The organism is Paraburkholderia fungorum (genome assembly GCF_046027215.1).
GTDB lineage: Bacteria > Pseudomonadota > Gammaproteobacteria > Burkholderiales > Burkholderiaceae > Paraburkholderia > Paraburkholderia fungorum_D.
In genome coordinates, this window is record NZ_JAQQEN010000002.1 from 1 (window position 1) to 57193 (window position 57193).

The window sequence follows — 57193 nt, forward strand, 5'->3', positions numbered from 1 at the left end:
GCGGCGGCAAAGAAAAGTAGGTGCCTGCCCCGCACAGGGGCGACGCTAATAAACCAATAACAAACCAAGGAAAGGCCAAAGAGGCAAGAGCAAGGAAAGGCCAACGCCGTAGGCAAACAGAAGCACCAAACGCCGTAGGCAAAATCAAAACCAAAACCAAAACCAAAACCAAAACCCTATGATTAGGGCAAACCCTCTGCCTTGACAACCCGCCCGAAGGGCAACCATAATCGCTGTAGCGTTCGCTAACCGAATCAGTGTTCGCATAAAGAACATTTTTTCGACAAAACGAACAACCAAAGGCGCGCGACCCCGCGCCTCCCAGCGCGGTAACAACCCCGCACAGGCCCGGAGACCGTCCCGCAAAAGCCCCTGCCTGCACAGGCAAAAAGCCCAGCGGTATGCAGCGCCCCAAAAGGAAATTCGACATGATCAACAAGATTTTCGAGTCACTTCAGTCGGCGGTCGCCGATGTCCACGACGGCGCGACCGTCATGATCGGCGGCTTCGGCACAGCCGGCATGCCGTCGGAGTTGATCGACGCACTCATCGAACAGGGCGCGCGCGAGCTCACCATCGTCAACAACAATGCCGGTAACGGCGACATCGGCCTCGCGGCGCTGCTCAAAGCCAAACGCGTGCGCAAAATCATCTGCTCATTCCCGCGCCAAACCGATTCGTATGTGTTCGACGCGCTCTACCGCGCCGGCGAAATCGAACTCGAACTGGTGCCGCAGGGCAATCTGGCGGAACGTATCCGCGCGGCGGGCGCAGGCATCGGCGGCTTCTTCACGCCAACCGCTTACGGCACCAAACTCGCCGAAGGCAAGGAAACCCGCCTGATCGACGGCAAGCACTACGTGCTGGAGTCGCCGCTGCATGCTGACTTCGCGCTCATCAAGGCGCTCAAGGGCGACCGCTGGGGCAATCTCGTCTATCGCAAGACCGCGCGTAACTTCGGCCCGATCATGGCGAGCGCGGCCAGAACGGCCATCGTGCAAGTGTCGAAAGTGGTGCCCCTCGGCGAGCTCGACCCGGAAAATATCGTTACACCCGGCATCTTCGTGCAACGCGTGATCGAAGTGCCGCAAGCTACGCATCAAGCCGAGCTTGCTTCCGCGACTGCCGCCTGAGGAGACCGACATGAAAAAACTGACCCGCGATGAAATGGCCAAGCGCGTTGCGCAAGATATTCCCGAAGGCGCCTACGTGAACCTCGGCATCGGCGTGCCGACGCTGGTGGCAAACCACCTCGCCGCCGACAAGGAAATCTTCCTCCATAGCGAAAACGGTCTGCTCGGCATGGGCCCGGCACCCGCGAAAGGCGAGGAAGACGACGAACTGATCAACGCCGGCAAGCAGCACGTCACGCTGCTCACGGGCGGCGCCTACTTCCATCACGCGGATTCATTCGCGATGATGCGCGGCGGCCATCTGGACTTCTGCGTGCTCGGCGCGTTCCAGGTGTCGGCGAAAGGCGATCTCGCGAACTGGCACACCGGCGCGCCCGACGCGATTCCGGCAGTCGGCGGCGCAATGGATCTGGCAATCGGCGCGAAGCAGGTCTACGTGATGATGGAACACCTGACCAAGCAAGGCGAAAGCAAAATCGCCGCCGAATGCACGTACCCGGTCACGGGCGTGAGTTGCGTCGACCGGATCTATACGGACCTCGCCATGATCGACGTCACGGATAAGGGCCTCGTCGTGCGCGAGATCTTTTCGGACATCGACTTCGACGCACTGCACAAACTGACTGGCGTGCCGCTGATCGACGGCACCCAGTCCGCTCGCGCGGCGTAACGAACGCGCGGCGACCCGTACGGGAACGTCACGTCACCATGTAAGCGGCGCATTGAGGCACGCCTCATGCGCCCGGCGCGCCTGGCACGCGCGGCGTCCGGGCCGCGTTGAGCGCACAATAAGCCGGGACGAAACGCAACGCCGCGTGCGGTAAGCTGTCTACTGGCTATGCAGTACCTTCCCGACGGTGAGCGCCGCCATGCGTGCCATGCACTGCGGCAAACCTTCAATGCCTGATTTCCTTCGATCATCGACGCCACCATGCTCGACTCCAGCGCCCGTCTGACCGGCCTTCTTTGCGGCACACAGCCGATGAACGATATCTGGGCGCCGCGTGCCACGCTGCAACGGATGCTCGACGTCGAAGCGGCGCTAGCGCGCGCCTGCGCCGCGCACAACGTGATTCCGCCTGCCGCCGTGGCCGCGATCGAGGCGGCCTGCCAGGCCGATCAGCTCGACGCCGATGCGCTCGCGCGCGACGCGGCGCTCGGCGGCAACCTGGCAATTCCGCTCGTCAAGCAACTCACCGCGCGGGTCAAAGCGGCCGACGCCGAAGCGTCGAAATACGTCCATTGGGGCGCGACGAGCCAGGACATCATCGATACGGCGACGGTGCTGCAATTGCGCGACACCTTCGATCTGCTCGACCAGGGCCTGCAATCCACCTGCGATTCATTAGCCACACTCGCGGCCAAACATCGCGCGACGCCCATGATCGGCCGCACCTGGTTGCAGCAGGCGCTGCCCATCACGCTCGGCCTCAAATTCGCTCAATGGCTCGACGCCTTGCTGCGGCATCGCGATCGGCTCGACGCGTTGCGCGCGCGCGTGCTGGTGCTGCAATTCGGCGGCGCGGCCGGCACGCTGGCCAGTCTGCGCGACGCTGCACCGCGCGTCACGCAAGCGCTCGCGCAAGAACTCAGTCTCACCGTGCCCACCTTGCCGTGGCATACGCAGCGCGACCGCATCGCCGAAACGGCGTCGCTGTTCGGCATGCTGATCGGCACGCTCGGCAAGATCGCGCGCGATATCTCCCTGCAGATGCAAACTGAAATCGACGAACTGGCCGAGCCCGTCGCGGCCGGCAAGGGCGGTTCGTCGACGATGCCGCACAAGCGCAATCCGGTGGGCTGCGCAGCGGTGCTGACCGCCGCGACGCGCGCCCCGGGACTCGTTGCCACGGTATTTGCCGGCATGGTGCAGGAGCACGAGCGTGCGCTCGGCGGCTGGCAAGCCGAGTGGGATGCCTTGCCGGACCTCGCGCGCCTCGCAGGCGGCGCGCTCGTCAACATCGGGCAGATCGCGGCGGGTCTGAACGTCAACATGCCGCGTCTGGCCGCGAATCTCGACGTCACGCACGGCTTGATTCTCGGCGAAGCAGTCATGCTCGCACTCGGTGACAGCATCGGCCGGCTCGACGCGCATCATCTGGTGGAGCGCGCGTCGAAGGCCGCGATCGCCAACGGCACGACGCTCTTCGAGGTCCTGTCAGCGGACTCCGCCGTGACCGACCATCTTCCGCTCGAGCGCTTGCAGCAACTGCTCGATCCCGCACAATACGTCGGCCAGGCGCACGCATACGTGGACGCCGCGCTGGCACTTCACACCACGCGCGCCCAGCGCGCCCATTCCAAGGAGTAACCGGCATGCCTTACGCCGCAGTCAACGGCACCGAGCTTCATTATCGAATCGACGGCGACCGTCACGGCAACGCGCCGTGGATCGTGTTGTCGAATTCGCTCGGCACTGATCTGTCGATGTGGACGTCGCAAGTCGCGGCGTTGTCAAAGCACTTCCGCGTGTTGCGCTACGACACGCGCGGTCACGGCCACTCCGAGGCGCCGAAGGGCCCGTACACGATTGAGCAACTGACCGGCGACGTGCTCGGCCTGATGGATACGCTCAAGATCGCCCGCGCGAATTTTTGCGGCATCTCGATGGGCGGCCTGACCGGCGTCGCATTGGCCGCGCGTCACGCGAATCGTCTGGAGCGTGTGGTGCTGTGCAATACGGCCGCCCGCATCGGCTCGCCCGAAGTGTGGGTGCCGCGTGCGGCGAAAGCCCGTACCGAAGGCATGCTCGCACTCGCCGACGCCGTCTTGCCGCGCTGGTTCACGGCCGATTACATCGAACGCGAACCGGTGGTGCTGGCGATGATCCGCGACGTGTTCGTGCATACCGACAAGGAAGGCTACGCATCGAATTGCGACGCAATCGACGCCGCCGATCTGCGCCCCGAAGCGCCCGGCATCAAGGTGCCGGTGCTGGTGATCAGCGGCACGCACGATCTGGCCGCGACGCCGGAGCAGGGCCGTGCCCTCGCTGAGGCCATTCCGGGCGCGCGTTACGTCGAACTGGACGCTTCGCATATTTCCAATATCGAGCAAACGGACGCTTTCACGAAGACCGTGCTCGACTTCCTGACGGAGCAGCGATGAACGACGAAGACCGCTACGAAGCCGGACTCGGAGTGCGTCGCGCGGTGCTGGGCAGCGCGCACGTGGACCGGTCGCTCGCGAATCGCACGGAAATGACGGACGAGTTCCAGAATTTCATCACCCGCTATGCATGGGGCGAAATCTGGACCCGTGAAGGTTTGCCGCGCCACACGCGCAGCCTGCTCACCATTGCGATGCTGGTCGCGGTCAATCGTAGCGAAGAGCTGGCACTACACCTGCGTGCCGCGAAGAACAACGGCGTAACACGCGAGGAAATCAAGGAAGTGCTGCTGCAAACCGCGATCTATTGCGGCGTGCCGGCGGCCAATTCGGCGTTCCACCTCGCCGACAAACTGTTCCGCGAAGACGACGCCGCAGCGAAGCCGTGAACGAAGGCGCGCGCTGCCAACACAGCGCGCGTTTTACACAGCCCTGCCTTCGCTTTCGCGCTCGCTCGACACCGCCGCCTCAGCCGGCATCCGCAGGCGCACCGCGCGCAACACCGTGTCCTTGATAACCTCACGCCAATGCGCGAGCGCGGCCTTGTCCATGAGCGGCTCCCCGAGAAACGCGCCCAACGTGTACTGATTGGCGTTATAGAAATAACCGAGCGACGCAATCGTCAGATACACGTCACGCGCATTGACGTCGGCACGAAAGACGTTTTGTGCCTTACCCGCATCCAGTACCTTCTGCACCACGGAAATCGCGTAGCCGGAAATCTCTTTCAGCTTTAATGATTTCTTCGCGTGCTTGCCCTGATGCAGATTCTCGCTCGACAGCAGCGTCACGAACTCCGGATGATCGAGGTAGTACTGCCAGACGAATTCGACCATCTGTTCGAGGCCATGCGCGGGGTCGTCGAGATCGAGATCGAGCCGGCTTTCGGCCTCGTTGAACTGCGTGTAGATGGTTTCCAGCACTTCGACAAACAACTGTTCCTTGCTGCCGAAGTAGTAGTAGATCATGCGGTCGTGCGAACGCGCGGCCTTTGAAATACTTTCGACGCGGCCGCTCGCATAGCCCTGTTTCGCAAAGACCTTGATCGCCGCTTTCAGAATCTTGGCGCGCGTGTCCTGCGCCTGTTTCGCACGGATGCCGGTAGCGCCCGGTTTGCGGGCGGCAGTGGGACTCATGGCGGCCTCGGTTTCTTTGTTAGCGTCAGGTTGAACCACATGCGCCGCGGCCGGTGAAACACGGGCGCGCTTTCATGATACCGCCCGCGCCACACGCTGCGTAGCGCGCTGCAGGATCATGTGCTTCGGCGTAAATTGGCTCGTGCTCCACGCGAGGATGCTGCGCCGCAGCATCCGGACTGACGCCCGGAAAGACGTTGCGCAGTCTATTTTGATCGAGTAAATTTCACACATGTTTGGTGTAGCGAATACTACATGAACGGTGAGTGACCGCAACACGAAAAAATATGGATCACGCGAAAACCCCTTTAAACAAGGGTGTTTCGGCAGCTGGGCAGGACCGGTTGTAATGTCGTCGTATGGGAACCCCACCATGACAGAACATACGAAGGTCGATTTCGGTGCGGAAAGCGTCGATGGCGAGATCGCCTCGACGCCGGGTCCGACCGTGCTCGAGAAGGCGGCGCCGCGTAGCGAGCGGATGGCGTCGAACAAGATCGAATGCAACGCCTGTCCGGTGTTGTGTCAGATATCGGAAGGCCGCACCGGTGCGTGCGATCGCTATGCCAATGCAGAGGGACGGCTGATCCGCGTCGATCCGGTGGTGTTTCTTTCGCGTGCGGCTTTGGCGCCGGAAGCGATTGCAAACTCCGCGGACGCTACGGTCGAATTTGGTGCATCTTCAGAAGCGCACGATCCTGCTGCGCAACAGGCGCTCTTTGTTACCGGTGTCGGTGCATCGTCCACCTATCCCGACTACAAGCCCGCGCCGTTCATCGTGTCTTCAAAGCTCGACGACGTCGATATGATCACCGTCGTGACCGAGGGCATTTTCAGCTATTGCAGCTTCAAGGTGAAGATCGATACCGATCGCTTCCTTGGCCCTGAGCAATCGAACGTGCGGTGCCATGGCGAAATCGTCGGCCATGTGACCACGGCTGAATATGGCTCGCAGATGCTGAGCCTGGGCGGTGTGCATCATCTGACCGGTGGCAGCAAGAAAGAAGGCCGCGTCACCTGCGACATGATGCTCGCGCTCGGCAATAAGGAAGCAGTGGAATTGAGCATCGACGGCGGCGCGAGCCTCGTGATCCGCGCGGGCGCGGCGCCGATTGTCGACGGTGTCGAAGAACAGCGTATGCGCGTGGGCTGCGGATCGGCCACGATCGGCATCTTCGCCAAGCAGTGGTTCGGCCACGTCGACGAAGTGGTCGTGGTCGACGATCACATCACAGGCGTGCTGACCGAACATCAGGCGGGCCGCTGTCTCGGCATGACCCGTTCAGGTCTGAAGATTCGCGGGCGCAAGTCGACGCCAGGCCGTTATTTTCAGGTGGCGAATCCCGGCACCGGTTGGGGCGGCACCGATATTCAGGATCCCATGGCGATCGTCGAAGGCTTCGATCCTGATGTGGCGAGGGCCGGCATGCGCTTGCTGATGGTGTCGACGACCGGTGAGCACGCGCAATGGTATGAGCTCGATCAAAGTCTCGTGCCGCGGATTGCGCCGATGCCGGACGCGGTACGCAGCACGGTCGAGCGGATTGGCGAGAATTGCGAGCCGTCGCTCGCGACCGTGCTGTTTCTGGGTGGCGCGGGCGGCAGTCTGCGAGCGGGCGCAACGGAGAACCCGGTCCTCTTGACGCGCGCAATCAAACAGAAGCTGGTGAACGTGACCTGCGGTGGCGCGCCGGCCTACGTGTGGCCGGGCGGCGGCATCACGGTCATGGTGGACGTGTCGCGCATGCCCGATCGATCATTCGGCACCGTGCCAACGCCCGCGATCGTCGCGCCGATCGAATTCACCATGACGTATGACGCGTATCGCGATCTCGGCGGTCATCTCGATGCGGTGCGTTCAATGGAAAGCGTGCTGGCGAATGGTCCGGAACATACTGAAGGCGCGCCGCTCGCCCGCCGTATCCTGGCGCGCAATCCCGACAATCCATGGCCGCCCGTCATGCTGCCCACACCATGAACGCAACCCGCACCCGGCTCGACGCGACCCGCTGGCATTGGCAGCATGGGCCGATCGATCTGATCCTCAGCGCGGACGGCGAACCCACGGCGGTGCAGGCCGCGTATGAAGCCTGCTGGGCGCGTTTCGTCGGCGTGTTGCCCGAACTGGTCGGCGAACTGAAACTGCTGCGCCAGCCTGTGCCGCGCGCAGCAGCGCTCGCCGACTGCGCGCTAAACGGCGACGTAGCCCGCCGCATGTGGGGCGCCTGTCACCCGCATCGCGCGCGCTACATCACGCCGATGGCGGCCGTGGCGGGCAGTGTCGCGGATGAATTGATCGCGGCGTTCGCCCGCAAAGGCATCGCGCGCGCCTTCATCAACAACGGCGGCGACATCGCACTCTATTTGACCGAAGGACAGCAGTACCGTGTCGGCGTATTCGCCGATCTGGCGAACTATTCAGGCGCGAAGCAAGTGGGCGACCAACCGCTCGACGCGAACCTGACGCTCGACGCAGCTACGCCGGTTCGCGGCATCGCGACAAGCGGCTGGCGCGGCCGCAGCTTCAGTCTCGGCATAGCCGACAGCGTGACGGTGCTTGCCCGTAACGCCGCCACTGCCGACGCCGCCGCGACGGTGATCGCCAACGCCGTGAACCTGGACCATGCGAACATCGTGCGCCGTCCGGCTTCGTCGTTGAAAGACGATAGCGATCTCGGCAACATGCTGGTGACCGTGGACGTGCCGCCCTTACCGCAGCCACTGATCGATTTCGCCCTCGCGCGAGGTGTCGAAGCCGCGCGGCGTTTGCGGCAAAACGGCTTGATCGAAGGCGCCGCGCTGTTCCTGCAAGGGCGCACGCGAGTCGCCGGCATTCATGGCAGTTGCGCGTTGCCCGCGCCGCATGCCCACACTCTAACGGAGGCTCCGTGTTCGAAATACGCCGCGTGCTGACGCACGTCGAAGACATCTTTCACGAGTTTGGTCCCGCGCCCGCGCAGCCGTTGCGGCGCGGCGCGATTGCCGCGGTGATGACGAATCCGTTCGCGGGGCGCTACGAAGCGCAAATCGAACCAGCGATGGAAGCGCTCAAGCCCATCGGCTTCGATATGGCGCAAAGGCTGCTCGCCGCCATGGCGGTGCCGCACGCGTCAATCGAAAGCTATGGGAAAGGCGCGATTGTCGGCTCTCGCGGCGAACTCGAGCATGGCGCGCTGTGGCACGTTCCCGGCGGCTACGCGATGCGTGAACTGCTCGAGAAAAACGGTGTGCCCACCAACGCCATCGTGCCGTCGACCAAGAAAGTCGGCGCGCCGTCCACCGCGCTCGACGTGCCGCTCACGCACGTCAATGCAAGCTACGTGCGCAGCCACTTCGACGCGATCGAAGTGCGCGTGCCCGGCGCCCCCGCCGCGGACGAACTGGTGTATATCCTCGTGATGAGCACGGGACAGCGCGTGCATGCGCGCGTCGGCGGCCTCGCCAAAGAGGCGATTGTCGGCAAGGACGGCTTGCGCTAAGCGCCCGTTCCCCCGTTGCGCCGTTTGCAGACTACAGAATAGTTGGACCCCATCACGGAGAGCGAAATGGCAATCAAGCTTCGCAAGCTGGTCGTGCAGGTCGATGAAACACGCATTGAAATGGGGCAATCCGTCGAGCCGCCGGCACGCCGCGCGGTCGCGATGGCGGTGATCGACAACCCCTACGCAGGCCGCTATGAGGCAAAGCTCGACGCGCTGATCGAGGCGGGTGAGGAACTGGGCGCGCTGCTCGGCAACAAGTGCGTCGAGGCGCTCGGCATCAAACCGGCAGAGGCACAAAGTTACGGCAAGGCGGCGATTGTCGGGGAAGCCGGCGAACTGGAGCATGCGGCGGCGATCCTGCATCCGAAACTCGGCGCACCGTTGCGCACAGCGGTCGAGAAGGGCGCGGCGCTGGTGCCGTCGGCGAAGAAAATGGGTACGCTTGGCACCGCGATCGACGTGCCGCTCGGCCACAAGGACGCGGCCTTTGTGCGCAGTCACTTCGACGCGATCGAAGCGCGCATCTCCGACGCGCCGCGCGCGAACGAAATCGTCGTAGCCGTCGCAGTCACGGCGTCGGGCCGGCCGCTGCCGCGCATCGGCGGTTTACAGGTCAGTGAGATCAAGGGCGAAGACGGTTTGCGCTGACTTATTTCAAGGGTCGCAATGCTTTCGAATTTGCTGGTTCAGCTGGTCAACGGACTCGCCGACGCGTCGACGCTGTTTCTCGTCGCCGCTGGCCTGTCGTTGATCTTCGGCGTCACGCGCATCGTGAATTTTGCGCACGGCTCGTTCTATATGTTCGGCATCTATGTCGCGTATAGCATCGCGAGCCGCTTCGGTCATACGGCGGCTGGATTCTGGCTGTCGGTGCTGGCGGCGGCGCTGGTTGTCGCGGTGCTCGGCGCGCTCGTCGAAATGATCGTGTTGCGGCGCATTTATCAGGCGCCCGAGTTGTTTCATCTGCTGGCCACCTTTGCGCTCGTGCTGATCTTTCGCGACGCCGCGCTCTGGCTATGGGGCCCCGAAGACCTGTTCGGCCCGCGTGCGCCGCATCTGGCGGGTGCGGTCGATTTCCTCGGCCATCCGCTGCCCACGTACGATATCGCGCTGATTGTGATCGGGCCGGCGGTGTTGCTGCTGCTCTGGTATGCGCTGACGCGCACGCGCTGGGGCACGCTGGTGCGAGCCGCCACGCAGGATCGCGAGATGCTCGGTGCACTCGGCATCAATCAGGCGTGGTTGTTTACCGGTGTGTTTTTCGTCGGCGCGTTTCTCGCCGGCCTCGGCGGCGCGCTGCAAGGCCCGCGGATGTCGGCGAATCTGTCGCTGGATCTGGAGACCATCGGCAATGCGTTTGTCGTGGTGGTAGTCGGCGGCATGGGCTCGATTCCGGGCGCCTTCGTCGCCGCGCTGTTGATCGCGGAGATCAAGGCACTGTGCATCGGCATCGGACACGTGTCCCTGTTCGGGATCGGTTTGTCCTTGAGCCGCTTCACGCTGGTTGCCGAATTCGTGGTGATGGCGGTGGTGCTGGTGGTGCGGCCCTGGGGCCTGCTCGGCCGGGCGAGTGCCGCGGTACGCGGGATGGCGGCGCCCGAAACGCCTTTGAGGCCCGCGGGCAAGCGTCTGAAATGGCTGGCCGCGATAGCGTTGGTGATCCTCGTGCTCGCGCCGCTTGCGGCCAATGCGTTCCCTTACATGCCGGTGCTGCTGGTGGAAATCCTGATCGCCGTGCTGTTTGCAACCAGTCTGCATTTCATCATGGGGCCGGGCGGCATGCATTCGTTCGGTCATGCCGCTTACTTCGGTCTCGGCGCATACGGCGCCGCGCTGTTCCTTAAAGTCCTGAATCTGCCGATGGAAGCCGCGCTGCTGCTCGGACCCCTGCTTGCGGTAGCCGGCGCGCTGGTGTTCGGCTGGTTCTGCGTGCGGCTCTCCGGCGTCTATCTCGCCATGCTGACCCTTGCGTTCGCGCAGATCGTCTGGTCGGTGGTGTTTCAGTGGGACGACGTGACGGGCGGCAGCAATGGCGTTCTGGGTTTGTGGCCGTCGAACTGGCTGGCTTCGCCGGTGGCTTTTTACTATCTGACGCTGGCATGCGCGGTGATCGGCGTGGGGCTGCTGCGCAAAATGCTGTTCTCGCCGCTAGGCTACGCGATGCGGGCGTCGCGTGATTCCGGGTTGCGCGCCGAGGCAATCGGTATCGACGTCAAGCGCGTGCAATGGGCGGCCTTCGTGATCGCCTCGCTGTTTTGCGGGCTTGCCGGGTCGCTGTATGCGTTTTCCAAGGGCACGATTTCGCCTGAAGTGATCAGCGTGAGCCGTTCCGTGGATGGCCTCGTAATGGTGCTGCTCGGCGGCCTGCAGACCCTCACTGGCCCGATTGTCGGCGCGGCCGTTTTCACATGGTTGCAGGACACCGTGGCGAGGCAGACCGACTACTGGCAGGCGCTGCTTGGCTTAGCGATTCTTCTGCTGGTGATCGCGTTTCCGCAAGGGATTGTCGGCTTCATCCGCGAGCGTTTCGGGGATGACGTTGCGGACGCGGCTGACCAAAGCGCTGCCACACCGAGGCCAGGCGCGCCAGCGATCAAGGAGGGACTATGAGCCTGCTGCGCGTCACAGGTCTCTCCAAATCGTTCGGTGGCCTGAAGGCCGTCGACGATGTTTCCTTCGATCTCGAAGCCGGTCAACTGCTGGCCCTGCTGGGCCCGAACGGCGCGGGCAAATCGACCTGCTTCAACATGGTCAATGGCCAGCTGACACCTTCGTCCGGTTCGATCCGGCTCGACGATCACGAACTGGTCGGCATGCGGCCACGCGATATCTGGCGACTCGGCGTGGGCCGCACGTTTCAGATCGCCGCGACCTTCAATTCGATGACCGTGCTCGAAAACGTGCAGATGGCCCTGGTGTCGCGTGAGCGCAAGACCTTCGGCTTGTGGAAACCCGCCAGTTCGCGCTATGCCGACGAGGCTTTCGCGCTTCTGGAGCAGGTCGGCATGGCCGCCGACGCAAAGCGCGCCTGCGGCGTGCTCGCGTATGGCGACGTGAAGCGCGTCGAACTGGCGATCGCGCTGGCCAATCGCCCCAGGCTACTGCTGATGGACGAACCCACCGCCGGCATGGCGCCCAAGGAGCGCAACGAATTGATGGCCTTGACCAAACGCCTCGTCACGGAACACCGGATCGGCGTGCTGTTCACCGAGCACAGCATGGACGTGGTATTCGCCTACGCCGATCGCATGATCGTGCTCGCCCGCGGCAAACTGATCGCCGAGGGCGACGCCGAAACGATTCGCAACGACGTACGCGTTCAGGAAGTCTATTTCGGCACCGGCAAGACGTTCCAGCCGCGTGCGCCGCTGCATGAAGCGGCAGGGGCTCAGCGAGACCAAGGGGCGCTGCAATGAGCGAGCCGATGCTGAAGGTCTCCGGCCTCAACGCGTTTTACGGTCGCGCGCACATCCTGTTCGACGTCGGTCTCGAAGTAGGCCGGGGCGAAGTGGTGGCGCTGATGGGCCGCAACGGCGCGGGCAAATCCACGACGATGAAAGCCGTCATGGGCCTGCTGCCGCGCCGTCAGGGCGAAGTGCGGTTTCGCGGACAGAACATCACGGCGTTGCCGCCGTACCGGATTGCGCGCATGGGCATGGGCTTCGTTCCCGAAGACCGGCGTGTGTTCGCCGATCTCACCGTGATGGAAAATCTCGACGCCGGCCGTCAGCCGCCACGCGAAGGCGCGCCGCAATGGACGCCCGAAAAACTGTTTCGCCTGTTTCCCAATCTCGGCGAAATGCCGAAGCGCCCCGGCGGGCAGATGAGCGGCGGCGAGCAGCAGATGCTGACGGTATCGCGCACGTTGATGGGCAATCCCTATCTGGTGTTGCTCGATGAACCATCCGAGGGCGTGGCGCCCGTGATCGTCGAGCAGATGGCGAACATGATTCTGGAACTCAAGCGCGAAGGGCTGTCGATTCTGTTGTCCGAGCAGAACCTGCACTTCGCCGAGCTGGTCAGCGACCGCGCGTATGTCCTTGAAAAAGGGCAGATTCGCTTTAGCGGCACGATCGGCGAACTTGCGCAAAACGAAACAGTGAGGCGCGCTTATCTGAGCGTGTGAATCCATCAGCGCGACCGCGTGCAGGTAGGCAGGCATGCGGCGCCGGGCAGTCGTTGCGAAAGGAGAGGCAGATGGCAGCAGAGACGTTGACAGGCTTGTCGGGCAAGGTCGCGGTAACGAACATCGGTCTGCTGTTATCCGGCGACATCGACCGGCCGATTCTCGATGCCACTACGCTGGTGATCGACGACGGTGTGATCGTTGCGCTCGGCAAGGAGAAAGACTGCGATCTCGAAGGCGCGCGTACCACTGTCGATTGCAAGGGCACCACGGTGGCGCCCGGCCTGATCGATTCGCACGTGCATCCGGTATTCGGCGACTGGACACCCCGGCAGAATCAGATGGGCTGGATCGAATCGAATCTGAACGGCGGCGTGACGACAATGATTTCCGCCGGTGAAGTTCATTTACCTGGCCGTCCGAAAGACGTGCTCGGTGTAAAAGCCCTCGCGATTACGGCGCAACGTTCGTTTGAAGGAATGCGCGGCGCGGGTGTGGGTGGCGGCGTGAAAGTGATGGCCGGGGCACCGGTGATCGAGAAGGGCATGGTCGAGGAGGACTTCAGGGAGCTCTCGGAAGCGGGCGTGAAGCTGCTCGGCGAAGTCGGCCTCGGCAGCGTCAAGGGCGGCGAGGAAGCCGCGCAGATGGTGGCGTGGGCTCGCAAGTACGGCATTCAAAGCACGATTCACACGGGCGGCCCGTCGATTCCCGGCTCGGGGCTGATCGATCGCGACGTGGTGCTCGCCGCCGATGCCGATGTGATCGGTCATATCAACGGCGGCCATACCTCGCTGTCGTACCGGCATGTCTGCGACCTGTGCGAACAATCGAGCCGCGCGCTGGAAATCGTCCACAACGGCAATGAGCGGATCGCGTTGCTCACCGCGCGCCACGCGATCGAACTGAAATGTCCGCACCGGATCATTCTCGGCACCGATAGCCCCGCGGGTTCGGGCGTGCAACCGCTCGGCATTCTGCGCATGATCGCGCTGATCTCGAGCCTCGCTGACATTCCCGCTGAAATCGCCTTCTGCTTTGCGACCGGCAACACGGCGCGGCAACGCAATCTGCGCCAGGGTTTAATCGAAGTGGGCCGTCCCGCCGACCTCGTGTTCATGGACCGCGCGCAGCACACGGCGGCGGATACGTTGCTGGAAAGCGTGCAACTCGGCGATATACCGGGCGTCGGCATGGTGATGATCGACGGCTTGATTCGTTGCCGGCGCAGCCGCAATACGCCGCCGGCGACCGAAGTGCCGGTGGTCATATGAGCGCGGCGCGCACGCCGTCGATATCTTCGTGAGCCACCCGTCATGAGTCGTCCGGCCACCCTGACGCTGAACGTCAACGGCGCGACGCATCGGCTTTACGCCGATGCCGACACGCCTTTGCTTTACCTGTTGCGCAACGACCTGGCGCTGAACGGGCCGAAATTCGGCTGCGGCCTCGGCGAGTGCGGCGCGTGTACGGTGCTGCTCGACGGCATGCCGACGCGCTCGTGCGTGACGACCGCCAAGGTGGCCTTGGGCCACGAGATCACCACGCTCGAAGGACTCGGTACGCGTGCGGCGCTACATCCGGTGCAGCAGGCATTTATCGAGGAGCAGGCCGCGCAGTGCGGCTACTGCCTGAACGGCATGATCATGACCGCCAAAGCGCTGCTCGATCGCGATCCGCATCCGAGCGACGAGACGATTCGCCGCGAGTTGTCGCGCAACCTCTGCCGCTGCGGCACGCACGTCGAAATCGTGCGCGCGGTGCAACGCGCCGCTGAATTGCTCGCCGCGCAAGCCGCCATGCGGGACGGAGCGCGCGTATGACCGGGCCGGATTTCAGCGTGGATCGCCGGTCGGCACCCTTGTCGCGGCGAGCACTCTACGATGCGCAAAACGTTCTGATCGTCACCCGTGAACCGCAGGCGCCGGTCAAGCCGGCGATCGGTCAGCCGGGGTCGCGTTCGTCTTTTGTGCCGACCGAAGCCGACCTGTTCCTCGTCGTACGCGACGACGGCAGCGTGATCGCGTTCAACGGTCACGTCGATCTGGGTACGGGTATCGGCACGGCGCTGGCGCAAATCGTCGCGGAAGAACTCGACGTGCCGTTGACGCGCGTGTCGGTGGTGCTTGGACACACCAACGAAGCGCCGAATCAGGGGCCGACAATCGCGAGCGCGACGATTCAGATTTCCGCGGTGCCGTTGCGGCATGCCGCGGCGCAGGCGCGACAGTTCCTGCTCGCTGAAGCGGCTGTGCGCTTTAAGGTCGGCGCCGATATGCTCGACGTACGCGACGGCGTGGTTCATTGCCGTGGCGGTGACAGCAAGGGCATCAGCTATGGCGAATTGATCGCGGGACGACGCATCGAACTGAGCCTCGCCACCGATGCACCTTTGAAATCGCCCGACGCATACCGGATTGTCGGCAAGAGCACGCCACGCGTGGACATTCCCGCCAAAGCAACTGGAGAGCTGAGCTTTGTCCACGACGTGCGTGTGCCGGGCATGCTGCACGGACGCGTCGTGCGGCCACCGTATGCGGGCGTGGCGCAGGGCGAATTCATGGGCAACAGCCTGCTGCATGTCGACGAAGAATCAATCCGCGACTTGCCCGGCATTGTCAAAGTGGTGGTGATTCGCGATTTTGTCGGCATCGTGGCCGAGCGTGAAGAAGTCGCGCAGCAGGCAGTGAAACGGCTGAACGTGCAATGGAAGCCGGTGGAAGGTTTGCCGCCGCTCGAAACGAGCGAGCAGGTGGAAGCCGCATTGCGTGCCAATCCTTCAAAGCGGCGCGACCTCGTGATTGAAGGCGACGTGGATGCGGCGCTCGCTGGAGAGGACACGCACTCGCTCGAACGGACCTACGTGTGGCCGTTCCAGATGCATGCTTCGATTGGGCCGTCCTGCGCGGTGGCCGACTATCGCGACGGGACGCTGAAGGTCTGGTCCGGCACGCAGAATCCCCACTCGCTGCGCGCCGATCTCGCGTTGCTAATGACGCTGGACGAAGCGCACATCGAGATCGTGCGAATGGAAGCCGCCGGCTGCTACGGCCGCAATTGCGCGGACGATGTCGCCGCCGATGCCGCGTTGCTGTCGCGCGCAGCTGGCAGTCCGGTGCGCGTGCAACTATCGCGCGAGGATGAGCACGCGTGGGAACCGAAGGGCGCCGCGCAGCTGATGGACGTGCGTGGCGCACTCGGCGCCGACGGTCAACTGGCGGCGTATGACTTCGCGACACGTTATCCGTCGAACGATGCGCCCACGTTGGCGCTGCTGCTGACCGGCACGATTTCCGCCCAGCCTCAGGTGTTCGAAATGGGCGACCGCACGGCCGTGCCGCCATACGATTACCGCACGATGCGCATCGTGTGCGACGATACGCCGCCGATCGTGCGGGCGTCGTGGTTGCGCGGCGTGTCCGCATTGCCGAACACATTCGCGCATGAATCCTTTATCGACGAACTCGCGGCCGAGGCGGGCGTCGATCCGATCGAATTCCGTCTTCAGCATCTGACCGATCCACGTGCAATCGATCTGGTCAAAGCGGTGGCCAGGCGAGCCGGTTGGGAACCGCGCAACGTGACGTTCAAGGATACGGAAGACGGCGACATTGCACGCGGCAGAGGCTTCGCCTACGCGCGCTACGTGCACAGCAAATTCCCCGGCTTTGGGGCGGCGTGGTCCGCTTGGGTGGCCGAGGTCGAAGTCAATCGCAGGAGCGGTGAACTCGCGGTGACGCGCGTCGTGGTCGGCCAGGACACCGGCACGATGGTGAATCCGGACGGTGTGCGTCATCAGATACATGGCAACGTGATTCAGGCGACCAGCCGCGCGTTGAAAGAGCGCGTGACGTTCGGCGAGAACGCGGTGACGAGTCAGGAGTGGGGCGCGTATCCGATCCTGACGTTCCGCGAGGTGCCCGTGATCGACGTGGTGATGATGCCGCGCCATGGCGAGCCGCCGATGGGCACTGGCGAATCGGCGTCGTTACCGGGCGCGGCGGCGATCGCCAATGCGTTGTACGACGCGACCGGCGTGCGTTTTCGGCGGCCGCCGTTCACGCCTGAGACGATTCGCGCGGCGTTGGCCGACGCGCAAGCCGAAGAGACGGCGGCGCGCAAAAAGAAGCGCTGGCGATTCGGGTTGCTTGGCGCATTGGCAACCGGCGTGGCGGGATGGCTCGGTGGGCTCGCGTTAGCGCCGCATGCCATTGCGCCGATTACGCCGCCGCTTGCGAGTGCGTTTGCGCCGGAACTGGTCGCGCGCGGCAAGCTGCTCGCGTCGCTCGGTAATTGCACCGTTTGCCATACCGCGCACAACGGCGTGCCGAACGCCGGCGGCAAACCGCTCGATACGCCGTTCGGCACCGTCTATAGCACCAACCTCACGCCCGACGGACTGACCGGCATTGGCACCTGGTCGCTCGAAGCATTCATGCGCGCGATGCGGCAGGGCATCAGCCGCGACGGGCATCGGCTGTATCCCGTGTTTCCGTACACGTCGTTCCAGAACACGTCCGACGACGACCTGAAAGCGCTCTACGCCTACCTGATGGCGCAAACGCCGGTGCGCTCACGCCCGCCGCAAACGAAGCTCGCCTATCCGTTTAGCGTGCGTCCGCTGATGGCCGCGTGGAACGGGCTCTTTCTCGGCCGCAACACTTTCACTGCGAGCGCGACGCAAAGCGCGCAATGGAATCGCGGCGCGTATCTGGTGAACGGTCTCGGCCATTGCAGCGCATGCCACACGCCGCGCAACGCGCTGGGCGCTGAGAAAACCGGTGCGGCGTTCATGGGCGGCGGTATGGCGGAGGGCTGGGAAGCGCCGGCGCTGTCCACGCTTTCGAACGCGCCCGTGCCCTGGAGCGAAGACGAACTGTTCAGCTATCTGCGCTATGGCCACGCGCCGCTGCATGGCGTGGCCGCCGGACCGATGGCGCCGGTCGTCAGCGATCTGGCGGTGCTGCCCGACAGCGATATTCGCGCGATGGCGGCGTATCTGGCCTCGCTCAATCCGCTTGAGCCGAATGCCGATCCGCAGGGCCTTGCGCGTCAATACGAGCAGGCCAGCACGATAACGGGCGCTGGCACCGCGAACGGCCTTGGCGCGCGACTCTTCGACGGTGCGTGTGCCGCCTGTCATCACACCGGCAGCGGGCCGCAATTGTTCGGCGCGCATCCTTCGCTGGCGCTTAACACGAACTTGCACAGCGCGACGCCCGATAATCTGATTCGCGTGATTCTGGAGGGCATCGGCTCGCCTGCGCGGCCCGAACTCGGTACGATGCCGGCTTACCGCGACAGTTTCAACGATGCCCAGGTCGCGGAACTTGTGTCCTGGCTGCGTCAGCAGTTCGCTGGCGGCAAGCCGGCCTGGCAGGACGTGGCGGCGAGCGTCGCCAGAATTCGTGCGATGCCGCGGGCCGATTGAAGCCTAAGCAACCTAAGCAGCCAGAACGCCTGATAAAAACTACCGGCATTCCCGCAATCCTTTTGATAACGGAGAAACGCATGACCACGCGCGCAGGATGGATTTCTCGCATGACAATTTCCACGGTTTTATCGCTTGCTGCGGTGGGCGCGAGCGCACAGCAGACCATCAAGATCGGCGAAATCAACAGCTATAAGGCGCAACCGGCCTTTCTCGGTCCTTACAAGAACGGCTGGAATCTCGCGCTGGAGCAGGTGAATGCCGCGGGCGGCGTGCTTGGCAAACAGCTTGAAGTAGTGTCGCGCGACGACAACGGCAATCCGGGCGACACAATCCGTGTCGCTCAGGAGTTGATCGCGCGCGAACAGGTGCAATTGCTGTTTGGTGGTTTCCTGTCGAACACCGGCCTCGCGCTGACCGATTTCGCGAAGCAGAAGAAGATTTTCTTCCTCGCTGCCGAGCCACTGACCGACAAGATCGTATGGGCTGACGGCAACAAATACACGTACCGTTTGCGTCCGTCGACGTATATGCAGGTGGCGATGCTGGTGCCGGAGGCGGCGAAGTTAAAGAAGAAGCGCTGGGCGCTGGTGTATCCGAACTACGAGTACGGACAGTCGGCGGTGGCGACCTTCAAGAAGTTGCTGACCGCTGCGCAGCCCGATGTGCAATTCGTTGTTGAGCAGGCGACGCCGCTTGGCAATGTTGACGCGGGCGCGGTCACACAGGCGATTGCCGATGCGAAGCCGGATGCGATTTTCAATGTGCTGTTCGGGGCTGATCTTGGCAAGTTCGTGCGCGAGGGGAACACGCGCGGGTTGTTCAAGGACCGCAGCGTGGTGTCGTTATTGACGGGCGAGCCGGATTATCTTGATCCGTTGGGGGCGGAGGCGCCGACTGGCTGGATCGTGACCGGGTATCCGTGGTATTCGATCGATACGGCGGCGAACAAGAAGTTTGTCGATGCCTATCAGGCGAAGTATCACGACTATCCCCGACTCGGGTCGGTTGTGGGGTATTCGGCTTTGATGTCGATTGCTGATGGGATCAGGAAAGCTGGGTCGACCGATTCGGATAAGCTCGCTGCCGCGTTTAAGGGACTCTCGGTTGAGACGCCTTTCGGGCCGATTACTTATCGGGCGCAGGACAATCAGTCGACGATGGGGGCGTTTGTTGGGGTGACGGCCGTCAAGGACGGGAAGGGGGTGATGAGTTCTTATCGGTATATCGATGGAGCTAGTGTGCAACCTTCGGATGCAGAGGTTAGGAAACTGCGGGCAGCGGAATAGGGTTTTGTTGCGCGTAGCGCTGGATAGGTTTTTTTGCCTTTGGCGGCGGCATTATTGCTGGATGCCTACGGCGGTGGTTGTTTCATTTTTTATTGGTCTATTAGTGTTCCCCCTGTGCGGGGGGCACCTACTTTTCTTTGCCGGCCGCAAAGAAAAGTAGGCAAAAGAAAGCGGCTCACACCGCCAGCTCTTAAGCGGGTCCCCTGGCTTGGAGGGGATCGTGGCTCCGTAGAGATTGGCCCTCCGCACCTTCTTGCGTGAGTGACCAGGCCGTCATTCCTCCGGCGGCGCTGCGCGCGCCGGGGCGGTACTTCATCAAACCGCTGGTGTGTTTCGGCGCCTCGCCGAGGCGAAGCCGATGGCCCCCGCTACGCGCAAACGAAGCGCCAGGTTTCCCTGGCAGACCCATCCGCGACGCACGTAGTGCGGAGTGGGAGCGAATGACGGCTGTGTCACAGACACTAATGGACCGAGGTGTGATCCGTTTATCGCACCACCAGCCCCTCCAAGCCAGGGGACACACTTAAGAATTGGCGGTGTGAGCCGCTTTCTTTTGCCTACTTTTCTTTGCGGCGGCAAAGAAAAGTAGGTGCCCCCCGCACAGGGGGAACACTAATAGACCAATAAGAAAACAAGGAAAGGCCAACGCCACAGGCACAAGGAAAATGCCGCCGCCAAAGGCAAAAACCCCCATCCACCGCTACGCGCAACTACTCCTCTGCATCATGCTCAATAACAAACCGCTTCAAATAGGCAAGCACAGCGGCCTCCCCAGCCCGATGATCGGCGGTACTCCTGGACCCCGCATTCTCCTCATCGCCGAACAGACTGGAAGGCGCATTATGTACATCGACTTCCTGGCCTTCGCGAAACACGCGAATCTCATGAACATCTTCAGCGTACTCAGCGATCCAATGAACGCCTTCGATATGCGCGCCCGCGCGAATAGTCGGTATTTTCATGGACGTCTCCCGGCAGGTCGGACCACGGCGCCAACCCTTGCTATTACCATACGCCCTCCCGCCGGGCTGCGCGAGTCTAGTCAGGTAATTTCCTGAAGTTTCGCGGCGTCGCCGGCACGCTCCCAAATCTCTCGCCGCGCCACGCAGAAAGCGCGAAAACACCCGCCAGACGGTTCGTTCAGAGGAATCGGCCGGCCCCGGAAACGGTCTTCGGCACAGCTGTTGCTGGGCAACAAAAGCCAACCACCAAACTGGAGGACCGTCATGCCCGAACAGAAAACCATCAAACGTGCCCAAGCCGACAAACGCGCCGGCAAGGCCGCGAGCACCCAAGCGGGAGAATTCGTCAAGGAACAGGTCGATAAAGTCCGCGCCGGCAAGCACGGTGTGCGATCCGCCAAGCAGGCAATCGCCATCGGTCTTTCCGAAGCACGTCGCGCGGGCGTCGCCGTAAAGTCGCCGAAGAAAGGCACCGCGAGCAAGGCAACCCGCAAAAAGGCCGATCAGGACAGCGCCGCGGGTCAGCACGCGAGCACGGCGAAAAAGAGGGGGAGCAGCGAATCGACAGCCAAACGCTCACGCGCGGCAACCAACGCGCTCAAGCGCGAGAGCGGGGCCGGTGCATCGCACGCAGCCCTGTCGAAACAGACGAAATCGGCAGCGGCTAAACGTCCGGCAGCCAGCCGCTCGGCGGCAGCGAAAAAGGCCGCCTCAACCAAGGGCGCTGCGGGCCGTTCGGCGGCAGCCAAAAAGGCTGCGCACACGAGGGCCTCGCGCGCGCATCGCTGATGGTATACACCGCGCGCGCTTCAGGGACCGCGGCGCGGATCAACCTACGCGCCGCGGTTTTGACTGCCTTTACTGAACCGTCGCCAGCACGTCGCCCACGGTCTTGAAGATGTGCGCGATCTGCTCTTCGTTGATGATCAGCGGCGGCGAGAACGCGAGGATGTCGCCGGTAAAGCGCACCAGCACGCCCGCCTCGAAGCATTTGACGAACGCTTCATAAGCACGCGCGCCCGGCGCGCCTTCGCGCGGCTCGAGTTCGACGCCCGCGACCATGCCGAGGTTGCGGACATCCTTCACATGCTTCGCGCCGCGCAGTGAATGAGCCGCTGCTTCAAACGCCGGTGCGAGCGTTGCGGCGCGTTCGAACAGGCCCTCGCGACGGTACAGGTCGAGCGTCGCCACTGCTGCGGCAGCCGCGGCAGGGTGCGCCGAATAGGTGTAGCCATGGAACAGCTCGATCGCACCTTGCGCGCCCGCGTTGACGATCGTGTCGTGGATCGTGCGGCTCGCCGCCACCGCGCCCATCGGGATCGCTGCGTTGTTGATCGCCTTGGCCATCGTGATCAGGTCCGGCGTCACGCCGAAGTATTCGCTCGCCGTGGCCTTGCCCACGCGGCCGAACCCGGTAATCACTTCGTCGAAAATCAGCAGGATGCCGTATTTGGTGCAGATTTCGCGCAACTTCTGCAGATAGCCTTGCGGCGGAATCAGCACGCCCGTCGAGCCGGCAACCGGTTCGACAATCACAGCGGCAATCGTCGACGCATCGTGCAGCGTGACGATGCGTTCGAGTTCGTCCGCGAGATGCGCGCCCCATGCGGGCTGGCCCTTCGAAAACGCGTTGTGTTCGAGGTTATGCGTGTGCGGCAGATGATCGACCGCCGGCAGCAGCGCGCCCGAAAACGTCTTGCGATTCGGTGCGATCCCGCCGACCGAAATGCCGCCGAAGCCCACGCCGTGATAGCCGCGTTCGCGGCCGATCAGTCGCGTGCGTTGACCTTCGCCGCGCGAACGGTGGTAGGCGAGCGCGATTTTCAAAGCTGTATCGACCGATTCCGACCCCGAGTTCGTGAAGAAGATCCGGTCGAGGCCGCTCGGCATCAGCTCGGCAACCCGCGTCGCGGCTTCGAATGCGAGCGGATGGCCCATCTGGAAGGTCGGCGCGAAGTCGAGCGTGGACAGTTGCTGGGTGATCGCTGCGATGATCTCGTCGCGGCCGTGGCCGGCGTTCACGCACCAGAGACCCGCGCAGCCATCGAGCACCTCGCGCCCGTCCGTGGTGCGGTAATACATGCCCTTGGCCGATTCCAGCAGGCGCGGCGCAGCCTTGAACTGGCGGTTGGCGGTGAAGGGCATCCAGAAAGACGACAGGTCGTCGATGACGGGGCGCGAAGTCATGGTTTTCTCCTCGAAGTGGTCCCCCAAGGGGACTTCCTTCGGGGCGTAGCCAAAACTGTAGCGTTCGCGGTTTAATGGCGGCATAAACAGTTGAAGCGGTGTGGTGCTAACTGTGCTGGTGAAATTGCGGTAACTGTGACGATCGGCTCGGTAGCTTATCGGGCCGCAATTTCCACCCTTTTCGTCCTGACCATGATCGAACTACAACTTGAGCGCGACCGCCGTGCGGCGCCGACCCTTGTCGAGCAGGTGGTGCACGGCTTCGCGCATGCGATCGAGGCGCAATCGCTGCGCGCCGGCGCATTGCTGCCGTCGGTGCGGCAGTTGGCTCAGAGCCACGATTTGAGCACGTTTACGGTGACCGAGGCGTACAACCGTCTTGTTTCGATGGGGCTGGTGGTCGCCCGGCGCGGTTCCGGTTATCGCGTGGCGGCGCGCGCGCAGTCCGCGCGGGTTGCCGCAACCGACTGGCAGCCGCCGAGCCTGACCGCGACGTGGCTGCTGTCCGACGTATTCGCCGACCATTCGGTGCCGATCAAGGCCGGCGGCGGCTGGCTGCCCAACGAGTGGATCAACGAAACCGGTTTGCAGCACGCGCTGCGGGCGATGAGCCGGGTGCCGGCGGCGCGTCTCGGCGACTACGGGCATCCGTACGGGTTTGCGCCGCTGCGCGAGCGGATCGCCGAACAACTCGACCGGCGTGGCTTACCTGTCGACGTCTCCAACGTGCTGCTCACGCAAGGCGCGACGCAAGGGCTCGATCTGATCGTGCGCACGTTGCTGCGCGCGGGCGACACCGTCATCGTCGAAGATCCCGGTTATTGCAATTTGCTGCAGATTCTCAAACTCGCGGGTCTGGTCGTGCATGGCGTGCCACGCACGCCGGCGGGCGTCGATACGGAGATCCTCGAAGCGCTGGTCGCGCAATACAAGCCGAAGGCAATCTTCGTCAACACCACGCTGCAGAATCCGACCGGTGCGACCTTCGGCATGTCGGCGGCGTTCCGGCTGTTGCAGATCGCGGAGCGCCAGCGCATGTGGGTGATCGAAGACGACGTGAGCCGCGAACTCGCGCCACCCGGCGCGCCGCTCTTTGCCGCGATGGAGGGCTTGCAGCGCGTGCTATACGTGGGTGGCTTCTCGAAGACGGTGACGCCTGGGCTGCGCTGCGGTTACGTGGTCGCGGAGCGCGCGGTGCTGCGCGAACTGGCGCGCACCAAGATGGCGGTGGGTTTGACCTCGTCGGAGGCAATCGAGCGGATCGTCGACAAGGTGCTGCTCGAGGGGCGCTACGCGCGTCATGTCGAAGCGGTGAACGAACGGCTCAAGCTCGCGCATGCAACCGTTGAGGAGCGGCTCGATTCGCTGGGCCTCGAACTGTTTCACCGGCCACGCGCGGGCCTGTTTCTATGGGCACGTCTGCCGATCGAAGCGGAGCGCGCCGGTGAAGTGGCGATGGCGGCGCTCACGCACGGCATCTGGCTCGCACCCGGTTCGTATTTTCGCCCCGACGACGCGCCGAGCGCGTGGTTCCGTTTCAACGCACCCTATTCGACGGATGACGCGTTGTGGCGATTTATCGAGCGAGTCGGGCAGGGTGCGATTTAGAACTACGCTTTGGTTCCCTAACTAAACAGTCTCAGCACGATCGGATAAAGCGAGAGCACCAGCAGCAGCGCCATGACCACGTTGAAAATGCGCAGCCGCTTCGGATCCGACAGCACCCGGCGCATGGCGGTGCCGAAACCGGCCCACAGGCAGATGCACGGGAACCCAATTACGTAGAAGACGGCCGCCATGGCCACGGCGTTCAGGCTGTAACTCTCGCTGAGATGGATGGTCGTGGCGGCGGTCAGCACCATCATCCATGCCTTTGGATTGACCCACTGGAACGCAATCGCCTCGTAAAACTTCATGGGACGGCGTTCGCCTTTCTTCACCTTCAGTTCACCCGACGTGCCGATTTTCCACGCGAGATACAGCAGGTAAACGACGCTTGCGACTTCGAGCACCGTGTACAGCACGGGGAAGTGAACGAAGGCCTCACCCAGCCCGATCCCAACCGACAGCATCAATAGCACCACCCCCGCGCTGATGCCCGACACGTGCGGCAGCGTGCGGCGAAAGCCAAAGTTGACCCCGGAGGCCAGCAGCATGGTGTTATTCGGACCGGGCGTGATGCTGGTGACGAGCGCGAACAGAATGCCCGCGGGCAGTGCGCTGAGGCTGAGGTAGAACATAGGTGACTCCGGTCGATAGTGCCTTCAGGCATTCTAGCGACGTTCGCCGGTACAGCACCGGTACGGTTTGATGGATGATGTCCGGTACGGAGGTTGTCCTGACTGGTGGCGCGTTGATGCGCCGCGAACTGATCGCGCCGTTTTTGTATCGCAATGTATCTGCGCCTTCGGCAGATACATGAGGTTTCACTGGCGCTTCTGGCGGACACAAGCCAGATACGTCCACGGGGTCTAATCCTTCCACGCCAGACACGCAAACGGGCGTTTGCGGGAACAAACATTCTTCTGAGGTGGAAATCATGAAAGTCATTCAATCGCTTTTGGTCGCCGCTGTTGTCGCTCTCCCGGCGTTGTCGTTCGCACAATCGAATCAGCCGCTTACCCGTGCGGAAGTCCGCGCACAACTTGTCGAGTTGCAAAAGGCCGGCTACAACCCCGCCAGCGATCAGACGCAATATCCTCGCAACATTGAAGCAGCCCAGGCGCGAGTAAACGCCCAACAGAATCTTTCGGCGTCATCATATGGATCGTCGACCGCAGGCTCTTCAGCGTCTGGCTCGCACGTGGCCGACTCGCAAGTTGTCGGTCTTGGTCCGATTTATGCCAAGCCCTGACCCGATCTGATTGAAATTCATGAAGCGCATGCCGAATCCGGCACTGCGCTGGTGTCATTCATTAATAAGGAGAACAAGGTATGTCGGATGAGATCAATACCCGGCGGCGTCGTCTGCTGGGGACGGCAGTGGCTGGTATCAGTTTGATGGAACTGGGCCTGAGCGGACTCGCTCAAGCCCAGTCGAACGGTACGACAGACGGCACAAAGGCAGCAACGCGTGTGGCGTCGTTCGAAAACATTCGCCAGATCAACGCCGGAACGCTCAGCATCGGCTATGCAGAAGCGGGCCCGAAGAATGGCCCGCCGGTCATTCTGCTGCACGGCTGGCCTTACGATATTTACAGCTTCGCCGAGGTCACGCCGCTGCTTGCGGCCGCTGGCTATCGGGTCATCGTGCCGTATCTGCGGGGCTATGGGTCGACGCGGTTCCTGTCCGCGGATACGCCGCGTAATGGCCAGCAGGCGGTGGTAGCCGTCGACATCATTGCGCTGATGGATGCGTTGAAGATCGACAAGGCGATTCTGGGCGGCTTCGACTGGGGCGCGCGTACGGCGAATATCATCGCTGCGTTGTGGCCGGAACGATGCAAGGCCATGGTGTCGGTCAGCGGCTACCTGATCGGCAGTCAGGCGGGGAACCAGGCGCCGTTGCCGCCGAAGGCGGAGCTGGCGTGGTGGTACCAGTTCTATTTCGCCACGGAGCGTGGCTATAAGGGCTATGAAGCGAACCGCCACGATTTCAACAAGCTGATCTGGCAACTGGCGTCGCCGAAATGGAATTTCGACGATGCGACGTACGAGCGCTCGGCCCAATCGTTCAACAATCCGGATCATGTAGCGGTGGTGATTCACAATTACCGCTGGCGTCTGGGACTGGTCAATGGCGAGTCGCAATATGACGAGCTCGAAAAGCGTCTGGCGACGGCGCCTGCGATCTCGGTTCCCACCATCACCATGGAAGGCGATGCCAACGGTGCACCGCATCCCGATCCGGCGGCCTACGCAAAGAAGTTCACCGGCAAGTATGCGCACCGGAACATCGGCGGCGGCATCGGCCATAACCTGCCACAGGAAGCGCCGAAAGCGTTTGCCGACGCAATCATCGATGTCGCTCATTTCTAAACAGGCGTGACGTGGTCACCGGACTCGCATGACAGGGTCGCGCTGGTACGCCACAGCCCCAAGCTATAGAGATCGGCCGCGCCAACTGGCGGGGTCGATTTAGTATCGCAGAGTATCCATGTCCTGCTCAGTTAAAAAAAGCTTGCGTCGGATGGGGTTGGCGAAAACATGCAATCCGGCCTGATTGCAAAGCCGTTCAGGATGGGAAATAAGCGCTGATGCGCGCGCACTTTGGGTGTTTCCTGGTGGATTTTATAAATTGATCTGGATGGCTAATCAATGGGAGAGGGTGCCGGTTCCCGCGTCGCGGCGTATCAGCCACCATCGCCAGGCGTACTTAGGGCACGTCGTAGGCAAGAAAGCGGGTGATTTGCCATGAGCCGTCCGCTTGCTTGGTGAATACGTCCAGCCCGTATTCTTTCGATACCTCAGCCTTGGCCGCACCATTCAGGGGCGTAACCGTCAGCGTCCAGACCACGCGAACGACGGCCAGCTCGCCCGATACGATGATCTCCTTGATATCCGGCGAGTAACGAAAGCGCCGGGTTTTATCCGCTAACGAGCGGTGCAGGAGGTCGCACATATCGTGAGCGTTGCGCTCCGGTGCACCTCGATAGTCGTAGCGAAGATTCGGAGCGAACAGACCGCAGGCGGCCGTCGCATCGCCTGCGTTGAAATCGGCACTCCATTTCAGAAGCGCGGCGCGGATTGCGGCCTGCTCTTCGTCGGCTATTTGCGCCGATGCCGGCAGGCTCGCTGCGGCAGCTAGCAGCGCACCGCATGTCGAGGGCTTGACCCGCAGATGCATGGTTTCTCCCGTGCGGTGTTCTGGTTGAATGCATGGCTTGCCGACGTTTTGCAGCGTCGATTAAAACGCTGCTGCGGTTGCGACAAAATCAAGTCCGGAGACGCCGTACCGAACCCGGTCCGGCTTCTGGGCCAGCCGGCCCCGTGGTACGGCGTTTGCTCAGTTCAGATGTTTATATTGCAAGTTGCCGCCGATGCCTCGAACACCATCTACTTGCCAAAGGTGGAGCGCCCGGGAGGTTCGGGTATTGCACGAATTTCCGCGTGTGCTCGTCGTCGATGACAACGCCGGCGCCGCCGAAGCGCTCGCCACCTATCTGTCGTACGAAGGCGTGGAAGCCCGCAGCGCCGCCGGCTGCAGCGAGGCGCTGAGCTGCGTGCGGGACTGGGTGCCGGACGTGGTCGTCCTCGACATCATGATGCCGGAGCGCGACGGTTACGAAACCGCCAGCGCGCTGCGCCGCTACCTGCCGACGCATAGCCTCGGCATCGTCGCGTTCACGTCGCTCGACGAGGACCACGTCAGGGAAACCGGTAAAGCTCGCCACAATTTTGACGGTTATTGTCAGAAAGGCACGCCGCCGACCGTGCTGCTGGCGCTCATGCGGCAGCTCTGGCGCGAACAGCGTTGAGGTTGCCGGGTGGCGTCACGCCTGCGGGCGCAAACGCCGCACATGTCGCGCTCTTTGGAGGCGCGCCGCGCCGCTCATGCCGCGGCCACGCTCGCGCCCCGTCAGGCGGGGTTACCGGCGATCTGCCTGAGAATCGCTTCCATCAAGCCGGGAAAGCGCGCGTCCAGTTCCTCACGCCGTAGCGTGTTCTGATGCACGGTGCCGGCTACGCGCGTGCGTACCAGTCCGGCTTCGCGCAGGATACGGAAGTGATGGGACACGCTCGATTTGGGCCGGCCACCGTCGAGTTCGCCGCAGGTGGCCTCGGCCACGCTCGCAAGCTGCCGGATGATCTCGAGACGCACCGGGTCGCTGAGTGCGTGGAAGAGCCGCACGAGGGTGAAAGCCTCGGCGTCGGGATGGTTATAAGTTCGCATCGTGCAGATGATAAAGGTTTCTGCGATACTGGGTACTTCGATATTTATCGAACTACCGAACAAGCTTGTCCACCGGAGCCTCACCTGATGTCAGCATTATTCCAGCCCTACAAGCTCAAGGACGTCTCCTTGCGCAACCGCATCGCCATTCCGCCGATGTGCCAGTACGCCGCGGAAGACGGCCTCATCAACGATTGGCACCGCGTGCACCTCGCCGGTCTGGCGCGCGGCGGCGCGGGCCTCGTGATTGTCGAGGCGACGGCTGTTTCGCCTGAGGGCCGTATCACGCCGGGTTGCACCGGCATCTGGAACGATGCCCAGGCGCAGGCGTTCGTGCCCGTCGTGGCGTCGATCAAGGCGGCCGGTGCCGTGCCGGGCATCCAGATCGGTCACGCCGGCCGCAAGGCCAGCGCCAACCGGCCGTGGGAAGGCGACGACCATATCGCTGAAGGCGACAGCCGCGGCTGGCAGACCCTTGCCCCTTCGGCGATCGCCTTTGGCGCGCATCTGCCGCAAGTCCCGAAAGCCATGACGCTCGACGACATCGCGCGGGTGCGCGAAGACTTCGTGGCCGCCGCCAAACGGGCGCGCGACGCGGGCTTCGAATGGCTCGAACTGCATTTCGCGCACGGCTATCTCGCTCAGAGCTTCTTCTCGACGCACTCCAATCAGCGCGACGACGCGTACGGCGGCAGCCTCGAAAACCGCAGCCGTTTCCTGCTGGAAACGCTGGCGGCCGTGCGCAAGGTGTGGCCCGAACATCTGCCCTTGACCGCGCGTTTCGGCGTCATCGAATACGACGGGCGCGACGAGCAAACACTCGCCGAATCCATCGAGCTGGCGAAGAATTTCAAACGGGAAGGGCTGGATATGCTGAGCGTCAGCGTGGGCTTTTCCACGCCTGAGGCACAGATTCCCTGGGCGCCTGCGTTCCTCGCGCCGATCGCCGAGCGGGTGCGCCGTGAAGCGGGTATCGCGGTCTCTTCGGCATGGGGTATCGATACGCCGGAACTCGCCGACCGTTCCATCAGGGACGAGCAGCTCGATCTCGTGATGGTGGGCCGCGCACATCTGGCTGACCCGCACTGGCCGTATCACGCGGCGCGCAAGCTGGGTATCGAACGTCCGTCCTGGACGCTGCCCGCGCCGTACGCGCACTGGCTCGAACGCTACGCGGTTGCCTGAACGGGAATCCGGCTCGGCCATCGCGGTGTGCAGTTTCGTGCTGGTGGGGCTGGTTGGGCTGCGTGGGCGGGTTACGATCCTTTGGCGTGCCCGCTGGAGAGCCAGCCTTCGCTGACGCCAATCTGCGCCACCTGTTTCGCGACCGCGTCGGCCATCCGTGTTGCGTCTGCCGACACGCCGGCGCGTTTGGTTTCCGACACGGCATGCACGCCGCCGCCCACCGCCGCCGAGGTGGCGATACCGCCGGCCGCGGCGCCTACCCCAGCTGTTTCCGCGATGCCGGGTGCCTTGCCGCTGTCGGCGGTGGCGTCGAAGCTTTGCACCAGCCGCGGCGTGCCGCCCGCGGGTTTATACAGGATCTGCACCGAGCTGCTGACCTGACTCTTGCCCGCGCCCAGGCCGATCAGCATGCGGCGGCGGCGATTGCCCGAATCGATCTTGTCGAAGCTGCCTTGCACGAGCAGGACATTCTGATCCGCAGGCGCGGGGACATCCGAGCGGATCGCGTGCAATCCCATCGATTGCAATTGATGCACGATTTCATTGGCCACCTGTTCACGCACTTCGGCAGCGTCGGCGGCCTGTTTCTGCGCGGCGGACGCACCGTCGATATGCGACTCCAGTTTCTGCAGCATGCCGCTGTCCAGTTTCACCTGGTCGGGGCTGCCGTCAAACGTATAGACGTAGATATTGTCCGGCCGTACCGGCGGCTGTGCGCCGTACTGGCTTGCGTTGGTCACGCTGCCGGCGCAACCGGTCAGGAGAGCGCCGCCGCACACCAGTGCGACGCATGCAATACGAGTGGCATTTTCTTTGAGAAGTCTGACTGAATTCAACATGATCGTCCTGTTGTCGGCACGTGGGTGCCGTCCTGTTCAAATGGTTCATCCGATGATCAGGCAACCGTAGGATCGTTCATCATCGGCGATTGCATTCGCACGTGAAGCACCCTTGATCTCATGCGTTGTTTGTTACGCACCGGCAGCGAAACGAAGTATGGGCGAGGCACTTCCCAAACTCCATTCATCAATTGTGTCGGCTGATGTCACGACGAACGGGGCAGCACGAGGCGTGTCGCGCGAGGTCGCGGCGATGCGAAAAGGTGGGGACGTGAGCGGGGAAACGGAACGGCGTGTGGCTGATCGACTTCAATGTCGCGTGGTGCGAACGCGTCGAATACGGTGTGACGCGATCGCTAGCGCGGACCTCAACTCAACGCGAGCTTGATGATGCAACCGAGGACGAAGACGAGGAGGGCGGCGGCAACCGCCATATTCAATGGGTAGCGCATTCTTCACCACACGCGAGTGTTGCACTGCCAATATCCTAATCACCTGATGGAAGAAAAAAAGTCGGCAGTACCGCGGTTATGTGCGCAAGCTAACGCAGCGATCCGATCCGTCGCAGGGGTTTTGCACGGGAGCGCTTCCAGTTTTTTCACTCTTCGGGATGCGCTGCTGGGCCTCTTTTTTCCCGGGCAAAAGTGACCGCCGCTTCAGGCGAAAACGCCCGCTTCGAGCAGCCGCGCCAGGGTGTGCCCGCTGGCGCAATATTCCCAGATGGCGCATGATTGAACCGAGGTGCCGTCCGACCCCAGAAGCAACCCGCTTCCATGAGCCGCGCGGCGCACCCAGGCCACCGGTGCATCGATCGAGGAGGCAGGTTGCGGCGATGCCCGGCCGGCGCGTAGTCAAACGTTAAGGAGGATTTCGCATGGACCGACCTGACGCCGCCAATCCGTTTGGCGATTTCACCAAAATGCTGGAGCAGTTCAAGCTCCCCGGCTTCGACGTGCCCGCCATCATGGAAGCGCGACGCAAGGACGTCGAAGCGCTGGTTCAGGCCAATCAGACCGCGCTGCAGGGCATGCAGTCGCTCGCGCAAAAGCAGGCCGACATGCTGCGCACCACGCTAGGCGAATTGCAGTCGCTGACGGGGCAACTGTCGACCGGCGGTGCACCTTCGCCGAAAGCGGCTGAGTTGATCCAGCAAAGTTTGCACAAGTCGCTGGCCGATATGCAGCAACTGGCGCAGGCCGCGTATCAGACGCAGGCCGAATCGTATGCGGTAATCGCAAAACGCGTAGAAGAAAACGTGCAGGAGCTTAAAACGCTTTTGCAGCAGCAGAAAAAGTAACGGGTAGCAACGTGTTGAATGGCTCGATCAGGGCATAACACGGACCCGTTCAGTATCCATACCGCGAACAACGGCAACGTTATTCGCGGTATTTTTTTGGGCATCCGAATTCATTTAAAGCGCGATTTTCTCTTCACACAAAAGCGCGCTGTAGCGGCGCTTATCTTCAGATGAAAATACCCTTTTTAGAGGGTTTATTCAGCGTGTGCTTACATTGCTCGCTGAACACCGCGAGCGCCAGGATTTTTCTACTATCGCTCGGTTTTTTTGCACGCGTGCCCGCTTTAAACCCAGCAGATCGCAAAAACAGGCGCTAAAGGGCCGTCCCTTGGCGGTTCTGTCCCGAAAAAGCAGACACGTTCGAATGGCGTCGGAATCGCGGAAGGTTTAAATCGCAGCGCAATCGATTGCAATGGCCGGGGGCGATCGCTAAAGTTTCGCGCCGCCACTCCGTAGACGCATTCACGCAGCCGCAGTGGAGTGAATGCAGCGCCGGCACCGCCGGTCAGGAGTGCGCCCCTAGTTTCCCGTTTGCGATTGGCGTACGTGCCGGTCACGAGCGTTTCACCTCGAAGGAAATCTCTTGAAACCGAAGCTCTATACCGGTATTGCTCGCGCAATGCTCGGAGCGAGTTGCGCGCTGTCGTTTGCCGCGCACGGCACGCTTGGCCAGAACGTCAGCACCATCGATAGCGATCAGACGCGCATGCATGCCGTTGCTCATACGGCCACTACGCAAAGCGCGTATTCGGTACACCTGATTACGATGCCCTCCGGCACGCTGGTGCGCGAGTACGCGGCGCGCAACGGGGTGGTTTTCGGCGTGGCATGGGAAGGCCCGACGCTGCCGGATCTGAAGGCGATGCTGGGCACCTCCTTCGACCAGTACGCCGCCGCTACGGCCACGCGCCGGGGAACGCCGTTCGCGGTGTCCAACAGCGATCTGGTGGTGTTCTCCGCCGGCCATCTGCGCGCGTTTGCCGGCCATGCGTATTTGCCGCAAGCGGTGCCCGCGGGCGTCGACGCCGGCGTCATTCAATAACGGAGCGAATCATGCGTCATACGTCTTCGTTGCTTACCCTGTTCTGCGCGACGTTGCTCGCGTTGCTGGTCAGTGCCTGTGGCGGCGGGGGCGGCGGTGGCTCCAGCAGCGCCGGCGCGGCGGCCGGCTCCGGTAACTCCACCAACCTGTCGGGCGGCTCTAATGTCACCAATCCGGTGCTTGCGCCACAAGTGCTGGCAGCCAACGCGGTGCGGGTGAGCGTCGATGCCGGCGTAAGCGGCGTGCCGAACATGCCGTTCGTCAGCATCACGCTTTGCGCGCCCGGCACCAGCCAATGTCAGACCATCGATCATGTGCTGGTAGATACCGGTTCGTGGGGCTTGCGCGTGTTCGCCTCGCAATTGCCCGCTTCGATGGCGCTGCCCCAGCAGAAAGATGGCACCGGCAATCCGGTCGCGGAATGCATGCAGTTTTTCGACGGCTACACGTGGGGTGCGGTGAAGCTCGCCGATCTGCAGATCGGCGGCGAAAGAGCGGCTTCGCTGCCGATTCAGGTGATCGATCCGAGCTATGCGGCGTTGCCGGCTGACTGCGCGGCTGTCGGGCCGTCGCGCAATACGCCTTCGGCGTTGCAGGCCAACGGCATATTGGGTATCGGCGTGTTCAAGCACGACTGCGGCGCGGCCTGCGCGCAGCAGGCAGTGGCCGCGACTTATTACGGCTGCAACGGCAGCGCCTGCGCGTCGATTCCGCTCGCCGAATCGTTGCAGGTCGCCAATCCGATTCCGTATTTCGCCACCGACAACAACGGTTCGCTATTGAGCCTGCCGGCGGTATCAGGCGGCGCGACGGCGGTTGCCGGGCAACTGGTGTTCGGCATCGGCACGCAGACCAACAATACGCTGGGCGGGGCGCAGGTGATCGGCGTGAGTCCGTCCACCGGCACCTTCACGACGGTGCAGAACGGCACGACCTATTCGAGCAGCATTCTGGACAGCGGCTCGACTGGCCTGTTCTTCCAGACCAGCGCGTTGCCGGTCTGCGCGAGTCCGAATAGTGCTTACTTCTGCCCGGCGTCGACCGCGTTGATGAGCGCGATGATCGAGGGCGTGAACGGTGTGACGAGCGCGGTCAACTTCAGCGTTGGCAATGCCACGGCGATTGCGCAGACGTACAGTGGCGACGCGGCGCTGCCGTTGCTGGCAGGGCCGGCTTTCGTGAAATCGTCGGTGTTCGACTGGGGCTTGCCGTTCTTTTACGGCCGCAATGTGTACGCTGCCGTCGAGCAACAGGCCACACCGGGCGGCATGGGGCCTTACGTCGCGTATTGAACGCGCGAGCCGATCTAGCGCCGGCGCGCGGCTCGTTTGGGTGGTGCCGCCGTGGTGTCGGGTGCGGACTGTGGCGTCAGGTCTGTCGGCACCGTTGGCTGTGACAGCGGCGGTGGCGCAGGTGCTGATTCTGACGGCGCCAACGCCGCTGCCGCGCCTGCATCGACCGCCGGCGTAGCCGCTTCCCGCGGCTGCGACTTGTCCCCCACCGCCGCAATCACGCGATGCACGAAGCGCAGCTTGTCGACCACCGGCGCGGCCAGCGTGAACGGATAACCGTCGGGCATGCCGAGACTGCGGTTCAGGCTGTTCAACGCATACGTGAGCGGAAACCAGCGCTTCATCAGATTCTCGAAGCTCGCGTCTTCCACAGGCGTGCGGTCGGTCAGCGTCGGCTCGCTCGGGTCGTCCGGCAGCAGGGCGACGCCGTACGAAGTAGAGGTGTCCAGCACGTCGACGATCAGCATGTAGTGCGCCCACGTCTCCGCCCAATCCTCCCACGGATGCATGGTTGCATACGCACTGATGCACGACGCCTGCCAGTCGGCAGGCGCGCCGTCGCGGTAGTACGCGGTCAGCGCCTCGCCGTAGTCGGCGCTTTCGTCGCCGAAGCGCGCGCGGAACGGCTCGAGCCAGCGCGGGTTGTTCTCCACCAGTTGACTGAAGTAGTAGTGCCCCGTCTCATGGCGGAAGTGGCCGAGCAGGGTGCGGTACGGCTCGCCCATCGAGGTGCGCACCTGTTCGCGGTAGGCGTCGTCCGCCTCGGCGATGTTCAGCGTGATCAGGCCGTTGTCGTGACCGGTCATGATCCGCTCGCCCTCGCCGCCGCCGTCCTCGAGAAACTCGAAGGCAAGTCCGTGCTCGGGATCGGCCTGGCGCGACTGGACGTCGAGACCCAGCGCGGCCAGCGTGTAGAGCAGACGCCGCTTCGCCATTTCCAGCCGATACCAGTAGAGCCGGTTGTCCGGCGCGCTCAGATTCGGGATCGTGAGCGTCAGCTGGCAGGCGCGGCACAAGGCGTCGGGCGAGTCGGCGGGAATCATCCAGTTGCAGACGTTTTCCACGCTGTAGTTGTGGCACTGGCGGAACAGCGCAGCTTCGGCGCGCGGATGCAGGCTGCGCCAGCGTCCTTCGTCAGCCTCTTCAAAGGCGCTGATTTCAGCCAGTTCAGGAACGTAGCCGAGCAACGCGTCGCACCGTTCGCAGCGAACGTTTTCATAGAACACGAGGTGCGCGCAGCGGTTGCAGTGGAAGGTTTTCATCGATGGGCCCGGATGGTGGGTGGCCACGTGAGTGGCAATAAACAAGCCGGAGACGGCGCGCTTCGTCAGCCGGCGGTGGCCGGCCGGCAAGCGCCGCTCGCCGCCTGAAAGAGAGAAGAAGGTGCGCAAACTTCATGCCGCATTTGCCAGACGTCACTGGTTTAACGCACATTACGTGCATGATCGTGCGTCGGCCCTGCGCCGCTTTGGTGCGCGAGGCCGGAAAAGGCAGTGGAAAGGCGCGCTGATCGGGCGACCGGAGTCCCGGGCGGCGCGGCACACTTCAAGGCAGGCTGTATTCCGGGCGGTGCAGGCAGTTCACGCGGTTTTTCGATCAACGGCATGAAGCTTGCTTTTTGGCGGCCTGCCATCCTTTGTCCAGGAGTCAGGTGTGTCCATACGCGTTGCGTTGAATCATGTCACACATTACCGCTACGACAGGCTGGTTGCGCTGTCGCCCCAGGTCGTGCGTCTCAGGCCTGCGCCGCATTGCCGGACTCCGATCCTGTCTTATTCGATGCGGGTCGAACCGGCCGACCACTTCATCAACTGGCAGCAGGACGCGTTCGCCAATTATCAGGCGCGCCTCGTGTTCCCCGAGAAGACGCGTGAATTCAAGGTGACGGTGGACCTGGTCGCCGAAATGGCCGTCTATAACCCGTTCGACTTCTTTCTCGAGCCGTCGGCGGAACAGTTTCCCTTCGAGTATTCGGCGGGCCTTGCATTGGAGCTTGCGCCGTATCGCGTCAAACGCCCGATGACACCGCGCTTCGCCGAATTCGTGGCGAGCATCGACCGCACGCCGGCCGGCACGGCCGATTTTCTGGTGGCATTGAACCAGCGGCTGCAGCGCGAGATCCGCTACCTGATCCGCATGGAGCCCGGTGTGCAGACGCCCGAGGAGACCCTTATCAGCGCTGCCGGGTCGTGCCGCGATTCGGGCTGGCTGCTGGTCGAAACCCTTCGGCAACTCGGGCTGGCGGCGCGCTTTGTGTCCGGCTACCTGCTGCAACTGGCGCCCGACACCAAATCGATCGACGGCCCGAGCGGCACCGAAGTCGACTTCACCGACCTGCATGCGTGGTGCGAGGTATATCTGCCCGGCGCGGGCTGGATCGGCCTCGATCCCACGTCCGGCCTGCTCGCCGGCGAAGGGCATATCCCGGTGGCCTGCACGCCGGAGCCCGGCAGCGCGGCGCCGATCTCCGGCGCGGTCGACGAATCGGAAGTCGAGTTCGAACACACCATGTCGATCGAACGGGTGCTGGAGACGCCGCGCGTCACCAAACCGTTCAGTGAGGCGGTATGGCGCGACGTGCTGAACATGGGTGCGCAGGTCGACCGGCGGCTCAACGAGATGGATGTGCGCCTGACCATGGGCGGCGAGCCGACCTTCGTGTCGGTGCGCGACCGCGACGCCGCCGAATGGAATACCGACGCGCTCGGACCCACCAAGCGCGGCTACGCGGTCGCGCTGATGGACAAGCTGCGCTCGGAATATGGCGCGAACGGCTTTCTGCATATCGGCCAGGGCAAGTGGTATCCGGGCGAACAGTTGCCGCGCTGGGCGATGTCGCTTTACTGGCGCGCCGACGGCGAACCGTGCTGGCAAGACCCGTCCCTGTTCGCCGACGAACGCGAGCCGGGCACCTACAGCGCCGGCGATGCGCAGCGTTTCCTCGCGCATCTGGCGGGCAAGCTGGCGCTCGACACGAGCTGCATCCAGCCCGGTTTCGAGGATGTCTGGTACTACCTGTGGCGTGAACGCCGTCTGCCGGTCAACGTCGATCCGTTCGATGCGCGTCTGGACGACGAACTCGAGCGCGTGCGTTTGCGGCGCGTGTTCGACGCGGGGCTGGGCGGCGCATCCGGTTATGTCCTGCCGCTCGCGCGCGAACGCGACGTGCCTGACCAGGCCCCGACGTGGGTCAGTGGCCGCTGGTTCTTCCGCGACGAGCGCATGTTCCTGATTCCCGGCGATTCGCCGATGGGCTATCGCCTGCCGCTCGACACGTTGCCGTGGGTGTCGAAGACCGACTATCCGTATCAGCACGCCCACGATCCGTTTGCGCCGCCCGTGCCGTTGCGCCCGGCCGCGCAATTGCGCATGCAATATGACGGCGACGGCGCGGGCCGTGCCATGACTTCCGCCGATGCCCGCAATGCGGCTGCGCTGTCCTCATCGGCGGCGGATCTGCTGAGCGGCATGCCGGGCAGCGGCGCGCTCGCCTATGCGGGCGCGCCCGGCGATCAGGCGGCGCCGGCACGCGGGCAGTCGTCGAAAGAGACGATTCGTACGGCGATCTGCGTCGAAGCACGCGATCCGAAACGTGCCGCCGGTCCGAAAGCCGAAACCGAGACGTTCGGCAGCGGCCGCACGCTGCTGCATGTGTTCATGCCGCCGCTTACCGAACTCGACGACTATCTCGACCTGCTCGCCGCGGTTGAAGCGACCGCCGCCGAGTTGCGGATGAAGGTGGTGATCGAAGGCTATCCGCCGCCGCGCGATGCGCGCCTGAAAGTGTTGCAGGTGACGCCGGACCCGGGCGTGATCGAAGTGAACATTCATCCGGCCTCGAACTGGGAGCAACTGGTCGATCACACCGAGTACCTGTATCAGTCGGCTGCCGAAAGCTATCTGAGCAGCGAAAAGTTCATGACCGATGGCCGGCATACGGGAACCGGCGGTGGCAATCACTTCGTGCTCGGCGGCGCGACGCCTGCCGACAGCCCGTTCCTGCGCCGTCCCGATCTGCTCGCGAGTCTGATCGCGTACTGGCTGAACCATCCGTCGCTGTCGTATCTGTTCTCGGGATTGTTCATCGGGCCGACCAGCCAGGCGCCGCGTATCGACGAAGCGCGCAACGATCAGGTCTATGAACTCGAAGTGGCGTTCCGTGAATTGCAGCGGCAGATCGATCTGCTCGGTGGCCGCGACAGCGCGAATCTGCCTGCGTGGATGATCGACCGCTCGCTGCGCAATATCCTGATCGACGTGACCGGCAACACGCACCGCGCCGAGTTCTGTATCGACAAGCTCTATTCGCCCGATGGCCCGACCGGCCGCCTCGGCCTGCTCGAATTGCGCGGTTTCGAAATGCCGCCGCATGCGCGCATGAGTCTGGTGCAGCAGTTGCTGTTGCGCGCGCTGGTGGCGCGTTTCTGGCACACGCCGTACACGCAGCGGCTCACGCGCTGGGGCACGGAACTGCACGACCGCTTCCTGCTCGGCACCTTCGTGAAGATGGATTTCGACGACGTGCTCGGCGAACTCAATCAGGCCGGCTTCGCGTTCGACAGCAGCTGGTTCGCGCCGCACTTCGAATTCCGCTTCCCGCTGGTGGGCGAAGTCGCGGTGGCCGGCATGTCGCTGACGATCCGCAATGCGCTCGAACCGTGGCATGTGATGGGCGAAGAGGGCTCGCCGGGCGGCACGGTGCGCTATGTCGATTCCTCGGTGGAGCGGCTCGAAGTGCGTGTGCTCGGTCTGAACGACAACCGCCATGTGGTGACCGTCAACGGCGTGCCGCTGCCGTTGCAGCCGACCGGGCGCGTGAGCGAGTACGTGGCCGGCGTGCGCTTTCGCGCGTGGGCGCAGCCGTCCGCGCTGCATCCCACCATCGGCGTGGATGCGCCGCTCACTTTCGATATCGTCGATACATGGACCGGGCGTTCAGTGGGCGGATGCCAGTATCATGTCGCTCATCCGGGTGGCCGCAATTACCAGACCTTCCCGGTCAATGCTTACGAGGCGGAAAGCCGGCGGCGCGCACGGTTCTTTGCGTCCGGCCACACGCCGGGGTCGTTCGCGGTTCAGACGCCGCAGCGCAGCCTCGAGTTTCCGTTCACGCTGGATCTGCGCTACTGGTAAACGCAGCACACTCTTAAAACGACACGACCTTGGCCTTTCAATCGACTTTTCCTTTCGAAACGTCCGCCGCTCGCGCGGACGCTTCGTCCTTGCTGCGGCTCCTGCCGGCTCACGAAGGACACTGGGACGAGTTGCGCGACGCCTCGGGTGCGTTGCGTGAGCCGTGGCGGCAATTCTTCGAACGGCTCGGCGAAGACGGCGTCGCGCGTCTGGAAGATAACCGCGCCTCGGTCGCGCAGCAGATCCGCGATAACGACATCAGCTACAACGTCTATGCGGATAACGGCGAGCCCAGGCCGTGGGCGCTGGATCTTCTGCCGTTCCTCATTAGCGAGCAGGAATGGGCGCATATCGAGCGGGGCGTGACGCAGCGCGCGCATCTGCTCAATGCGATCGTCGCCGATATCTATGGGCCGCAAACCCTGCTTCAGCGTGGCCAGTTGCCGCCCGCGCTGGTATTCGGGCATCCCGGCTATCTGCGCTCAGTGAAGGGCTTCACGCCGCCGGGCGGCCAGTATCTGCAAGTGGTAGCGGTGGATCTGGCGCGCACGCCGGGCGGCAACTGGACCGTCATCGCGCATCGCACCGAGGCGCCGTCCGGTCTTGGCTATGCACTGGAAAACCGGCTGATCGTGTCGAGCCTGTTCGCCGATCCGTTCCGCGCGATGCACGTGAGCCGTCTCGCGCCGACCTATTCGCAACTGATCGCAACGCTCGTGCAGGGTGCCCAGGCCACGATGCGGCACGACGGTCCGGGCGCGGAAGGTTCGGCCTTGCCCCATATCGCGTTGCTCACGCCGGGGCCGTTTAGCGAAATGTACTTCGAGCACGTGTTTCTCGCGCGCTATCTCGGCGTGACGCTGGTCGAAGGCAAAGACCTGACGGTACGCGACGACATGCTGTACCTGAAGACCCTCGCCGGTCTCGAACGGGTGCACGTCGTGCTGCGTCGTCTGGACGACGCATTCTGCGACCCGGTTGAACTGCGCGCGGATTCGAGTATCGGTGTGCCGGGTCTGTTGCAGGTGATGCGCGCGGGCAATGTGATCGTGTCGAATGTGCCGGGTTCGGGTTTTGTCGAATCGCCGGCGTTGCACGGATTCTTGCCGGGCATTGCCGAAGTCCTGCTCGACGAAGACCTCGTGCTGCCAGGTGTGGCGACATGGTGGTGCGGCGAAAAGGCGGCGCGCGAGCACGCGTTCGCCCGTCTGGACGAAGCGTTCATCGTGCCGACGTGGCCGGTGGCGCCACGCGATGCGCCGCCTGGCGTCGAACAGGGCCGGCAGCGCCTGTCGTCGTGGCGCGAGCGCATTGAAGCGATGCCCGACGCTTACACCATCCAGCAACCGCAGCGCTTTGCCTGCACGCCGCGTTACGAGGAAGGCACGATTGGCCGCCGTCCTTCGGTGTTGCGCGTCTATGCGATTGCCGATTTCAACGGCGGCTGGCATGTGATGCCCGGCGGCTTCACACGTCTTGCCGCCGAGCGCCAGACCACAGTGTCGATGCAGTTCGGCGGCAGCAGTGTCGATACGTGGGTGTTGTCGAGCCAGCCGACCTCGACCTTCACGCTGCTGCCTTCGCCGATGCAACCCGCCGACCTCGCGCGCAAGCATCGCACGGTGTCGAGCCGTGCCGCGGAAAACCTGTTCTGGGCGGGGCGTTATGGCGAACGCGCCGAAAACAACGTGCGGCTATTGCGCCTGATTCTGGGCTCGCTGGAAGGCACCGATGCCGATGCGATGTTTCCCACGCTCGTCGAACTCGCGCTGCATTGCGGTCTGGTGCAGTCCGGCGACATGTTTGCGCCGCATTCGCCGCAGGCTTTCGAGCGCGCGCTGATCGCCAATCTGAGCGAGACCACCGGCGCCGCGAGCATCGGCCAGAACCTGACCAGCCAGGCGCGCTCGAATGGCGAGATACGCGGGCGTTTGTCGAACGATCATTGGCGCACGATTCTCGCGGCGCGCAACGACTTTCGCGATGCCTTGCAGACGCTGATGCCGGCGGCGGCCTCGAATGGCGCGGGTTCGGCGCAAGGTAATGGGCGCAGTGAGGGACGCAGTGAGCGTTATGACCGCTACGATCGGGTGACGCTGTTGAACGCGCTTGAACGGCTCTCGGTACAGCTATCGGCGATCAGCGGCGCGCAGGGCGACCGCATGACACGCGACGAAGCGTGGCGCCTGCTCTTTGTGGGGCGGCATATCGAACGGGTCTCGGCGATGACCTCGACTCTGCGCGTGGTCGCCGACAAGGGCCGGCTCGCGACGCCCGCCGGTTTCGATCTGCTGCTGCAACTGTTCGATAGTACGCTGACGTATCGCTCGCTGTATCCGGGCCGTTTCGAAGTGCCGGCCTTGCTCGACCTGCTGGTGATCGAGCCCACTAATCCGCGCGGCGTGTACGGCGTCTATGAGCGTCTGCGCAAAAAGCTCGACGAGATCGCCGTGGCGGCGGGCAGCATGCGGCATCGTCCGTTCGCGGAGTTGATGCCGCCGGCGGCATCGCTGCCCACGCTCGAACATCTGTGCGCAACCGACGAAACCGGTGCCTACGTCGATCTGATGGCGGTGTGCGATCAGATTGGCGGCTTTGTCGGAGCGGCGGCGCACGAGATCAGTGCGCGCTATTTCAGCCACGCCAGTACCGTCGCTTCGCAGGTGTGGTCATGAAGAGCGCGCCGACCGTGCTGTCCGTTTCGCATCGCACGACTTACCATTACTCGACTTATGTCGAGACCGCGCAGCATCTCGCCACGATCCGGCCGATCGTCTGTGCGTGGCAGCGCGTGGTGTCGCATTCGGAAAAGATCGAGCCGGGGCCGTCGTACCTGCATAGCCGTATCGACGCATTCGGCAATGACGTGCTGTATTTCGCGCTGGACGCACCGCATGAACGCCTGCAACTCGTCAGCGAAACAACGGTGGCGCTCACGCCGCGCTGGACCACGCTCGACCCGGAGGCGACGCCTGAATGGGAAGACGTGGCCGATGCATCGCGCTTTCACGTGGGCGGGGCATTCCGTCGCGAGGTGGAGTTCTGTTTCGCCTCGCCGAACATCGTGCCGCGGCCTTCGCTGCGCGAGTACGCGTTGCCGAGTTTTCCACCGGGCACGCCGGTCGCGGCCGGCGCTATCGACCTGATGCACCGGATTCACGAAGATTTCGCCTACAAGCCTTCCGCGACGATGTTCGATACGCCCGCCGAGCGCGCGTTCGAACTGAAGAGCGGCGTATGCCAGGATTTTGCGCAGGTGATGATCGGCTGTTTGCGCTCGCTCGGCTTGCCGGCACGGTACGTGAGCGGTTATTTGCGTAACGACCCGCCGCCGGGACAGCCGCGGCTGATCGGTGCGGATGCCTCGCATGCGTGGGTGTCCGTGTATTGCCCGGGGAGTGGCTGGATCGATCTCGATCCGACCAATGACGTGCTTGCCGATATGGATCACGTGACGCTTGCGATCGGGCGCGATTACAGCGACGTGTCCTTGCTGCGCGGGATGATTTTGGGCGGTGGGGCGCATCGGGTGGAAGTGGGCGTCACCGTGCTTGCTCTTTGACACCCGGGCGGCAGCGCACTTTCTGACCAGACAGATTCAATCGACGTGCCGTCTGTTTTGCAGCGGTATGCGCCGCCGTACGCTCATTTCACCCCGTTCGGGGAAAACCCTCTCCATTCATTCCCACTCACCGGGAATCCAATTTTTGAAATTCGAGAATGTTCTGGCATTCTTATCCCGTTATTCAATGCGGGTGGTTTGATCGTGAATGCGGAACAGGGTGTGACCGGGGCTGAACGTGTGCTGCTCGTGTTGGCGGCACTCGCCAGCCATGGCAAGGCCATGTCGGTCAAAGATCTGCTGGCTGTCACTGGCCTCGCCCAAAGCACCTTATACAGACAGATCGCGTTGCTCAAGCGCTGGGGCTTTGTCGCCGAAAACGCGGGTCATTACGCGCCGGGTCCGATCAGCCTGCAGCTCGCGCTCGGATTCGATGTGAATTCGCTGCTCGTCGAAGCGAGCCGTGCGGAGATGCAGCAACTGGCGCGCGCGTCGCAGGAAAGCATCGGGCTGGTGGTCGCGGTCAAGCATCAGGTGATGTGCCTGGAAATGGTCGATAGCCAGCACTCGTTGCGCTGCTCGTTCGAAAAGGGCCGGGCGGTGCCGCTAAAAGCGGGCGCCTCGGCGAAATCATTGCTTGCATTCATGGCTGACAAGGCCCGCACCGAAGTGCTCGACAGTGTGTTCGACAACGACCCCGCTGGCCGCGCCGCGATCGAAGCCGAACTCGAACAGATCCGCGCGCAGGGCTACGCCGTCAGCGACAGCGAAGTCGACCCCGGCGTGTGGGGCGTGAGCGCCCCAATCTTTCATCGCAGTGGACGCGGTGCCGGGAGCAGCGCCTCGATCACGCTGATGGCGCCGTCCACGCGCGCGGTCGGCCGCGAAAACCAATTCATCGACGGGACGCTACGTACGGCCCGCGCCATTTCCGAGCACATGCAAACCGATTGATCGACCAGGCCGCGAACGGCCGAATTCGATCTGGATACCGAACGAACCACAAGGAGCCCACCCCATGAAATTGCCACGACTGTTGTCCCTCGCGTGCGTCACGTTTGCGGTGACGTTTGCCGGATTCTCCGGCGCCGCCTCCGCGCAGACCGCGGACGTGTTGAATGTTGCCACTGACGCGACCTTCCCGCCGATGGAATACACCGAAAACGGCGCGCGCACCGGCTTCGACGTGGACGTGATGAATGCGCTCGCGAAGGCAATGGGCAAGCGCGTGCAATGGACCGACATCGACTTCAAAGGCCTGATTCCCGGCCTGATCGCCCATCGCTTCGATGCCGCGATCTCCGGTATCTATATCACCGACGAGCGCGCCAAGGTGGTCGACTTCACCGATTCGTACTATGCCGGCGGTCTCGTCGCGCTGGTGAAAGCCGATTCGCCGATCAAGTCTGTGACGGATCTGAACGGCAAGAAAGTTTCGGTGCAGGTCGGCACGAAGTCGGTCAACTTCCTGCGCGACAACTTCCCGCAGATCAATCGCGTGGAAGTGGAAAAAAATCAGGAGATGTTCGACCTGGTCGGTATCGGCCGCGCCGACGCCGCCGTGACCGGCAAGCCGGCGGCGTATCAGCTGGTGAAAACGCGCGGCGGTTTCCGCGTGCTCGACAAGCCGCTGACTACCGAAGCCTACGGTATCGCCGTGCGCAAGGACGAGCCGCAACTGAAGGCCGCCTTCAACACCGCGCTGGCGAAGATCAAGGCGGACGGCACGTACGCGGCGATCGTGCATAAGTGGTTCGGCGCGAGCGCGCAATAACCGGCTGAGTGGAAAAAATGGAACTCGATTTTTCGCCGGTCATTACCGGCTGGCCAGACATCATGCATGGCGCCGTGGTGACGGTCGAAGTGACCGCCGCCGCGCTCGCGCTCTCGTGCGTGCTCGGCCTCCTGATTGGTATTGGCCGGCTCACGCCGCAGCGGCGCATCGTGTACAGCCTGTGCACGGCGTACCTGACGTTCTTCCGTGGCACACCGTTGCTGGTGCAACTGTTCCTGCTGTTCTTCGGCTTGCCGCAATTCGGCATTCTGCTGCCGGCTTTCGTGTGCGGCATGCTCGGGCTCGGTTTGTATTCCGCGGCCTATGTGTCGGAAATCGTGCGTGGCGCGATTCAGTCGGTGGATCGCGGGCAGATGGAAGCGGCGCGCTCGATCGGCATGTCGTCCGGGCAGGCAATGCGCGCGATCATTTTGCCGCAGGCGATCGTGCGGATGATTCCGCCGCTCGGCAACGAGTTCATCGCGTTGATCAAGAACTCGGCGCTGGTGTCGCTGCTGACGATCGACGATCTGATGCATGAAGGCCAGAAGATCATCAGCGTGTCCTATCGTTCGCTCGAGGTGTATCTGGCGATCGCCTTGGTGTATCTGGTGTTGACGCAGGTGACCAATTACGCGCTGCATCGCGTGGAGCGCCGTTTGCGTGCAGGAGGGATGGTGCAATGAATACCGTGGCCAAACTGGATGAACCTATCGTCAGGATTCGCGGGCTGACCAAATCGTTCGGCTCGCATACGGTGCTCAACGGCATCGACTTCGACATTCAGCCGCAACAGGTCGTGGTCGTGATCGGGCCGAGCGGCTCCGGCAAGAGTACGTTCCTGCGCTGCTGCAACGGACTGGAAGAGGCGGAAGGCGGGACGATCGACATCTGCGGGCATCGGCTGGTCGATCACGGCGTGATGCTCAAGGAGCGTTCGCTCAACGCATTGCGTACCGAAGTCGGCATGGTGTTTCAGTCGTTCAATCTGTTTCCGCATCTGCCGGTGCTGCATAACATCACGGTCGGTCCGCGCATGTTGCGCGGCGCGAGCAAGTCGGAGGCCGAAGCCGCGGCGCTCGCGTTGCTGGAGAAAGTCGGCCTCGCGCACAAGGCGCATGTGATGCCGGCCAGTTTGTCCGGCGGTCAGAAGCAGCGCGTGGCGATTGCGCGCGCGTTGGCGATGCAGCCGCGCGTGATGCTGTTCGACGAGCCGACTTCGGCGCTCGATCCCGAACTGGTTGGCGAAGTGCTGCAGGTGATGAAGCTGCTCGCCAGCGAAGGCATGACGATGGTGGTCGTCACGCACGAAATGGGTTTCGCGAAAGAAGTGGCCGATGTAGTGGTGGTGATGGACGGCGGCGTGATTGTCGAAGCCGGACCGCCGGCGGAGATTTTCTCGGCGCCGTCGCAGCCGCGTACGCGAGCGTTCTTGCAGGCAGTGTTGTCGCGCGCATGAGAGTTCCATTCGATGACAAGGTATGGAGCGGCCGTTCCGATGACGGCGAGCCCGGCGACACACGGCGCGTGTTCAATCAGGTCGCGCCGTTTGACGGCACGGCGCGTGACAGCGCCATGCCGGTGATCGTCGGCTTCGGGTCTGACGAAGGCGTGCGCCGCAATCAAGGACGTATCGGCGCGGCGCACGCGCCGAAGGAACTGCGCCGCGCGCTGGCGGGCTTGCCGGCGAAGGCGTCGATGGCAGCGCTCGCCGACGCGGGCGATGTGGTGTGCGACGACGGCGATCTGGAAGCCGCGCAGGCCGAACTCGCAGATGTGGTGAGCGACGTGCTCGCAAGCGGCGCGCGGCCGTTGGTGTTTGGCGGCGGCCATGAGGTCGCGTGGGGGACGTATAGCGGATTGCGCAGGCATGTCGATCGCGCAGGCACCGCGGGCGCGGGTACGAAAGCGCGCAATCTGCTGATCATCAACTTCGACGCCCACTTCGATCTGCGCCAGAAGCGCCCCGCGAATTCCGGCACGCCGTTCGACCAGATCGCGAACGATTGCGCCGGGCGCGGCGTCCCGTTCAACTATGTGTGCTTCGGCATCAGCGATCTGGGCAATACCGCTTCGCTGTTCGCGCATGCCGGGCAACTGGGCGTGCGCTACGTACTCGATATCGACATGCAGGAAAGCCAGTTGCCGCAGCGCCTGCACGATCTTCAGCAGTCGCTCGACGCCGCGGACGACGTCTATCTGACCATCGACCTCGACGTTCTGCCCGCATCCACCGCGCCTGGCGTGTCCGCGCCCGCCGCATTGGGCGTGCCGTTAGCGGTGGTCGAAGCGATGGTGCAGCGCGTACGCGCGTCGGGCAAGCTGCGCGCGGCGGATATCGCCGAGTACAACCCGTCGCTCGATCAGGACAAACGCACGGCGAGGGCGGCGGCGCGGCTTGCGTACCGGCTGCTCTGACCCCACTGCGCGCGGTCATCAAGGAAGGGCGGCTCGTCGGCTTTCGCCGATGGGCCATTTTTCGGACCACGCACGGATAATTCATTGATTCGGGCACTTGACTCTGTGCGTATGCACATATAGACTGCAGAGCATGACGCGTCCTCTCTCTTACGACGAATGCAACTGTTTCGCGCTGCGCCAGGCGGCGCGGCACGTTACGCAGATCTATGAGCGCCATCTGGGCCAGGTGGGGCTGACGGCCGCGCAGTTCACGATCCTCGCCAAACTCGCGCGCACGCCGAATCTGGCCATGGTGGACCTTGCCGACGCCATGGTGATGGAGCGCACCACCCTGGTCCGCGCCATGAAACCGTTGCAGCGCGACGGTCTGGTGACGGCCGAATCGGCAGAACATGACGGCCGCACCTATCTGTTCAGTCTCACGGAAAAGGGCGAGGCAACCTTCGATCAGGCAGCGGTTGCGTGGCGCGCCGCGCAAGACGAGTTCGAAGCAAAGTTCGGTCAGGCGCGCGCCAAGGCGCTGCGCTCCGAATTGTTCAACATCACCGGCTAGCCAGGACATACAAGCCCGTTTCAACGGGCTTTAATATATCTGATTGTGTGCATACGCACTCACGAGAAAGGACGCGCAGCAATGGAAGGGCTACTCGACGACGACTGCTTTGCGATCCGCCAGGCCGCACGCTACGTCTCGCAGCTGTATGACCGTCATCTCGCGCAAGTCGGCCTTACCATCACACAGTTTTCGCTGATGGGGCGCCTCAAACGCGTGGGTCCGATGACGATGAAGCAACTGGCCGAAGTAATGCGCATGCAACGCACCACACTAGTCCGCACAATCCAGCCGCTGCGGCGCAACGGGCTGGTGTCGAGCGAGGCGCTCGGCGTGGATGTGCGGACCTTGTCGATCGCACTGACGGCCGCTGGCGAAGAGCGCCTGAGTGCAGGTCGCGCGCATTGGTACGCCGCGCAAGCCGAATTCGAACATCGCTTCGGCGAGCAACGCGCCGCGGCATTGCGCGTCGAATTGTTCGCCATCACACAGGATTCCCCCTGAGGTTTTTCGAATCGCGAATCATGGCCGGCGCAAGCAAACGCGCCGTTTTTTTCAGCTTAACGAGTGCATACGCACATCCAAACATCATGTCCACTACTCCTTCGACTATCGCGCCGCCCAGTGCGGCCAACGTGGCCAAGCCGGCACGGCGCATTCCATGGATGCTGCTCGCGATCATCTCGGTTGTTGTCGTGCTGGCGCTGGCAGCCTCGTACTGGTTCTTCGCCGGCCGCTTTGTCGAATCGACCGATGATGCGTATGTAGGCGGAGACGTGACCGTGATGGCGCCGAAGGTGAACGGCTTCGTCACGGATGTGCTGGTGCAGGACAACCAGTTTGTCCACGCGAACCAGGTGCTGATCCGGCTGGACGCGCGTGATTACGACGCCCGCCTCGCACAGGCGAGCGCCGAAGTGCAGAGCGCGCAAGCCGCAGTCACGGAATTGCAGGCGAAGAAATCCCTGCAACTCGCGACGATCAACGAGCAGGCGGCGGAAGTGCGTGCGTCGGGTGCCGAATTGACCCGCAGCGCCGCTGATCAGACGCGTTACCGCGAACTGGTGAAGGACGACGCGGTATCGAGCCAGGTGGTCGAGCGCGCGGATGCCGATCTCACCAAGGCGCATGCCGCGGTCGACCGCAGCAACGCCGGACTGATCGCGGCACAGCGCCAGATCGCCGTGCTCGACGCGCAGATTGGCGATGCGCAGGCGCGCATCGCCACCGCTGAAGCAGCGCAGCGGGTCGCGGCACTGAACGTCGAGTACACGACGATCCGCTCGCCGATCGACGGTTATGTCGGCAACCGCACGGCGCGAGTCGGCCTGCTGGCGAATGTCGGCGTGTCGCTACTGACGGTGGTGCCCGCGAGCGGACTGTGGGTCGATGCCAACTTCAAGGAAGACCAGTTGAAGAAGATGCGCGTCGGCGACGGTGTCGACGTCGATCTCGACGCCTCGAGCAAGCGGATTCACGGCGTCGTCGAGAGTCTTGCCCCGGCGACGGGCGCGACCTTCAGTGTGTTGCCGGCGGAGAACGCCACCGGCAACTTCACGAAGATCGTGCAGCGCGTGCCCGTGCGCGTGCGCCTTGACGTACCGAAAGATCTGCAAGGCGTATTGCGCCCCGGTCTGTCGGCAACAGTGAAGGTGCATCTCGACGCTGACAACGCACCAGCGCGCGGATAAGCCGATCATGACTCAAGTTCTCGCCAACCCCGCCGACCTGCCGATGCGGACCAAGGTCATGGCATTCACGTTGATGTGCATCGGCTTCTTCATGGCGACGCTCGATATCCAGATCGTTGCGTCGTCGCTCAAAGATATCGGTGGCGGCTTGTCCGCGAGTCAGGACGAACTCTCATGGGTGCAGACGTCATATCTGATCGCCGAGATTCTGGTGATTCCGATGTCCGGCTGGCTCACCCGCGTGTTCTCGACGCGCTGGGTGTTCGCGTTTTCCGCGCTCGGTTTCACGATCACCAGCATGTTGTGCGGTCTGGCGTGGGACATCAACTCGATGATCCTGTTCCGTGGTTTGCAGGGCGCGCTCGGCGCCGCGATGATCCCGACCGTGTTTACCACCGCGTTCGTGCTGTTTCCCGGCAAGCAGCGCCTGATTGCGTCCACCACCATCAGCGCGCTCGCCACGCTCGCGCCGACCATCGGCCCGGTGATCGGCGGGTGGATCACGTCGCAATGGTCGTGGCACTGGCTGTTCTATCTGAATCTGGTGCCGGGCGTCGCGGTCACGTTGATGGTGCCGAAGTACGTGCACTTCGACGAGGTCGATCTGTCGCTGCTGAAAACGGGGGATTACCCCGGCATCCTTCTGATGTCCGGTTTTCTCGGCTGCCTTGAATACGTGCTGGAGGAAGGGCCGCGCAAGAACTGGTTCGGCGATGACGTCATCCTGACGTGCACCTGGGTGGCGGCGATCTGCGGATTCCTGTTCCTCGTGCATGCGTTCACCGCGAAAGAGCCGATCGTCGATTTGCGCGCGCTGGCGATCCGCAACTTCGGCATTGGCAGTCTGCTGTCGTTCATCACCGGGATCGGGATTTTTTGCGCGGTATTCCTGACGCCGGTGTTCCTGTCGCGTGTGCGTGGCTTCGATTCATTGCAGATCGGGGTGGCGTTGCTGTCGGTCGGGTGTTTTCAATTGCTGGCGATGGCTGCGTATTCGCTGGTCGCGCGCTTCGTCGACATGCGGCTGCTACTGGTGTTCGGCCTCGTGCTGTTCGGCGTTGGCTGTTATCTGTATGTGCCGCTGACCAATCAGTGGGGCTGGCAGGAGTTGCTGATCCCGCAGGCATTGCGCGGCATCGGCCAGCAGTTCTGCATTCCACCCATCGTCACGATGGCACTGGGTTCATTGCCGATGTCGAGGCTTCGTTCCGCAAGCGGCCTTTTCAACCTGATGCGCAACCTCGGCGGCGCGATCGGCATTGCGGTGAGCAGCACGATGCTCAATGACCGTTTGAACCTGCATTACGAGCGGCTCGATGAACATCTGAACGCCGGCCGCCCGGTGGTCGAATCGATTTTGCAGCAGCAGACCGCGCATTTCGCCGCGGTTGGCGGCGACGCGCTGAATGCGGCCAATGCCGGGCTCGGCGCGCTGCATGCGGTGCTGATGCGCGAAGCACTCGTGCTCACGTTCTCCGACACGTTTTTTGCCCTGTCGCTCTGTTTCGTGGTTGGCCTCGCGAGCGTGCTGTTCTCGCGCCCATTCGGCAACACCGCACCGCCGCCCGATGCTCATTGAGGAATTCATCATGAAACCGTTCGTTATCAAGGTTCTGGCGAGCGCGGCTCTGCTGACGCTCGCGGCGTGCGCGGTGCAACCCGAAACCCACGCGGACTTGCCGCATACGGTGCAGACCGTCGCGCCCGCTACGTGGAGTGTCGATGCGCCGCAAGACAGTGTGAGTGCCAACGCGTGGTGGACGCAGTTCGGCGACCCTGTGATGCATCAACTGGTCGAAGCCGTGTTGACCGGCAATCTCGACGTGCAGGCGGCAGTCGAGCGCGTCAAGCAGGCGCAGGACCTGACGACGCAAAATCGCGCGGCCTTGCTGCCCGAACTGAACGCCAGCGCGATTGCTTCGGACTCGCGCCAGAACACGCCGCCGCCACTCGGCTATGTGCGTCAGGCCGGCGTTGGCGTGACGGCGAGCTGGACGCCGGATGTATTCGGCGGTGAACGTCTCGCGGTGCTGGCAGCGCAGGCGCAGGTGTCGGGCCGCGAGGGAGCGCTGAATCAGTTACGCCTCGCGCTCGCGGCGAACACGGCGGCGGCCTATATCGACCTGCGCTGGGCGCAATCCCAACTGCAGATTCTCAGCGACAACGAGCAGATCCGCGCCCGCGCGCTGAAGCTCACTCAGGAGCGTTTGCACTACGGTTTGTCGACGCAACTCGATGTTGCGCGCGCGCAGAATCAGTTGCAGGACCTGCAGGCGCAGATTCCGCGCGTGCAGTCCACGGTGCAGCATCAGTTGAGTCTGATCGCGGTGTATTCGGGGCGCACGCCGGAGAGCGTCGATAGTTTGCTGCTCGCCAATGCGCGCGATATTCCGGTGCCGGCGCAAAGCGTGCCGCAGACGCTGCCGTCTCAAGCGCTGTTGCAGCGGCCTGATGTGCGCACGGCCTACGCCACCGTTGAACAACGCGCGGCGGAAGTGGGGGTGTCGAAAGCACAGCGCTATCCGCAGTTCCGGATCAATCTTGCTGACGGCCTGCTGGCGGCGTCCTACCTTGGCTTGCCAACGCTCACCGACAACCTGTTCAGCGCCGCGCTGAACGCGACAAGTCCGATTTTCAACGCCGGCCGGATTACCGCGAACATCGACGCGAGCGAGAGCCGCATGCGCGAATCGCAACTCGGCCTGCAGCAAACCATGCTGCAGGCGCTCAAGGAAATCGAGGACAACCGCAGCGATCTGGTGAATGAGGCGGTGCAGGTGGAACGTCTTGGCGGTGCACTGGATGCGTCGAATCAGGCGCTGCGTCTGTCGACCGAACTGTACAAGGGCGGCGCGTCCAGTTTCCTCGACGTGCTGGCCGCGCAGGAAGCGTATCTGCGTGACTCGGAATCGTTGAATCAGGCCAAACGCGAGCATGCGCTCGCCGCTGTCGCGCTGTACCGCTCACTCGGTGGCGGTTGGGATGCGCCGGAAACGGTCACGGCCGCAGCGGCGAACTGATGCGAAAGCATGACTCTTGAAGCAGTAGTTCAACTGGAGAGAAATGATGAGTACACGGGAAGTAGTGATCTGCAATCCGGTAAGAACGCCGATCGGTGCGTTCGGCGGTTCGCTGAAGGAGGTGCCCGCAACGGAACTCGGCGCGGTCGCGGTGCGCGAAACGTTGCGTCGCAGCGGTGTCGACGCGGCTGCGTTGTCCTCGGTCGTGCTCGGCAATGTGATCCAGGCCGGCAACCGGATGAATCCGGCGCGTCAGGCGTCGATCGGTGGCGGCGTACCGGTTGGCGTGCCCGCGCTCACAGTCAACCGCGTGTGCGGTTCGGGCGCGCAGGCGATCGCATCCGCCGCGCACGAAATCTGGCTGGGTTTCGGCGACGCGGCGGTGGCGGGCGGCATGGAGAACATGGACCGCGCGCCGTATCTGCTCGACGGCGGCCGCTGGGGCTACCGCATGGGCAACGCGCAGATCCATGACAGCCTGCTGCGCGACGGCCTGAACGATGCCTTTTCCGGCGAGCATTCCGGCTGGCATACCGAAGACCTCGTCACGCAATTCGACATTACGCGCGAAGCGCAGGATCGCTGGGCCGCGCGTTCGCAGCAGCGTTTTGCCGAGGCGCAAGCGCGTGGCGACTTCGCGGCGGAACTGGTCGCCGTCGAAACCCAGGGTCGCAAAGGTCCGCAGCAGTTTACGAGCGATGAGCAGCCGCGCCCGGATACGACAGTGGAAACGCTAGCCCGGCTGCGCCCGGCATTCCGCCCGGACGGCACGATTACCGCGGGCAATGCACCGGGCCTGAACAGCGGCGCGGCGGCGATGCTGGTCGCAGAACGCGGTTTTGCCGAAGCACGCGGAATCGAGCCGTTCGCGCGACTGGTCGCGTATGGCGTGGCGGCGGTCGAGCCGGGTATGTTCGGTCTCGGCCCGGTGCCGGCCGTGCAAATGGCGTTGGCGCGCGCGGGCTGGCAGCTGGAGGATGTCGAACGCTTCGAAATCAACGAAGCATTTGCTGCCGTGCCGATCGCGGTGGCGCTCAGACTCGGCATCGATCAGGAACTGATCAACGTACAGGGCGGCGCAATCGCGCACGGCCATCCGATCGGCGCGACCGGCGCGGTACTGACCACCCGCCTGCTTCATTCGATGCGCCGTGACGGCATCAAACGCGGCATCGTCACGTTGTGCATTGGGGGCGGGCAGGGGATTGCGTTGGCGTTGGAAGTGATCTGAGCCATGCAGCGGCGGGCCTGAAGGTCTTCGATCCGCGTAGCATTGCGGGCATGTTCGTGATGCCCGATTGAATCGAGGACCGCAGATTGCCGATCCGCCTCGGCAATCTGCACGGCGCGACCCGCGACACTACCGCGTTTGATCTGACGTATGCTGCGCTGCATTGCAGCGCAGCAACCCTGCACATCGCCAATCTTTGCTACATTTCTGCAGACGCACTGCGTTCGCGGCGCGAAGCCATGCTGAGCGACGCGGTACGCGTGACCCAATCCATCATGAGGCGAAAGATGCGAATTCTAGTTGTGGGTGCGGGCGCCGTGGGCGGCTACTTTGGCGGACGTCTCGCGGCAGCCGGTCAGGACGTGACTTTTCTGGTGCGCCCCGGTCGTGCGGAAAAAATCAGGCGTGACGGTCTCGTCATCAAGAGCGTGCGCGGCGATCTCACGCTGCGCGACGTTCAGACGATCGTCGCCGGCGCCAGCGCTGAACCGTTCGACCTGGTTCTGCTGAGCTGCAAAGCCTATAGCCTCGACGACGCGATCGATTCATTCGGGCCGCTGGTCGGCGAATCGACGCTGATTCTGCCGATGCTCAACGGCATGCGCCATATCGAGGTGCTGAGCGAAAAGTTCGGCGCCTCGCGTGTGCTGGGCGGCCAATGCGTGATCGCCGCAACGCTCAACGCCGAACAGCAGATCGTGCATCTGAACGAAGCCCACGCGATGACCTTCGGCGAACTCGAAGGCGGCGTCTCCGCCCGCGTTCAGGAAATTGCGGACGCAATGGACGGTGCCGGTTTCGACGCGACAATCAGCGACAACATCCTGTTGCGCATGTGGGAAAAGTGGGTGTTCCTCGCCACGCTGGCGGCGGGCACGTGCTTGATGCGCGGCTCGGTCGGCGATATTCTGAACGCGCCGGACGGCAAGCGCATCATGGAAAATCTGCTCGGCGAGTGCCGTGCGGTGGCCGAGCACAAGGGCTTCACAATGGGCCCGGACTTCGACGCACGGGCAACCCAGACGCTTTTCACGCCTTCGCCGCTGACCGCTTCGATGTTGCGCGACGTGGAAAACCACTCGCATACCGAGGCGGATCACATTCTCGGCGATCTGATCTCGCGCGGCGGCGATGCCCAGAAGGGTGAACACGGGCTTTCGCTGCTGCGCATCGCGTATAGTCATCTGAAGACGTATGAAGCGAGGCAGGCCCGCACGTCTTGAATGACCTCAATGCGGGCGACGGAGACGGCCACAGCAGCCTAACGTTTCGGAGGTGAAGCATGCCGAGTCCAGCCGGATCCGTACCCGCTCTCAGTTCTGCCTCGGCGACGATCTTCTCGATCGGCATCGTCTTTCTCGGCTACTGGGGCTTATACGACCAGACCAAATGGCGGGTCTCCGACGTCTTTGTCTTCGTGTTTGCGATGATCGGCTTCTGCTGTCTCGGCCTCGTGCCGTGGATGGCGACCAGTCCGGTCGAACCGGAAACTAGCGATAGGCGCATTCGCATTGCGCGGCACATGTTCCTGGTCGGCGTCCTTTCAATCTGGTCAGGCGTGGCTATTTCAGTGATCTTCTGACGCACAGCCAAAAACAATAACGCGCGCCTCGCGGTACTAGCCGACAAGGCGCGCATATCGTTGAAGCAGAAAGGTTGAAGCAGAAAGTCTTAACGCTCGACCTGCCTGTTCCAGCGCGTATCCCATTGCGCGCGGTGCGCATTGATCGTGTCCCAGTCCACCACGGTCACCTTCTTCACCAGATCGTCGACGTTACCGAGGCTTTGCTGCATCGGCGGCGTCATTTTCGCGAGACGGTTGGTCGGAATCTGCTTGCCGGCCTCGGCGGCTTTCGTTTGCGCCGGCGCGGACAGCAGGAACTGCGCGAGTTTCTGCGCCAGTTGCGGATCGGGGCTGTTGTTCACCACGCACAGGTCGACCAGCAGCAACACCGGACCTTCCTTCGGATTCACGTAGCCGACCGGAATGCCCTTATCCTGCAGATCGCCCACGGCAGTCGGCGTCAACGGGAACAGGCCGGCTTCGCCAGTCTGTACCATTTCAGAGATCTTGGCCGAATTCGGCACGTACTCGACCACGTTCGGACCGACCGTGCTGGCCCATTTGCTGAAGCCCGGCTCCACATTCTGTTCGCTGCCGCCCATCAGACGGTTGATCGCGAGAAAGCCGTGCAGGCCGAAGGTGCTGCTCGACGCGGACTGGAACACCACCTTACCCTTGTACTTCGGATCGGCGAAGTCCATCCACGAGGTGGGCGGCGCCCAGCCTTTTTCTGCGAACAGTTTCTTGTTGTACGCAATGCCGGTCATACCGAGTTGCACGCCCGCGCCCATATCGTCCTTCATGCGCGCGAATGGATAGAGTTCCTTGAGCACCGGTGCATCGTCGAGCTTCTTGCAGACGCCCATGCTCACTGCGCGCGCCATCACGCCGTCGTCGAGAAATACCACGTGAATCTGCGGGTTGGCCTTGTTGGCGAGCAGCTTGGCGAGAATGTCCGACGAGGTGCCGGGCACCACGACCACCTTCACGTTATTCGCTTTCTCGAAGTCCGGCAGCACCTGGCTCGTATAAGCCTTTTCCATCGGCCCGCCGTTCATGCCGATGTAGATCGTTTTGGTTTGCGACCATGCCGGCGCTGCCGCGCCGAACGCACACAATGCGGCCAGCGCCGCGATCGTTCTGAACAGTTTCATTGAGGGACTCCTGAGTTTCGTTAAACGCTAACCAGACAGTAAGCAAGCAATCGGCGAGTCATAGCAGGCAATGACTAGGCGACGGATGAGGTCGGAACAGCAGCAAAGCGGTCAATCGAGAACGCGTCGAGCGGCGTGGCCGTGGCGCCGTCGATAACGAGATCGGCGAGTATTTCGCCGACGCCCGGCGCAAGCAGAAAGCCGCCGCCTGAAAAGCCAAACGCATGGAGCAGCCGCGGCACTGTGCGGCTCGCGCCGATGATCGGATTGTTGTCCGGTGTTTCGCCTTCCACGCCGCTCCATGTGCGAATCAGCAGCGCCTCGCGCAGCCCGGGCAGCAGCGCGCAGGCGTCGCGCATCACGGCACGCGTGGTTTCCGTCGACGGCTGGCCGTATTCGCCGTCGCCATGACCGCGCCCGCCGCCGATCACGCAATTGCCGCGCGCCACTTGCCGCGCGTAGATGCCGCCGCCATAGACGCCGAGGTTGTGCGTAATGAACAGCGGCAAGGGCTCGGTGACCCACATGTTCGGATAGATCGGTTTCATCGGCGCGGTTTCGCCGAAGTAACCGGCCACCGTGTTCGCCCATGCACCGGCCGAGTTGATCAGCCAGCCGGCGCTGATGCGGGTCTCGCCCGCGCGTAGCTGAAAACGCGTGCCGTCGTGGCGGATATCGGTCAATTCGGTTTGTTCGCGGACGTCGGCGCCGGCCGCCCGTGCAGCACGCGCGAATGCGGGCGACACCAGAC

At 63.1% G+C, this 57193-nt stretch carries 52 protein-coding genes (1 of these 52 cut by a window edge); 41 read left to right on the top strand and 11 right to left on the bottom strand.

Annotated elements, in window-relative coordinates; genetic code table 11:
• A partial coding sequence (locus tag PQR27_RS20720; protein ID WP_408525535.1) for a hypothetical protein occupies positions 1 to 430 on the bottom strand: 430 nt, incomplete at its 3' end.
• On the opposite strand from PQR27_RS20720, the gene PQR27_RS20725 reads away from it, so the two are divergent.
• The 5 genes from PQR27_RS20725 to pcaC all read left to right on the top strand — a co-directional run bounded on the left by PQR27_RS20725 (position 429) and on the right by pcaC (position 4630).
• Positions 429 to 1133: a 3-oxoacid CoA-transferase subunit A gene (locus PQR27_RS20725; protein WP_408525536.1), complete on the top strand. Its 705-nt coding sequence runs from the start codon at positions 429 to 431 to the stop codon at positions 1131 to 1133. The genes PQR27_RS20720 and PQR27_RS20725 overlap by 2 nt on opposite strands.
• 10 nt (positions 1134 to 1143) lie before the next feature.
• Entirely contained in the window at positions 1144 to 1803 is a 660-nt protein-coding gene (locus PQR27_RS20730; RefSeq protein WP_408525537.1) for a 3-oxoacid CoA-transferase subunit B, read from the top strand.
• A 261-nt stretch (positions 1804 to 2064) separates the two neighbouring features.
• Positions 2065 to 3444: a 3-carboxy-cis,cis-muconate cycloisomerase gene (locus tag PQR27_RS20735; protein ID WP_408525538.1), complete on the top strand. Its 1380-nt coding sequence runs from the start codon at positions 2065 to 2067 to the stop codon at positions 3442 to 3444.
• A gap of 5 nt (positions 3445 to 3449) precedes the next feature.
• Positions 3450 to 4241 carry a 3-oxoadipate enol-lactonase gene (gene pcaD, locus PQR27_RS20740; RefSeq protein ID WP_408525539.1) on the top strand — a complete coding sequence of 264 codons (792 nt, stop codon included), beginning with the start codon at positions 3450 to 3452 and terminating at the stop codon, positions 4239 to 4241.
• A complete protein-coding gene (gene pcaC, locus PQR27_RS20745; RefSeq protein WP_408525540.1) occupies positions 4238 to 4630 on the top strand; it encodes a 4-carboxymuconolactone decarboxylase in 393 nt (130 codons plus the stop codon). The genes pcaD and pcaC overlap by 4 nt, the downstream gene beginning before the upstream one ends.
• Before the next feature lie 33 nt (positions 4631 to 4663).
• On the opposite strand, the gene PQR27_RS20750 is transcribed toward pcaC, so the two are convergent.
• A complete protein-coding gene (locus PQR27_RS20750; protein ID WP_408525541.1) occupies positions 4664 to 5377 on the bottom strand; it encodes a TetR family transcriptional regulator in 714 nt (237 codons plus the stop codon).
• 373 nt (positions 5378 to 5750) lie between these two features.
• Between PQR27_RS20750 and PQR27_RS20755 the strand changes: the two genes are divergently transcribed.
• From PQR27_RS20755 to PQR27_RS20805, 11 genes are all read left to right on the top strand, one after another.
• Positions 5751 to 7355: a 6-hydroxynicotinate reductase gene (locus PQR27_RS20755; protein ID WP_408525542.1), complete on the top strand. Its 1605-nt coding sequence runs from the start codon at positions 5751 to 5753 to the stop codon at positions 7353 to 7355.
• A complete protein-coding gene (locus tag PQR27_RS20760; protein WP_408525543.1) occupies positions 7352 to 8290 on the top strand; it encodes a UPF0280 family protein in 939 nt (312 codons plus the stop codon). Before PQR27_RS20755 ends, PQR27_RS20760 begins: the two co-directional genes overlap by 4 nt.
• Positions 8266 to 8856, top strand: a complete 591-nt coding sequence (locus PQR27_RS20765) for an amino acid synthesis family protein (RefSeq protein WP_408525544.1) — start codon at positions 8266 to 8268, stop codon at positions 8854 to 8856. The genes PQR27_RS20760 and PQR27_RS20765 overlap by 25 nt, the downstream gene beginning before the upstream one ends.
• A gap of 66 nt (positions 8857 to 8922) precedes the next feature.
• Positions 8923 to 9507, top strand: coding sequence for an amino acid synthesis family protein (locus tag PQR27_RS20770; protein ID WP_408525545.1), 585 nt, complete (start codon positions 8923 to 8925; stop codon positions 9505 to 9507).
• Positions 9508 to 9525: 18 nt separating this feature from the next.
• Positions 9526 to 11469 carry an ABC transporter permease gene (locus PQR27_RS20775; RefSeq protein WP_408525546.1) on the top strand — a complete coding sequence of 648 codons (1944 nt, stop codon included), beginning with the start codon at positions 9526 to 9528 and terminating at the stop codon, positions 11467 to 11469.
• Positions 11466 to 12275 carry an ABC transporter ATP-binding protein gene (locus PQR27_RS20780; RefSeq protein ID WP_408525547.1) on the top strand — a complete coding sequence of 270 codons (810 nt, stop codon included), beginning with the start codon at positions 11466 to 11468 and terminating at the stop codon, positions 12273 to 12275. The genes PQR27_RS20775 and PQR27_RS20780 overlap by 4 nt, the downstream gene beginning before the upstream one ends.
• Entirely contained in the window at positions 12272 to 12985 is a 714-nt protein-coding gene (locus tag PQR27_RS20785; protein WP_408525548.1) for an ABC transporter ATP-binding protein, read from the top strand. The genes PQR27_RS20780 and PQR27_RS20785 overlap by 4 nt, the downstream gene beginning before the upstream one ends.
• 71 nt (positions 12986 to 13056) lie before the next feature.
• Complete coding sequence (locus tag PQR27_RS20790; RefSeq protein WP_408525549.1) at positions 13057 to 14256, top strand: amidohydrolase family protein; 1200 nt, start codon at positions 13057 to 13059, stop codon at positions 14254 to 14256.
• A 42-nt stretch (positions 14257 to 14298) separates the two neighbouring features.
• Entirely contained in the window at positions 14299 to 14805 is a 507-nt protein-coding gene (locus PQR27_RS20795; RefSeq protein WP_408525550.1) for a (2Fe-2S)-binding protein, read from the top strand.
• Positions 14802 to 18413, top strand: a complete 3612-nt coding sequence (locus PQR27_RS20800) for a molybdopterin cofactor-binding domain-containing protein (RefSeq protein ID WP_408525551.1) — start codon at positions 14802 to 14804, stop codon at positions 18411 to 18413. The genes PQR27_RS20795 and PQR27_RS20800 overlap by 4 nt, the downstream gene beginning before the upstream one ends.
• An 80-nt stretch (positions 18414 to 18493) precedes the next feature.
• The gene (locus PQR27_RS20805) at positions 18494 to 19702 is read left to right on the top strand and encodes an ABC transporter substrate-binding protein (protein WP_408525552.1); all 1209 of its coding nucleotides are present in this window, start codon (positions 18494 to 18496) and stop codon (positions 19700 to 19702) included.
• A 710-nt stretch (positions 19703 to 20412) separates the two neighbouring features.
• Here the strand turns inward: PQR27_RS20805 and PQR27_RS20810 are convergent.
• A complete protein-coding gene (locus tag PQR27_RS20810; RefSeq protein WP_408525553.1) occupies positions 20413 to 20664 on the bottom strand; it encodes a hypothetical protein in 252 nt (83 codons plus the stop codon).
• Between the two features lie 264 nt (positions 20665 to 20928).
• On the opposite strand from PQR27_RS20810, the gene PQR27_RS20815 reads away from it, so the two are divergent.
• Complete coding sequence (locus tag PQR27_RS20815; protein WP_408525554.1) at positions 20929 to 21453, top strand: DUF6496 domain-containing protein; 525 nt, start codon at positions 20929 to 20931, stop codon at positions 21451 to 21453.
• Between the two features lie 69 nt (positions 21454 to 21522).
• Here the strand turns inward: PQR27_RS20815 and aptA are convergent, their stop codons facing one another.
• Positions 21523 to 22851: an omega-aminotransferase AptA gene (gene aptA, locus PQR27_RS20820; RefSeq protein WP_408525555.1), complete on the bottom strand. Its 1329-nt coding sequence runs from the start codon at positions 22849 to 22851 to the stop codon at positions 21523 to 21525.
• A gap of 192 nt (positions 22852 to 23043) precedes the next feature.
• Between aptA and PQR27_RS20825 the strand changes: the two genes are divergently transcribed.
• Positions 23044 to 24459: an aminotransferase-like domain-containing protein gene (locus PQR27_RS20825; protein ID WP_408525556.1), complete on the top strand. Its 1416-nt coding sequence runs from the start codon at positions 23044 to 23046 to the stop codon at positions 24457 to 24459.
• A 17-nt stretch (positions 24460 to 24476) separates the two neighbouring features.
• Here the strand turns inward: PQR27_RS20825 and PQR27_RS20830 are convergent, their stop codons facing one another.
• Positions 24477 to 25091 (bottom strand): LysE family translocator, encoded by a 615-nt coding sequence (locus tag PQR27_RS20830; protein WP_408525557.1) that lies wholly within the window; start codon positions 25089 to 25091, stop codon positions 24477 to 24479.
• A gap of 299 nt (positions 25092 to 25390) precedes the next feature.
• Between PQR27_RS20830 and PQR27_RS20835 the strand changes: the two genes are divergently transcribed.
• Both PQR27_RS20835 and PQR27_RS20840 read left to right on the top strand, forming a co-directional pair.
• Positions 25391 to 25705: a DUF4148 domain-containing protein gene (locus tag PQR27_RS20835; protein WP_408525558.1), complete on the top strand. Its 315-nt coding sequence runs from the start codon at positions 25391 to 25393 to the stop codon at positions 25703 to 25705.
• A gap of 80 nt (positions 25706 to 25785) precedes the next feature.
• Entirely contained in the window at positions 25786 to 26829 is a 1044-nt protein-coding gene (locus PQR27_RS20840) for an alpha/beta fold hydrolase (protein WP_408525559.1), read from the top strand.
• Between the two features lie 337 nt (positions 26830 to 27166).
• Here PQR27_RS20840 and PQR27_RS20845 read toward each other — a convergent pair whose 3' ends face one another.
• Complete coding sequence (locus tag PQR27_RS20845; protein ID WP_408525560.1) at positions 27167 to 27637, bottom strand: YybH family protein; 471 nt, start codon at positions 27635 to 27637, stop codon at positions 27167 to 27169.
• Between the two features lie 193 nt (positions 27638 to 27830).
• Here PQR27_RS20845 and PQR27_RS20850 point away from each other — a divergent pair, with 193 nt between their 5' ends.
• Positions 27831 to 28268, top strand: coding sequence for a response regulator (locus PQR27_RS20850; protein WP_408525561.1), 438 nt, complete (start codon positions 27831 to 27833; stop codon positions 28266 to 28268).
• Between the two features lie 101 nt (positions 28269 to 28369).
• On the opposite strand, the gene PQR27_RS20855 is transcribed toward PQR27_RS20850, so the two are convergent.
• Positions 28370 to 28684 (bottom strand): ArsR/SmtB family transcription factor, encoded by a 315-nt coding sequence (locus PQR27_RS20855; protein WP_408525562.1) that lies wholly within the window; start codon positions 28682 to 28684, stop codon positions 28370 to 28372.
• Positions 28685 to 28771: 87 nt separating this feature from the next.
• On the opposite strand from PQR27_RS20855, the gene PQR27_RS20860 reads away from it, so the two are divergent.
• Positions 28772 to 29869, top strand: coding sequence for an NADH:flavin oxidoreductase/NADH oxidase (locus PQR27_RS20860; RefSeq protein ID WP_408525563.1), 1098 nt, complete (start codon positions 28772 to 28774; stop codon positions 29867 to 29869).
• Between the two features lie 71 nt (positions 29870 to 29940).
• Here the strand turns inward: PQR27_RS20860 and PQR27_RS20865 are convergent, their stop codons facing one another.
• Positions 29941 to 30708, bottom strand: a complete 768-nt coding sequence (locus tag PQR27_RS20865) for a DUF4410 domain-containing protein (RefSeq protein ID WP_408525564.1) — start codon at positions 30706 to 30708, stop codon at positions 29941 to 29943.
• A gap of 874 nt (positions 30709 to 31582) precedes the next feature.
• Between PQR27_RS20865 and phaP the strand changes: the two genes are divergently transcribed.
• The 3 genes from phaP to PQR27_RS20880 all read left to right on the top strand — a co-directional run bounded on the left by phaP (position 31583) and on the right by PQR27_RS20880 (position 34339).
• On the top strand, positions 31583 to 32005 hold the full coding sequence (phaP, locus tag PQR27_RS20870) for a phasin family protein (protein ID WP_408525565.1): 423 nt from the start codon (positions 31583 to 31585) through the stop codon (positions 32003 to 32005).
• Between the two features lie 619 nt (positions 32006 to 32624).
• Positions 32625 to 33047: a DUF2844 domain-containing protein gene (locus PQR27_RS20875; protein WP_408528251.1), complete on the top strand. Its 423-nt coding sequence runs from the start codon at positions 32625 to 32627 to the stop codon at positions 33045 to 33047.
• Positions 33048 to 33058: 11 nt separating this feature from the next.
• Complete coding sequence (locus PQR27_RS20880) at positions 33059 to 34339, top strand: DUF3443 domain-containing protein (RefSeq protein WP_408525566.1); 1281 nt, start codon at positions 33059 to 33061, stop codon at positions 34337 to 34339.
• A gap of 14 nt (positions 34340 to 34353) precedes the next feature.
• Here PQR27_RS20880 and PQR27_RS20885 read toward each other — a convergent pair whose 3' ends face one another.
• Positions 34354 to 35601: a zinc-binding metallopeptidase family protein gene (locus PQR27_RS20885; RefSeq protein ID WP_408525567.1), complete on the bottom strand. Its 1248-nt coding sequence runs from the start codon at positions 35599 to 35601 to the stop codon at positions 34354 to 34356.
• 391 nt (positions 35602 to 35992) lie between these two features.
• Here PQR27_RS20885 and PQR27_RS20890 point away from each other — a divergent pair, with 391 nt between their 5' ends.
• The 16 genes from PQR27_RS20890 (at position 35993) to PQR27_RS20965 (ending at position 55306) form a co-directional block, all read left to right on the top strand.
• Positions 35993 to 39472, top strand: coding sequence for a transglutaminase family protein (locus tag PQR27_RS20890; RefSeq protein WP_408525568.1), 3480 nt, complete (start codon positions 35993 to 35995; stop codon positions 39470 to 39472).
• Between the two features lie 29 nt (positions 39473 to 39501).
• Complete coding sequence (locus PQR27_RS20895) at positions 39502 to 42147, top strand: circularly permuted type 2 ATP-grasp protein (protein ID WP_408525569.1); 2646 nt, start codon at positions 39502 to 39504, stop codon at positions 42145 to 42147.
• Positions 42144 to 43034, top strand: coding sequence for a transglutaminase family protein (locus tag PQR27_RS20900; protein WP_408525570.1), 891 nt, complete (start codon positions 42144 to 42146; stop codon positions 43032 to 43034). Before PQR27_RS20895 ends, PQR27_RS20900 begins: the two co-directional genes overlap by 4 nt.
• Positions 43035 to 43238: 204 nt before the next feature.
• Complete coding sequence (locus PQR27_RS20905) at positions 43239 to 43988, top strand: IclR family transcriptional regulator (RefSeq protein ID WP_408525571.1); 750 nt, start codon at positions 43239 to 43241, stop codon at positions 43986 to 43988.
• A 64-nt stretch (positions 43989 to 44052) separates the two neighbouring features.
• Positions 44053 to 44808, top strand: coding sequence for a transporter substrate-binding domain-containing protein (locus PQR27_RS20910; protein WP_408525572.1), 756 nt, complete (start codon positions 44053 to 44055; stop codon positions 44806 to 44808).
• Between the two features lie 17 nt (positions 44809 to 44825).
• Positions 44826 to 45494, top strand: coding sequence for an amino acid ABC transporter permease (locus PQR27_RS20915; RefSeq protein WP_408525573.1), 669 nt, complete (start codon positions 44826 to 44828; stop codon positions 45492 to 45494).
• Entirely contained in the window at positions 45491 to 46267 is a 777-nt protein-coding gene (locus tag PQR27_RS20920; RefSeq protein ID WP_408525574.1) for an amino acid ABC transporter ATP-binding protein, read from the top strand. Before PQR27_RS20915 ends, PQR27_RS20920 begins: the two co-directional genes overlap by 4 nt.
• On the top strand, positions 46264 to 47226 hold the full coding sequence (gene hutG, locus PQR27_RS20925; protein ID WP_408525575.1) for a formimidoylglutamase: 963 nt from the start codon (positions 46264 to 46266) through the stop codon (positions 47224 to 47226). Before PQR27_RS20920 ends, hutG begins: the two co-directional genes overlap by 4 nt.
• A 133-nt stretch (positions 47227 to 47359) precedes the next feature.
• The gene (locus PQR27_RS20930; protein ID WP_408525576.1) at positions 47360 to 47782 is read left to right on the top strand and encodes a MarR family winged helix-turn-helix transcriptional regulator; all 423 of its coding nucleotides are present in this window, start codon (positions 47360 to 47362) and stop codon (positions 47780 to 47782) included.
• A gap of 81 nt (positions 47783 to 47863) precedes the next feature.
• Complete coding sequence (locus PQR27_RS20935) at positions 47864 to 48286, top strand: MarR family winged helix-turn-helix transcriptional regulator (protein WP_408525577.1); 423 nt, start codon at positions 47864 to 47866, stop codon at positions 48284 to 48286.
• 86 nt (positions 48287 to 48372) lie between these two features.
• Positions 48373 to 49473, top strand: a complete 1101-nt coding sequence (locus tag PQR27_RS20940) for an HlyD family secretion protein (RefSeq protein ID WP_408525578.1) — start codon at positions 48373 to 48375, stop codon at positions 49471 to 49473.
• Positions 49474 to 49480: 7 nt separating this feature from the next.
• Complete coding sequence (locus PQR27_RS20945) at positions 49481 to 51052, top strand: DHA2 family efflux MFS transporter permease subunit (protein WP_408525579.1); 1572 nt, start codon at positions 49481 to 49483, stop codon at positions 51050 to 51052.
• Between the two features lie 10 nt (positions 51053 to 51062).
• Complete coding sequence (locus PQR27_RS20950; RefSeq protein WP_408525580.1) at positions 51063 to 52493, top strand: efflux transporter outer membrane subunit; 1431 nt, start codon at positions 51063 to 51065, stop codon at positions 52491 to 52493.
• Positions 52494 to 52539: 46 nt separating this feature from the next.
• Positions 52540 to 53724 carry a thiolase family protein gene (locus tag PQR27_RS20955; protein ID WP_408528252.1) on the top strand — a complete coding sequence of 395 codons (1185 nt, stop codon included), beginning with the start codon at positions 52540 to 52542 and terminating at the stop codon, positions 53722 to 53724.
• Positions 53725 to 54011: 287 nt separating this feature from the next.
• Positions 54012 to 54947 carry a 2-dehydropantoate 2-reductase gene (panE, locus tag PQR27_RS20960; protein WP_408525581.1) on the top strand — a complete coding sequence of 312 codons (936 nt, stop codon included), beginning with the start codon at positions 54012 to 54014 and terminating at the stop codon, positions 54945 to 54947.
• A gap of 59 nt (positions 54948 to 55006) precedes the next feature.
• Positions 55007 to 55306, top strand: a complete 300-nt coding sequence (locus PQR27_RS20965) for a hypothetical protein (RefSeq protein ID WP_408525582.1) — start codon at positions 55007 to 55009, stop codon at positions 55304 to 55306.
• Positions 55307 to 55395: 89 nt separating this feature from the next.
• Here PQR27_RS20965 and PQR27_RS20970 read toward each other — a convergent pair whose 3' ends face one another.
• Positions 55396 to 56442 carry an ABC transporter substrate-binding protein gene (locus PQR27_RS20970; protein ID WP_408525583.1) on the bottom strand — a complete coding sequence of 349 codons (1047 nt, stop codon included), beginning with the start codon at positions 56440 to 56442 and terminating at the stop codon, positions 55396 to 55398.
• 74 nt (positions 56443 to 56516) lie between these two features.
• Positions 56517 to 57193, bottom strand: partial view of an NAD(P)/FAD-dependent oxidoreductase gene (locus PQR27_RS20975; RefSeq protein ID WP_408525584.1) — the 3' portion only. 451 nt of this gene lie beyond the right edge of the window; 677 of the gene's 1128 nt are visible here — the last part of the coding sequence; its start codon lies beyond the right edge, outside the window — the gene reads right to left on this strand; it ends in the stop codon at positions 56517 to 56519.

Bases quoted from the DNA above. Each gene is read 5' to 3' on its own strand.
- PQR27_RS20930 (WP_408525576.1), top strand. From the start codon at position 47,360: ATGACGCGTCCTCTCTCTTACGACGAATGCAACTGTTTCGCGCTGCGC.
- PQR27_RS20770 (WP_408525545.1), top strand. From the start codon at position 8,923: ATGGCAATCAAGCTTCGCAAGCTGGTCGTGCAGGTCGATGAAACACGC.
- PQR27_RS20785 (WP_408525548.1), top strand. From the start codon at position 12,272: ATGAGCGAGCCGATGCTGAAGGTCTCCGGCCTCAACGCGTTTTACGGT.
- PQR27_RS20865 (WP_408525564.1), bottom strand. From the start codon at position 30,708: ATGTTGAATTCAGTCAGACTTCTCAAAGAAAATGCCACTCGTATTGCA.
- PQR27_RS20940 (WP_408525578.1), top strand. From the start codon at position 48,373: ATGTCCACTACTCCTTCGACTATCGCGCCGCCCAGTGCGGCCAACGTG.
- PQR27_RS20725 (WP_408525536.1), top strand. From the start codon at position 429: ATGATCAACAAGATTTTCGAGTCACTTCAGTCGGCGGTCGCCGATGTC.
- pcaD (WP_408525539.1), top strand. From the start codon at position 3,450: ATGCCTTACGCCGCAGTCAACGGCACCGAGCTTCATTATCGAATCGAC.
- pcaC (WP_408525540.1), top strand. From the start codon at position 4,238: ATGAACGACGAAGACCGCTACGAAGCCGGACTCGGAGTGCGTCGCGCG.
- PQR27_RS20790 (WP_408525549.1), top strand. From the start codon at position 13,057: ATGGCAGCAGAGACGTTGACAGGCTTGTCGGGCAAGGTCGCGGTAACG.
- PQR27_RS20735 (WP_408525538.1), top strand. From the start codon at position 2,065: ATGCTCGACTCCAGCGCCCGTCTGACCGGCCTTCTTTGCGGCACACAG.
- PQR27_RS20915 (WP_408525573.1), top strand. From the start codon at position 44,826: ATGGAACTCGATTTTTCGCCGGTCATTACCGGCTGGCCAGACATCATG.
- PQR27_RS20945 (WP_408525579.1), top strand. From the start codon at position 49,481: ATGACTCAAGTTCTCGCCAACCCCGCCGACCTGCCGATGCGGACCAAG.
- PQR27_RS20750 (WP_408525541.1), bottom strand. From the start codon at position 5,377: ATGAGTCCCACTGCCGCCCGCAAACCGGGCGCTACCGGCATCCGTGCG.
- PQR27_RS20860 (WP_408525563.1), top strand. From the start codon at position 28,772: ATGTCAGCATTATTCCAGCCCTACAAGCTCAAGGACGTCTCCTTGCGC.
- PQR27_RS20850 (WP_408525561.1), top strand. From the start codon at position 27,831: ATGCCTCGAACACCATCTACTTGCCAAAGGTGGAGCGCCCGGGAGGTT.
- PQR27_RS20955 (WP_408528252.1), top strand. From the start codon at position 52,540: ATGAGTACACGGGAAGTAGTGATCTGCAATCCGGTAAGAACGCCGATC.
- phaP (WP_408525565.1), top strand. From the start codon at position 31,583: ATGGACCGACCTGACGCCGCCAATCCGTTTGGCGATTTCACCAAAATG.
- PQR27_RS20880 (WP_408525566.1), top strand. From the start codon at position 33,059: ATGCGTCATACGTCTTCGTTGCTTACCCTGTTCTGCGCGACGTTGCTC.
- PQR27_RS20755 (WP_408525542.1), top strand. From the start codon at position 5,751: ATGACAGAACATACGAAGGTCGATTTCGGTGCGGAAAGCGTCGATGGC.
- PQR27_RS20920 (WP_408525574.1), top strand. From the start codon at position 45,491: ATGAATACCGTGGCCAAACTGGATGAACCTATCGTCAGGATTCGCGGG.
- PQR27_RS20950 (WP_408525580.1), top strand. From the start codon at position 51,063: ATGAAACCGTTCGTTATCAAGGTTCTGGCGAGCGCGGCTCTGCTGACG.
- PQR27_RS20845 (WP_408525560.1), bottom strand. From the start codon at position 27,637: ATGCATCTGCGGGTCAAGCCCTCGACATGCGGTGCGCTGCTAGCTGCC.
- PQR27_RS20970 (WP_408525583.1), bottom strand. From the start codon at position 56,442: ATGAAACTGTTCAGAACGATCGCGGCGCTGGCCGCATTGTGTGCGTTC.
- PQR27_RS20885 (WP_408525567.1), bottom strand. From the start codon at position 35,601: ATGAAAACCTTCCACTGCAACCGCTGCGCGCACCTCGTGTTCTATGAA.
- PQR27_RS20830 (WP_408525557.1), bottom strand. From the start codon at position 25,091: ATGTTCTACCTCAGCCTCAGCGCACTGCCCGCGGGCATTCTGTTCGCG.
- PQR27_RS20825 (WP_408525556.1), top strand. From the start codon at position 23,044: ATGATCGAACTACAACTTGAGCGCGACCGCCGTGCGGCGCCGACCCTT.
- PQR27_RS20910 (WP_408525572.1), top strand. From the start codon at position 44,053: ATGAAATTGCCACGACTGTTGTCCCTCGCGTGCGTCACGTTTGCGGTG.
- PQR27_RS20795 (WP_408525550.1), top strand. From the start codon at position 14,299: ATGAGTCGTCCGGCCACCCTGACGCTGAACGTCAACGGCGCGACGCAT.
- panE (WP_408525581.1), top strand. From the start codon at position 54,012: ATGCGAATTCTAGTTGTGGGTGCGGGCGCCGTGGGCGGCTACTTTGGC.
- PQR27_RS20900 (WP_408525570.1), top strand. From the start codon at position 42,144: ATGAAGAGCGCGCCGACCGTGCTGTCCGTTTCGCATCGCACGACTTAC.
- PQR27_RS20840 (WP_408525559.1), top strand. From the start codon at position 25,786: ATGTCGGATGAGATCAATACCCGGCGGCGTCGTCTGCTGGGGACGGCA.
- PQR27_RS20775 (WP_408525546.1), top strand. From the start codon at position 9,526: ATGCTTTCGAATTTGCTGGTTCAGCTGGTCAACGGACTCGCCGACGCG.
- PQR27_RS20800 (WP_408525551.1), top strand. From the start codon at position 14,802: ATGACCGGGCCGGATTTCAGCGTGGATCGCCGGTCGGCACCCTTGTCG.
- PQR27_RS20875 (WP_408528251.1), top strand. From the start codon at position 32,625: ATGCTCGGAGCGAGTTGCGCGCTGTCGTTTGCCGCGCACGGCACGCTT.
- PQR27_RS20965 (WP_408525582.1), top strand. From the start codon at position 55,007: ATGCCGAGTCCAGCCGGATCCGTACCCGCTCTCAGTTCTGCCTCGGCG.
- PQR27_RS20810 (WP_408525553.1), bottom strand. From the start codon at position 20,664: ATGAAAATACCGACTATTCGCGCGGGCGCGCATATCGAAGGCGTTCAT.
- PQR27_RS20815 (WP_408525554.1), top strand. From the start codon at position 20,929: ATGCCCGAACAGAAAACCATCAAACGTGCCCAAGCCGACAAACGCGCC.
- aptA (WP_408525555.1), bottom strand. From the start codon at position 22,851: ATGACTTCGCGCCCCGTCATCGACGACCTGTCGTCTTTCTGGATGCCC.
- PQR27_RS20760 (WP_408525543.1), top strand. From the start codon at position 7,352: ATGAACGCAACCCGCACCCGGCTCGACGCGACCCGCTGGCATTGGCAG.
- PQR27_RS20835 (WP_408525558.1), top strand. From the start codon at position 25,391: ATGAAAGTCATTCAATCGCTTTTGGTCGCCGCTGTTGTCGCTCTCCCG.
- hutG (WP_408525575.1), top strand. From the start codon at position 46,264: ATGAGAGTTCCATTCGATGACAAGGTATGGAGCGGCCGTTCCGATGAC.
- PQR27_RS20855 (WP_408525562.1), bottom strand. From the start codon at position 28,684: ATGCGAACTTATAACCATCCCGACGCCGAGGCTTTCACCCTCGTGCGG.
- PQR27_RS20935 (WP_408525577.1), top strand. From the start codon at position 47,864: ATGGAAGGGCTACTCGACGACGACTGCTTTGCGATCCGCCAGGCCGCA.
- PQR27_RS20730 (WP_408525537.1), top strand. From the start codon at position 1,144: ATGAAAAAACTGACCCGCGATGAAATGGCCAAGCGCGTTGCGCAAGAT.
- PQR27_RS20805 (WP_408525552.1), top strand. From the start codon at position 18,494: ATGACCACGCGCGCAGGATGGATTTCTCGCATGACAATTTCCACGGTT.
- PQR27_RS20780 (WP_408525547.1), top strand. From the start codon at position 11,466: ATGAGCCTGCTGCGCGTCACAGGTCTCTCCAAATCGTTCGGTGGCCTG.